General features: G+C 62.2%; 46 protein-coding genes and 3 pseudogenes (1 of these 49 cut by a window edge). 22 read left to right on the top strand and 27 right to left on the bottom strand.

Features of this window, described 5'->3' with window-relative positions; all coding sequences use genetic code 11:
• From ACIPO9_RS08635 to ACIPO9_RS08615, 5 genes are all read right to left on the bottom strand, one after another.
• Positions 1-2,029, bottom strand: the 5' portion of a protein-coding gene (locus ACIPO9_RS08635; protein WP_400780084.1) for an efflux RND transporter permease subunit. 1,166 nt of this gene lie to the left of the window's left edge; the window shows 2,029 of its 3,195 coding nt (coding positions 1-2,029); its start codon is at positions 2,027-2,029; the stop codon falls past the left edge of the window.
• A gap of 12 nt (positions 2,030-2,041) precedes the next feature.
• Entirely contained in the window at positions 2,042-3,283 is a 1,242-nt protein-coding gene (locus ACIPO9_RS08630) for an efflux RND transporter periplasmic adaptor subunit (protein ID WP_400780082.1), read from the bottom strand.
• A 125-nt stretch (positions 3,284-3,408) separates the two neighbouring features.
• Positions 3,409-3,993, bottom strand: a complete 585-nt coding sequence (locus tag ACIPO9_RS08625; protein WP_400780080.1) for an AraC family transcriptional regulator — start codon at positions 3,991-3,993, stop codon at positions 3,409-3,411.
• Positions 3,994-4,026: 33 nt separating this feature from the next.
• Entirely contained in the window at positions 4,027-4,536 is a 510-nt protein-coding gene (locus ACIPO9_RS08620; RefSeq protein WP_400780078.1) for a DJ-1/PfpI family protein, read from the bottom strand.
• Between the two features lie 166 nt (positions 4,537-4,702).
• Positions 4,703-5,638 carry a LysR family transcriptional regulator gene (locus ACIPO9_RS08615; RefSeq protein ID WP_400780076.1) on the bottom strand — a complete coding sequence of 312 codons (936 nt, stop codon included), beginning with the start codon at positions 5,636-5,638 and terminating at the stop codon, positions 4,703-4,705.
• A 451-nt stretch (positions 5,639-6,089) separates the two neighbouring features.
• Here ACIPO9_RS08615 and ACIPO9_RS08610 point away from each other — a divergent pair, with 451 nt between their 5' ends.
• The gene (locus tag ACIPO9_RS08610) at positions 6,090-7,019 is read left to right on the top strand and encodes a LysR family transcriptional regulator (RefSeq protein WP_400780516.1); all 930 of its coding nucleotides are present in this window, start codon (positions 6,090-6,092) and stop codon (positions 7,017-7,019) included.
• 12 nt (positions 7,020-7,031) lie between these two features.
• Here ACIPO9_RS08610 and ACIPO9_RS08605 read toward each other — a convergent pair whose 3' ends face one another.
• The 3 genes from ACIPO9_RS08605 to ACIPO9_RS08595 form a co-directional block, all read right to left on the bottom strand.
• Positions 7,032-8,051: an alpha/beta hydrolase fold domain-containing protein gene (locus tag ACIPO9_RS08605; protein WP_400780075.1), complete on the bottom strand. Its 1,020-nt coding sequence runs from the start codon at positions 8,049-8,051 to the stop codon at positions 7,032-7,034.
• A gap of 51 nt (positions 8,052-8,102) precedes the next feature.
• Positions 8,103-9,749, bottom strand: coding sequence for a Na+/H+ antiporter (locus ACIPO9_RS08600; protein ID WP_400780073.1), 1,647 nt, complete (start codon positions 9,747-9,749; stop codon positions 8,103-8,105).
• Between the two features lie 196 nt (positions 9,750-9,945).
• Complete coding sequence (locus ACIPO9_RS08595; protein ID WP_400780071.1) at positions 9,946-10,902, bottom strand: LysR family transcriptional regulator; 957 nt, start codon at positions 10,900-10,902, stop codon at positions 9,946-9,948.
• 99 nt (positions 10,903-11,001) lie between these two features.
• On the opposite strand from ACIPO9_RS08595, the gene ACIPO9_RS08590 reads away from it, so the two are divergent.
• Complete coding sequence (locus tag ACIPO9_RS08590; protein ID WP_400780069.1) at positions 11,002-11,751, top strand: SDR family oxidoreductase; 750 nt, start codon at positions 11,002-11,004, stop codon at positions 11,749-11,751.
• Between the two features lie 34 nt (positions 11,752-11,785).
• The gene (locus tag ACIPO9_RS08585; protein ID WP_400780068.1) at positions 11,786-12,874 is read left to right on the top strand and encodes an alkene reductase; all 1,089 of its coding nucleotides are present in this window, start codon (positions 11,786-11,788) and stop codon (positions 12,872-12,874) included.
• A gap of 57 nt (positions 12,875-12,931) precedes the next feature.
• Here the strand turns inward: ACIPO9_RS08585 and ACIPO9_RS08580 are convergent, their stop codons facing one another.
• A complete protein-coding gene (locus ACIPO9_RS08580; RefSeq protein ID WP_400780066.1) occupies positions 12,932-13,684 on the bottom strand; it encodes a 3-oxoacyl-ACP reductase family protein in 753 nt (250 codons plus the stop codon).
• 119 nt (positions 13,685-13,803) lie between these two features.
• Positions 13,804-14,736: a LysR substrate-binding domain-containing protein gene (locus ACIPO9_RS08575; RefSeq protein WP_400780064.1), complete on the bottom strand. Its 933-nt coding sequence runs from the start codon at positions 14,734-14,736 to the stop codon at positions 13,804-13,806.
• A 111-nt stretch (positions 14,737-14,847) separates the two neighbouring features.
• Between ACIPO9_RS08575 and ACIPO9_RS08570 the strand changes: the two genes are divergently transcribed.
• The 3 genes from ACIPO9_RS08570 to ACIPO9_RS08560 are packed head-to-tail and all read left to right on the top strand — an operon-like array spanning position 14,848 to position 17,437.
• Positions 14,848-15,600 (top strand): 3-oxoacyl-ACP reductase family protein, encoded by a 753-nt coding sequence (locus tag ACIPO9_RS08570; RefSeq protein ID WP_400780062.1) that lies wholly within the window; start codon positions 14,848-14,850, stop codon positions 15,598-15,600.
• A 10-nt stretch (positions 15,601-15,610) separates the two neighbouring features.
• On the top strand, positions 15,611-16,204 hold the full coding sequence (locus tag ACIPO9_RS08565; RefSeq protein ID WP_400780060.1) for an NADPH-dependent F420 reductase: 594 nt from the start codon (positions 15,611-15,613) through the stop codon (positions 16,202-16,204).
• Between the two features lie 39 nt (positions 16,205-16,243).
• Positions 16,244-17,437 (top strand): MFS transporter, encoded by a 1,194-nt coding sequence (locus ACIPO9_RS08560; protein WP_400780058.1) that lies wholly within the window; start codon positions 16,244-16,246, stop codon positions 17,435-17,437.
• Positions 17,438-17,568: 131 nt separating this feature from the next.
• Here ACIPO9_RS08560 and ACIPO9_RS08555 read toward each other — a convergent pair whose 3' ends face one another.
• From ACIPO9_RS08555 to ACIPO9_RS08545, 3 genes are read right to left on the bottom strand one after another with little or no spacing between them, the layout of a single operon-like run.
• Complete coding sequence (locus tag ACIPO9_RS08555) at positions 17,569-18,078, bottom strand: flavin reductase family protein (protein ID WP_400608327.1); 510 nt, start codon at positions 18,076-18,078, stop codon at positions 17,569-17,571.
• Positions 18,079-18,117: 39 nt separating this feature from the next.
• On the bottom strand, positions 18,118-19,152 hold the full coding sequence (locus ACIPO9_RS08550) for a methionine synthase (RefSeq protein ID WP_274131163.1): 1,035 nt from the start codon (positions 19,150-19,152) through the stop codon (positions 18,118-18,120).
• 25 nt (positions 19,153-19,177) lie between these two features.
• Complete coding sequence (locus tag ACIPO9_RS08545; RefSeq protein WP_400780056.1) at positions 19,178-20,161, bottom strand: DUF1852 domain-containing protein; 984 nt, start codon at positions 20,159-20,161, stop codon at positions 19,178-19,180.
• Between the two features lie 293 nt (positions 20,162-20,454).
• On the opposite strand from ACIPO9_RS08545, the gene ACIPO9_RS08540 reads away from it, so the two are divergent.
• Positions 20,455-20,766 (top strand): cupin, encoded by a 312-nt coding sequence (locus tag ACIPO9_RS08540; protein ID WP_400780054.1) that lies wholly within the window; start codon positions 20,455-20,457, stop codon positions 20,764-20,766.
• Between the two features lie 73 nt (positions 20,767-20,839).
• Here ACIPO9_RS08540 and ACIPO9_RS08535 read toward each other — a convergent pair whose 3' ends face one another.
• Together ACIPO9_RS08535 and ACIPO9_RS08530 are read right to left on the bottom strand one after the other, a co-directional pair.
• On the bottom strand, positions 20,840-21,301 hold the full coding sequence (locus ACIPO9_RS08535; RefSeq protein WP_400780053.1) for a cupin domain-containing protein: 462 nt from the start codon (positions 21,299-21,301) through the stop codon (positions 20,840-20,842).
• A gap of 259 nt (positions 21,302-21,560) precedes the next feature.
• Entirely contained in the window at positions 21,561-22,097 is a 537-nt protein-coding gene (locus ACIPO9_RS08530; protein ID WP_400780051.1) for a carbonic anhydrase, read from the bottom strand.
• A 366-nt stretch (positions 22,098-22,463) separates the two neighbouring features.
• On the opposite strand from ACIPO9_RS08530, the gene ACIPO9_RS08525 reads away from it, so the two are divergent.
• The 4 genes from ACIPO9_RS08525 to ACIPO9_RS08510 all read left to right on the top strand — a co-directional run bounded on the left by ACIPO9_RS08525 (position 22,464) and on the right by ACIPO9_RS08510 (position 29,592).
• Entirely contained in the window at positions 22,464-23,357 is an 894-nt protein-coding gene (locus tag ACIPO9_RS08525) for a LysR family transcriptional regulator (RefSeq protein WP_400780049.1), read from the top strand.
• A 312-nt stretch (positions 23,358-23,669) separates the two neighbouring features.
• Positions 23,670-24,911, top strand: a complete 1,242-nt coding sequence (locus ACIPO9_RS08520) for an efflux RND transporter periplasmic adaptor subunit (RefSeq protein WP_400780047.1) — start codon at positions 23,670-23,672, stop codon at positions 24,909-24,911.
• Between the two features lie 6 nt (positions 24,912-24,917).
• The gene (locus ACIPO9_RS08515) at positions 24,918-28,103 is read left to right on the top strand and encodes an efflux RND transporter permease subunit (RefSeq protein WP_400780045.1); all 3,186 of its coding nucleotides are present in this window, start codon (positions 24,918-24,920) and stop codon (positions 28,101-28,103) included.
• A gap of 1 nt (position 28,104) precedes the next feature.
• A complete protein-coding gene (locus ACIPO9_RS08510; RefSeq protein ID WP_400780043.1) occupies positions 28,105-29,592 on the top strand; it encodes an efflux transporter outer membrane subunit in 1,488 nt (495 codons plus the stop codon).
• 75 nt (positions 29,593-29,667) lie between these two features.
• On the opposite strand, the gene ACIPO9_RS08505 is transcribed toward ACIPO9_RS08510, so the two are convergent.
• Positions 29,668-31,218, bottom strand: coding sequence for an MFS transporter (locus ACIPO9_RS08505; protein ID WP_400780041.1), 1,551 nt, complete (start codon positions 31,216-31,218; stop codon positions 29,668-29,670).
• Positions 31,219-31,322: 104 nt separating this feature from the next.
• Between ACIPO9_RS08505 and ACIPO9_RS08500 the strand changes: the two genes are divergently transcribed.
• Positions 31,323-32,219, top strand: a complete 897-nt coding sequence (locus tag ACIPO9_RS08500) for a LysR family transcriptional regulator (RefSeq protein ID WP_400608343.1) — start codon at positions 31,323-31,325, stop codon at positions 32,217-32,219.
• A gap of 91 nt (positions 32,220-32,310) precedes the next feature.
• Here the strand turns inward: ACIPO9_RS08500 and ACIPO9_RS08495 are convergent, their stop codons facing one another.
• The 4 genes from ACIPO9_RS08495 to ACIPO9_RS08480 form a co-directional block, all read right to left on the bottom strand.
• A complete protein-coding gene (locus tag ACIPO9_RS08495; RefSeq protein ID WP_400780039.1) occupies positions 32,311-33,801 on the bottom strand; it encodes an efflux transporter outer membrane subunit in 1,491 nt (496 codons plus the stop codon).
• Positions 33,802-33,811: 10 nt separating this feature from the next.
• A complete protein-coding gene (locus tag ACIPO9_RS08490) occupies positions 33,812-37,072 on the bottom strand; it encodes an efflux RND transporter permease subunit (RefSeq protein ID WP_400780037.1) in 3,261 nt (1,086 codons plus the stop codon).
• A 12-nt stretch (positions 37,073-37,084) separates the two neighbouring features.
• On the bottom strand, positions 37,085-38,266 hold the full coding sequence (locus tag ACIPO9_RS08485; protein WP_400780035.1) for an efflux RND transporter periplasmic adaptor subunit: 1,182 nt from the start codon (positions 38,264-38,266) through the stop codon (positions 37,085-37,087).
• Between the two features lie 164 nt (positions 38,267-38,430).
• Positions 38,431-39,114: a gamma-glutamylcyclotransferase gene (locus ACIPO9_RS08480; protein WP_400780033.1), complete on the bottom strand. Its 684-nt coding sequence runs from the start codon at positions 39,112-39,114 to the stop codon at positions 38,431-38,433.
• Positions 39,115-39,430: 316 nt separating this feature from the next.
• On the opposite strand from ACIPO9_RS08480, the gene ACIPO9_RS08475 reads away from it, so the two are divergent.
• Positions 39,431-40,072: a glutathione S-transferase C-terminal domain-containing protein gene (locus ACIPO9_RS08475; RefSeq protein ID WP_400780031.1), complete on the top strand. Its 642-nt coding sequence runs from the start codon at positions 39,431-39,433 to the stop codon at positions 40,070-40,072.
• An 87-nt stretch (positions 40,073-40,159) separates the two neighbouring features.
• On the opposite strand, the gene ACIPO9_RS08470 is transcribed toward ACIPO9_RS08475, so the two are convergent.
• Together ACIPO9_RS08470 and ACIPO9_RS08465 are read right to left on the bottom strand one after the other, a co-directional pair.
• Positions 40,160-40,912 carry a class II aldolase/adducin family protein gene (locus ACIPO9_RS08470; protein ID WP_400780029.1) on the bottom strand — a complete coding sequence of 251 codons (753 nt, stop codon included), beginning with the start codon at positions 40,910-40,912 and terminating at the stop codon, positions 40,160-40,162.
• A gap of 71 nt (positions 40,913-40,983) precedes the next feature.
• Positions 40,984-42,027 (bottom strand): ABC transporter substrate-binding protein, encoded by a 1,044-nt coding sequence (locus ACIPO9_RS08465; protein ID WP_400780027.1) that lies wholly within the window; start codon positions 42,025-42,027, stop codon positions 40,984-40,986.
• A 147-nt stretch (positions 42,028-42,174) separates the two neighbouring features.
• On the opposite strand from ACIPO9_RS08465, the gene ACIPO9_RS08460 reads away from it, so the two are divergent.
• A complete protein-coding gene (locus ACIPO9_RS08460) occupies positions 42,175-44,127 on the top strand; it encodes an FAD-dependent oxidoreductase (protein ID WP_400780025.1) in 1,953 nt (650 codons plus the stop codon).
• A gap of 45 nt (positions 44,128-44,172) precedes the next feature.
• Positions 44,173-44,775, top strand: coding sequence for a cupin domain-containing protein (locus tag ACIPO9_RS08455; RefSeq protein ID WP_274131196.1), 603 nt, complete (start codon positions 44,173-44,175; stop codon positions 44,773-44,775).
• Positions 44,776-44,780: 5 nt separating this feature from the next.
• On the opposite strand, the pseudogene rimI reads toward ACIPO9_RS08455, so the two are convergent.
• Positions 44,781-45,239, bottom strand: a pseudogene (gene rimI / locus ACIPO9_RS08450) (ribosomal protein S18-alanine N-acetyltransferase); the annotation flags it as partial.
• A 94-nt stretch (positions 45,240-45,333) separates the two neighbouring features.
• On the opposite strand from rimI, the gene ACIPO9_RS08445 reads away from it, so the two are divergent.
• Both ACIPO9_RS08445 and ACIPO9_RS08440 read left to right on the top strand, forming a co-directional pair.
• Positions 45,334-46,914 (top strand): RimK family protein, encoded by a 1,581-nt coding sequence (locus tag ACIPO9_RS08445; protein ID WP_400780023.1) that lies wholly within the window; start codon positions 45,334-45,336, stop codon positions 46,912-46,914.
• Positions 46,915-46,917: 3 nt separating this feature from the next.
• Complete coding sequence (locus ACIPO9_RS08440; protein ID WP_400780021.1) at positions 46,918-47,829, top strand: magnesium transporter CorA family protein; 912 nt, start codon at positions 46,918-46,920, stop codon at positions 47,827-47,829.
• A gap of 239 nt (positions 47,830-48,068) precedes the next feature.
• On the opposite strand, the gene ACIPO9_RS08435 is transcribed toward ACIPO9_RS08440, so the two are convergent.
• Positions 48,069-49,067, bottom strand: coding sequence for an NAD(P)H-quinone oxidoreductase (locus ACIPO9_RS08435; protein WP_400780019.1), 999 nt, complete (start codon positions 49,065-49,067; stop codon positions 48,069-48,071).
• Positions 49,068-49,205: 138 nt separating this feature from the next.
• Here ACIPO9_RS08435 and ACIPO9_RS08430 point away from each other — a divergent pair, with 138 nt between their 5' ends.
• Both ACIPO9_RS08430 and ACIPO9_RS08425 read left to right on the top strand, forming a co-directional pair.
• Positions 49,206-50,093, top strand: a complete 888-nt coding sequence (locus ACIPO9_RS08430) for a LysR family transcriptional regulator (protein ID WP_400780017.1) — start codon at positions 49,206-49,208, stop codon at positions 50,091-50,093.
• 98 nt (positions 50,094-50,191) lie between these two features.
• Positions 50,192-51,391 (top strand): annotated as a pseudogene (locus ACIPO9_RS08425) (PLP-dependent aminotransferase family protein); the annotation flags it as partial.
• 84 nt (positions 51,392-51,475) lie between these two features.
• Here the strand turns inward: ACIPO9_RS08425 and ACIPO9_RS08420 are convergent.
• Both ACIPO9_RS08420 and ACIPO9_RS08415 read right to left on the bottom strand, forming a co-directional pair.
• Positions 51,476-51,847, bottom strand: a pseudogene (locus ACIPO9_RS08420) (TSUP family transporter); the annotation flags it as partial.
• Positions 51,848-52,042: 195 nt separating this feature from the next.
• A complete protein-coding gene (locus ACIPO9_RS08415) occupies positions 52,043-52,198 on the bottom strand; it encodes a hypothetical protein (RefSeq protein WP_274131210.1) in 156 nt (51 codons plus the stop codon).
• 615 nt (positions 52,199-52,813) lie between these two features.
• Between ACIPO9_RS08415 and leuC the strand changes: the two genes are divergently transcribed.
• From leuC to ACIPO9_RS08400, 3 genes are all read left to right on the top strand, one after another.
• On the top strand, positions 52,814-54,235 hold the full coding sequence (gene leuC, locus ACIPO9_RS08410; protein ID WP_400780016.1) for a 3-isopropylmalate dehydratase large subunit: 1,422 nt from the start codon (positions 52,814-52,816) through the stop codon (positions 54,233-54,235).
• Positions 54,236-54,238: 3 nt separating this feature from the next.
• Positions 54,239-54,847 (top strand): 3-isopropylmalate dehydratase small subunit, encoded by a 609-nt coding sequence (gene leuD / locus ACIPO9_RS08405; protein ID WP_400780014.1) that lies wholly within the window; start codon positions 54,239-54,241, stop codon positions 54,845-54,847.
• A 124-nt stretch (positions 54,848-54,971) separates the two neighbouring features.
• Positions 54,972-55,412 carry a TspO/MBR family protein gene (locus ACIPO9_RS08400; RefSeq protein ID WP_400780012.1) on the top strand — a complete coding sequence of 147 codons (441 nt, stop codon included), beginning with the start codon at positions 54,972-54,974 and terminating at the stop codon, positions 55,410-55,412.
• 45 nt (positions 55,413-55,457) lie between these two features.
• Here ACIPO9_RS08400 and ACIPO9_RS08395 read toward each other — a convergent pair whose 3' ends face one another.
• Positions 55,458-57,587: a TonB-dependent receptor family protein gene (locus ACIPO9_RS08395; RefSeq protein ID WP_400780010.1), complete on the bottom strand. Its 2,130-nt coding sequence runs from the start codon at positions 57,585-57,587 to the stop codon at positions 55,458-55,460.
• Between the last annotated feature and the right edge of the window lie 84 nt (positions 57,588-57,671).

Raw genomic sequence — 57,671 nt, 5'->3', positions numbered from 1 at the left:
GTGGAAAGATCGCAATGTAGGCATCCTGAATACCGGCAAACTTCTGGTTCAGGGCAGCGGCGATGGCCGCGGCCGACTCGCTCGGATCGGTACGTTCCTCGAACGGTTTGAGCGGCGTGAACACGATCCCTGAGTTGGGGCTGTTGGTGAAGCCGTTGATCGAAAGCCCCGGAAACGCCACCGAACTGCCCACCCCCGGCTGTTTCAAGGCAATGGCAGACATCTCTTTCATCACCGCTTCGGTTCGATCCAGGCTGGCCGCGTCCGGAAGCTGAGCAAACGCGACCAGGTATAGCTTGTCCTGCTGTGGCACGAAACCGGTGGGCGTGGTCGAGAAACCGAGCCAGGTCAGCACGATCAGCCCCAGATACACCACCACCGCCACACCGCTGACTCGAATGACGCGGTTCACGGTGCTCACGTAGCCGTTGCTGGCCCTGATGAAAAAGCGGTTGAACGGTTTGAACAGCCAGCCGCCGAGCAACCTGTCCAATCCTCGGGAGAGCCTGTCTCTGGGCACGCCCTGCGCCTGCAAGAGCACGGCGGCCAGGGCCGGTGACAGCGTCAGGGAATTGAACGCCGAGATCACCGTGGAGATCGCGATGGTCAAGGCAAACTGTTTGTAGAATTGCCCGGTCAGCCCCGAGATGAACGCCGCCGGCACGAACACCGCACACAGCACGAGGGCGGTGGCGATGATCGGCCCGGTTACCTCGCTCATGGCAATCTGGGTGGCCTCGACTGGCGCGTGCCCCAACTCGATGTTCCGCTCGACGTTCTCAACCACCACGATCGCATCGTCCACCACGATACCGATGGCCAGCACCAGGCCGAACAACGACAGCGCATTGAAAGAGAATCCGAGCAAATGCATGATCGCGAAGGTGCCGATCAGCGACACCGGCACAGCGGCCAGCGGGATGATCGAAGCGCGCCATGTCTGCAGAAACAGCACGACCACCAGCACCACCAGGATCAACGCCTCGAACAGCGTGTGGATCACCGCTTCGATAGAACCGCGCACGAAGATCGTGGGGTCATAGACGATGCTGTAGTCCATGCCGGCCGGGAAGTCCTTTTTCAGCGTCTCCATCAGCGCCCGGACCTGATTGGAGATGTCGATGGCATTGGAACCCGGGCGCTGGAACACCGGGATCGCCACCGCCGGCTGATTGTCCAGCAGCGAACGCAATGCGTACTGGTTCGACCCCAGTTCCACTCGCGCGATATCACGTACGCGAGTAATTTCGCCGTTCTCGCCGGCACGCACGATGATGTTCTCGAACTCTTCTTCGCTGACCAGACGGCCCTGGGTGTTGATCGACATCTGGAAACTGGTGGCGCTGGGCGATGGCGGTGCACCCAGTTGACCGGCAGCAACCTGGCGGTTCTGCTCGCGAATGGCGGTGACCACATCGGTCGCGGTGATGTTGCGCGAAGCGGTCTTGTTCGGGTCCAGCCAGACACGCAGCGAGTAGTCGCCCATGCCGAAGAGCTGCACATCACCCACCCCGTTCAGGCGCGACAACTCATCCTTGATATTCAGCACCGCGTAGTTGGACAGGTACAGCATGTCGTAGCGGTTGTCGGGGGAGATCAGGTGGACCAGCAGCGTCAGGTCCGGGGACGCCTTGTCAACCGTGATGCCCAGCCGGGTCACTTCTTCAGGCAGCTTGGGTTCGGTGCGGGTCACCCGGTTCTGCACCTGCACCTGCGCGGTGTCCAGGTTGGTGCCCAGGGCAAAAGTGATGGTCAGGGTCAGCTTGCCGTCGGCGGTGGCCTGGGAAGACATGTACAGCATGCCCTCCACTCCGGTAATCGCTTGTTCCAGCGGCGCGGCGACAGTCTCGCCAATGACCTTGGGGTTGGCCCCAGGGAAGTTGGCGCGCACCACCACTGTGGGTGGCACGACTTCAGGGTATTCGCTGATCGGCAACTGGAACAGTGAGATGGTGCCGGCGATCAGGATCATCAGCGACAACACCGCCGCGAAAATCGGCCGGGTGATGAAGAAACTGGAAAAGTTCATGGCACTGGCCTCTCAACCGCGTGGCGCGTCAGTAGCGGCAATCCGGGTGGCAGGCTGGCCCTGCTCGCTGGACGGTGTCCGGGGCGGACTGCTCGACTCCACGAGCTGGCGTTGCTTCTGCAAACCGGCGAGCACCTCGGCGCTGGCCATCGGTGTGTCCTGAGGGTCGATTGCAGAGCCTGGTCGCACGCGCTGCAGACCGCTGACGACGATCCGGTCGTCTTTCTGCAGGCCGCTGCGCACGATGCGCAGGCCTTCGAGCTTGGGCCCCACATCGATGCTGCGGTACAGCGCCTTGTTGTCCGTGTCGACCACCAGCACATACTTCTTGCCCAGATCGGTACCGACAGCCTCGTCCTGAATCAGCATGGCGGTGTAGATACCGCTACCCACCAGTTTCAGCCGCGCATAAAGGCCGGGCGTGTACTCCCCCTCGCTGTTGTCGAACACGGCACGGCCACGGATGGTGCCGGTGCGCGGGTTGACCTGGTTGTCGACGAAGTTCATCTGTCCAAGGTGCCCATGCTCCGGCTCGTTGGAAAGGCCCATGTAGACTGGCGTGGTCGCCCCGCGCTTGCCGTCGCGGGCGAGCTGGCTGTACTTGAGGAACACCCGCTCGTCAGCGTCGAAGTAGGCGTAGACCTTGTCGGTGGAGACCAGGCTGGTGAGGATCGACTGATCGGCAGTGACGATGTTACCCGCGGTGATTTCCGCGCGGCTGACGCGGCCGGTGATGGGTGCAGTGACCCGCGTGAAGCTCAGGTTCAGCTTTGCCAGGTCAAGCTGGGCCTGAATGGCAGCTACCGCTGCCTTCGATTCCTGCGCGGTGGTGGTGCGCGAGTCAGCCAGTTCCACGGAAATTGCGTTGTTGGTGCGCAGGCGCTCCCCCCGCTGGGCTTCATTGTTGCTGCGTACCGAAGCCGCCCTGGCCTGCTGCAGTTGAGCTTCGAGGCGATGCACCTCGGCCTCGAACGGTCGCGGGTCAATCCTGAACAACAAGTCGCCTTTCTTCACCAGATCGCCGTCGGTGAACGCTACCGCATCGATCTGACCGGTGACACGGGGGCGTACCTGCACGGTTTCCGGCGCCTCAAGACGCGCGGTGACCTCGTCCCATTCGTGCACCGGTTGTTCGATGACCCTGGCGACGTTGACCTTGGCCGCCGCCGGCGCCACCACCGCATCGGGTGTCTGGTGGCAAGCCGTCAGCACCGAGAGCGCCGTAATCGGTAGGACATGCTTTTGAATGTTCATGACTCGCGCCTTTAGTTGAGAGCCATCGCAACATGGCCCGTGACCGTCTGATCGATATAAGCCCCAACTCGCAGATGCCGAATGACCGCGCATTCGTCGCCGCTCGCTGTAGGGCGGTGAATGGTTCAATGCTGCAGCGTTGATTCCAGGGCCTGCTCGGTGCGGCGCGAACGCCAGGCACGCGGGCTGATACCGGTCTCGCGCTTGAACGAGCGGCAGAAATGCGACTGGTCGCAAAAGCCGAACTGCAGGGCAATGTCGGTGAGCTTCAAATGACTGTTGCCCATGACCCAGCGCACTTTTTCCAGACGTCGGTACATCAGGAACAACGCCGGAGAAACCCCGAACGAGTTCTTGAACAGCCGGGTGAAGTGGCTGCGGCTATGCCCGATGACGCCTGCCAGTTGCCCGACTGTCACGATCGGGCGGCGATCGACCTCCAGGAAGTCCATCAGCTTCCTGACTTGCCATGACACGAAGTAGCTGTCCGATCGCGAGCGCGCCGGGGTCAGCAGGCATTTGCCAAAACACCGCGCCGAATCTTCGCCGCTGACCGGCGTCCCGAGGCAACGTGCATGGGCCATGTCCAGACCCGCTTGCAGCACTTGCCGTGAGGTGAGCGCCTTGACCGGGCCAACCGTCACCTGCTGATCCTCTGCCGTTACCCGATGTTGACGAGCACTCGCTGCACCTTGGTTGATCTCACTCATGACGGTCCTCTCGTATCATTCGATGGAATGGGCCTACGCCAACAGCATCTGTGTGATTGCGTTGGCGAATGCGGTCATGTCGCTGCCGTCAGCTGTTATCAGCCAGCCGGAACGGACGATGGGCGACGCCTGGTAAATCGCGCCATAGCGACGCAGGGCTTCGAGCACTTCGGGAACGGTGGCCGTGGTCGCAGGCTTTCCCACCAGCAGCCCCGCCTGAGCCAACAGCAGGCAACTCCTGCCGACGGCAGCTACCAGTTTCTTTTTGCGGTCATAGGCCTGTAGCTGATCGATCAGCAGGTGTGGATGGTGCGGGTAGCCCTGCCCGTCGAAGCCGTCCATCAACACGATGCCGTCGAAACGAAGCTTCGCCAGGCTGTCCAGCTCCTGGTGCGCCGAAGGTGGGACAGATGGTTTCTTTTCGCGGCTGGAGCGCACTCCGGCGGTTGCGACCGATGCCGTCAGCCGGCCTTCCCAGGCGGCCAGGCAAGTGGTGAGCCCGGACACCGGTTTGGGCGGAATCACAACGATGATCGTTTTCATGGTCGTATCCTTTCGACGGCCTGAACCCATAGGAAACCGGCTATCGCCGGGAACACCTTGAGCAGATAGTCTCTGATACGAACCGGCAGAACCACGCATCGAACTGCGCAGCACTTGCTCTTCGCAAGCGCAGGTATGACGGGAGCAGGCGGGGTGTGAGGTGCTGCTATCGAGGGTTGGCGGCGGACGCGACGATGGCGTCCCAGGAAGTGGGAGACGGGAACAGTGCCGAGAGAAACTCCAGGAACACCTTCACGTTTGGACTACCCCTTCGACTTACCGGCCACAGCGCAGTGATCGCGAATTTGTCGACCTGATACTGCGCGAACACCGGCACCATTTCACCGCGTCTGACGAAAGGCGCCGCCACGTAAGTAGGCGAGATCCCGATTCCGCCACCCGCCACCACTACTGCAGCCACTGCGTCGCTGGCATCAATGACGATCCGCGAATCAGGCGTCACTTCCACCAGCCGCTCATCCACGGCAAAGGGCCAACGCAAGGCCTGTCCCGAACTCTGGTAGCGGAAATTGATGCAGTTGTGATGAACCAGGTCTTCCAGCCGGGTTGGCATGCCACGACGCTCGATGTAGGCCGGGGATGCGAAAGCGCCGACCCTGTGCGGGCCCAGCGAGCGGGAAATCAGGCGTGAGTCAGACAGGTTGCCGACGCGAACCGCGACGTCGATGCCCTGCTCGATGATGTCGGAAAACTGCCCGCCCAGGCGCAGGTCGATGATCAGCTTGGGGTAGCGCTCGCTGAATTCGGGCAGGGCCGGAGCGATGATATTGGTGCCGATCGGCAGCGGCGCGGTGATCTTCAACACCCCGGACGGCTCTGCCCTGGAGGCCATCGCAGCCTGCTCGATGTCGTCGATTTCACGGATGATGCGCAGCGCCCGCTCGAACAGCTCGCGCCCTTCGGCGGTCAGGGTCAACGATCGGGTGGTGCGAGTGAACAGCTTGAGCTCGAAATGCTCCTCCAGCCGCTGCACGCTCTTGCTGACCGCCGAAGGGGAAACGGAAAGCTCACGGGCAGCGGCCGTGTAACTACCCAATGCCGCGGTACGCACGAATGCGACCAGGCCAGTCAAACGCTCCAATCCGATTTGTTCTTTCATCGCCGGATTGAAGCCGGTCCCATGGCGATTATCAACCCCGTCGCGCAGATACCGCTGCAGCGCGAGAAACAGTTGGCGCGTTTATGCCGCAGATATCCCTGATTTTCGCGACAGCAACTTCAGATCCCATGGGTCTGTCAACCATGGTCAGCTAGCGAAGTCTGCAAATTTATTCATTAAAATCAGATGGATAAAATACCTGAAACACTCGCTTACAACCTCAGCCATGTCGTAGACGCGAGCATTCGGATTTGTGCCACACAGGAAAAACTGAAACGACACTGAGCCGCATTACCATCCTTCAAGCAAACCCATATCGTTCCCGCTTACATAAAAATCACCACACATGACGGCAACTTCAGCGTGGGAGCAGGTTGTCGCCATTGAACTTCCCTTTTGGGCACATACCGCGATCGAAGGAGCGAATTCCCAAATGATCCGGATTGATGATCTCGTCATTTTCATACGCGTCGCTTCCCTGGACAGTTTTTCGGCTGTCGGCCGAGAGATGGATCTGTTGCCCTCGCAAATCAGCGCCGCCATCAAACGACTCGAGCGTGAACTGGACATCAGGCTGTTCGCCCGCTCCACCCGCAGCCTGCGACTGACCGCAGAAGGTGAACAATACCTGCCGTATGCCCGCGCCGTGGTCGACTCCCTGAACGAAGGCAAGGCTTGTTTGCAGCAAACCGACCAGAGCCTCAAAGGGACGCTGCAGATAGCCTGCTCATCGGACTTCGGGCGCAACGTCCTGCTGCCCTGGCTGATCGAGTTTCGGCAGAAAAATCCTTCCCTCGTGCTGCGGCTGTCGCTGTCCGACCATGTGGCCGACATCTACCGTGAACCGGTCGATGTGGCGGTGCGCTACGGGATGATCCCGGATGCGGAGTTCGTTTCCCTGCCGTTGCTGCCATTGAACCGCAGGATCCTGGCCGCCGCCCCCGCCTATCTGGAAAAGCACGGCCGACCCAGGCGCCTCGAAGACCTGTTCGAGCATGCCTGCCTGAGGTATCACCTCAACGGCAAGCTGTATGATCGCTGGGTATTTCCCGAAATGGCGAACCAGCAGTCGATCACGGTCAACGGTCCGGTCATCAGCGACGACGCCGACGTCATTCGCCGTTGTGCGATTGCCGGTGAAGGCATTCTGTACAAGTCCTGGCTGGACATCTGCCAGGACGTGCGCGCCGGCCATCTCGAAGTGCTGCTTCCCGAGCAACCGGGCGAACTGTTTCCGCTGCATTTCATCTGCCCCCATCGCAAACAGTTTTCCCCGTCGATCCGGTCGCTGTACACCTACCTGAGGACCCGCTGTGAATCGCTGACGGGACCCCAGGTCCAGACCTCAAGAAGCATCGTTTGACAGGCTGCCCGCCTATTTCAAATGCGCCTTGAGCTCCAGCGCCGCCTGGCGCATTGCCGCCTTGACCTCGGCGATGCCGGCCAACGGGTTGAGCAGGCCGTAATCGTGCACCATGCCGTTGTAGCGCACCGCTGTCACATCGACGCCTGCGGCATCGAGTTTGCGTGCGTAAGCCTCGCCTTCGTCACGCAAAACGTCCAGTTGCGCAGTCTGCACCAGCGCTGGCGGCAAGCCCTTCAACTGTTCGGTGGTAGCACGCAATGGCGATGCGTGGATCTCGGCGCGTTGTTTCGGGTCGGTGGTGTAGCTGTCCCAGAACCAGGTCATCATGTTCTTGGTCAGGAAATGCCCCTGGGCATAGGTCTTGTAGGATTCGGTGTCGAAGCTGGCATCGGTCACCGGCCACAGCAGCACCTGAAAGCGCAGTCTGGGTGTGTTCTGTTCCTTGGCCATCAGTGCAACCACGGCAGCCATGTTGCCGCCCACGCTGTTGCCAGCGACGGCCAGGCGCGAGCCATCGACGTTGATCTCCTTGCCGTGTTCGGCCACCCACTTGGTTGCGGCGTAGGCCTGATTGATGGCGGTCGGATAGTGCGCTTCCGGGGATGGGGTGTAATCGACGTACACGGCCACCGCCTCCGAGCCCACCACCAGATCACGAATCAATCGGGCATGGGTAGGATAGTCGCCCAGCACCCAGCCGCCGCCATGAAAGAACATGAACACAGGCAGCGTGCCCTTCACACCCGCGGGGCGCACAATGGTCAGTCTGATGGTCTGGTTATCGGCCTTGATGGTCTTCTCGCTGACCTCGATACCAGACATATCGACCTTCACCGAATTCTGCGCTCCGGTCAGCACCGCGCGCGCATCCCTGGGGCTCATCTGTTCCAGCGGCTTGCCGCCGCCTGCGGCTAGCGCATTGAGAAACGCCTGGGTCTGGTGTTCGGGAACGTCGATCTCGGCGGCGAAAGCCGCTCCGATGGACAGGGCAATAACTGTTGCGGTCAGGGTGGCACTCAGCGTTTTCATGGTAGTCACTCCGTGGATGAATAGGTCGTATACAGGCGTGCCGGGGCGTGCTCAGGGCCTTCCCAGATTGGCCTCGCTCAGGTCCAGCTCCGCCAGCACCTGGTTGAGCACGTCATCGGCGATCTGGTGGTGCCGGTGCAGCCGGTACAGTTCCAGGCGCTGCGCCTTGAGGGCGTTGATGCGCATCCGCCGTTCCACCACATCTACGTGGAACGCCAGCGCCTGCGCCTCCGGCGAGCCGTTGTAGATTTCAAGGCGTTGTTTGTACTCGGACATGACCCGGGATTTGGCCTGCACGACCAGCACCAGCTCGGCGGCGTCGGACGGCTTCTGGACCGCCGGATCATCGACCCGCTCCAGTGACTGAATCGCGGCAAGCGCCGTCCGCCTCCAGGCGTCGTCTATCTCTCGACGGATCTGCGGGTCCGGCGCGGCATTGATGCCCTTGAGCAACAGCGGAAGCATCACTGTCGCGCAGACCAGCGACAGCAGGATCACCCCCGCAGAGATGAAGATCAGCAGGTTGCGCTCCGGAAAATCCACACCCTGGGCAATGAACAGGGGCACCGAAAGAATTCCCGCCAGCGTCACCGATCCACGCACCCCGCCGAAGGTCAGCAGCAGCGATGAGCGCTGGGTGGAGATCAATCCTGAATGCTGCCCACCCTTGCGCCACGAATGGATGCTGGCCAGCACCAGGCAGGTGCCCTGGGTCCATGCATAGCGCAGTAGCAACAGCACGCCGAAGATGTACAGCACATCCAAGCAACGCAGTGGCAGGGTCGGCCATAGCGCCTGGCCGTCACTTGCGAGTGCGATCAGGATGTCGGGCAACTGCAGGCCCATCAGCAGGAAAATCAGGCCGTTGAAGGCAAATTCCAGGAGGGTCCAGACACTGCGGTTGAGCAGCCGGGTGCTGGTCTGTCGCGGCAGCAGGTCGACCCAGCTTTGCATCATGCCCGCCGCCACCGCTGACAGGATCCCGGATACCTCAAGACGCTCTGCAATCACATACGCTGCGAACGGCAGCAGCAACATGAATACTACGTGCGTGGCCGGATCATCCCAGCCGCGCTCGATCATCCAGCCACGAAAGCGCCCCACCAGCCAGCTCAGCGCGACGCCCACGCACAGCCCGCCACAGGCCACGAGAACAAAGGTCGCGGTCGCAGCCGGCAACGAGAATACGCCAGTGACCGCTGCGGCGATGGCGAAGTTGAAGGTCACCAGGCCCGAGGCATCGTTGGTCAGTGCCTCGCCCTGCAGGACGCGCATGATAGGTGCTGGCAGGCGATCCTGGGCGATGGCCATGACTGCCACAGCGTCGGTGGGCGAGATCACCGCCGCCAGGGCGAAGGCGACTGGCAAGGGGATCGCGGGAATCAGCCAGTGAATGAACAGCCCGGCCACCACCACCGTGAACAGCACCAGCCCCACCGCAAGCAGGAAGATCGGTGTACGGTAACGCCACAGGTCGCGCTTGGGCACTCGCCAGCCATCCGAGAACAACAGCGGCGGCAGGAACAGGAACAGAAACAGTTGCGGGTCGAGCGCCACGTGCAGACCCAGGGTGGGCCATGCCAGCATGGCGCCCATGCCAACCTGCACCAGTGGCAGGGGCAGTGGCAACACCCGGGCAATCAGGCGGGACAGCCCGACCAGGGTCAGCAGAATCAGAATGGTGTAGGCCGTCTGCATACAGGTATCTCGGATGGGCCAGGCAGGCCGCACTGGCATTGCGCGTTCGGAAAGCTCACTGCGACGTCATCTTGGGGAGGATGATCTGGCATATCACCGCGCTGAAAAATGCCTGTCAGGGCGCAGCACTTGCGCTGCGCAAGGGAAGATCAGCGTGGGATTCAACCGGGGAACAGGTGCTGACGCTGGGTGGCGGTCACTCAGAGCGCGGCATGCGCTCGGCGATCAGTTGATCCCAGGGCGCGGGCGAAGGGAACAATTGGGCAAGGAATTCGAGGAATGCCTTGACGTTCGGGCTGCCCCGCCGGCTCTCTGGCCAGAGCGCGGTGATCGGAAACCGCTCCATGACGAACTGCGGCAATACGGGCACCAGTTCGCCTCGCCTGACGTAAGGTGCCGCCACGTAGTTGGGCGATATGCCGATGCCACCCCCAGCTGCCAGGGTGGCGGCCACCGCGTCACTCAGGTCGATGGTGATCGCCGCTTCCGGGATTACCTCCAGCGAGCGCTCGCCTTCGCTGTAGGCCCAGCGCAAGGCCTGCCCGGAACTCTGGTAGCGGAAATTCACGCACTCGTGTCCGGTCAACTCCTGTGGGTGATGCGGAGTGCCTTTGCGCGCCAGATAGTGCGGCGAGGCGAACGCGCCGGTGCGGTTCGGACCAAGGTGACGGCTGATGAGCCTGGAGTCCACCAGGTTTCCGACACGGATCACGATGTCGATGCCCTGCTCGATAATGTCCGAATACTGGTCGCCCAGGCGCAGGTCCACGTTGACCTTGGGGTAGCGCTCGCGAAACCTGGGCAGCGCCGGAGCCAGGATGTTCAGGCCGATGGGCAGTGGCGCGGTCACTTTCAGGGTGCCGGAGGGTTCTGCGCGGGAGGCGACGGCGGCCTGATCGATGCCCTCGACCTCGTGCAGGATGCGCATGGCCCGCTCGAACAGATCACGCCCTTCGGGCGTCAACGTCAGCGAGCGAGTGGTCCGGGTGAACAGCGTCAGCCCGAAGTGCTCCTCCAGGCGCTGCACGCTTTTGCTGATCGCCGAAGGCGAAACGGACAGGGCGCGCGCCGCCGCCGTGTAGCTGCCCAGGGAGGCCGCACGGGCAAAGGCGATAAGCCCTGTCAGACGATCCAGACCAATTTGTTCCTTCATGGCATTAGTAAAGCGACTTTCAACCCAATTATCAATCATCGAGCGAGGCTTTAGTCTTTCTCCATCAAACGCCAAGTCGGCATTCCAATGGAGATCACCATGAACCAGACTACCTTCACCCAAGCCCTGTCAGGCAACCTCAAAGACCAACGCGTGGTCATTTTCGGCGGCACCTCAGGCATCGGCCTCGCAGCGGCCATCCAGGCAAAAGCCGCCGGCGCCTCGGTCATCGTCATCGGCTCCAGCGCCGAACGTGCACAACAGGCCGCCGAGCAACATGGCCTGGCCGGCTCGCGCGCTGCAGACGTCACCCGCAGCGAAACCATCTACGCAGCACTGGCCGACATCGAACAGGTCGACCACCTGGTGCTCCTGGCAGGCACCTTCGTGGCCGGCCGGGTACTGGACGCCGACGTCGATCACCTGCGTCGTGCATTCGAGGAGCGCATCTGGGCGTCGATCCATGCCATCCGTGCACTGGGCGACAAGCTCTCGAAGACCGGCTCGATCACCTTCATTTCCGGCAACCTGGCTGACCGCCCGAACGCCTACGGCACCGCCGTGCTCGCCGCAGCGTCGGCCGCGATGGAAGCGATGGCCCGAGGCATGGCGCTGGAGCTGGCACCGGTGCGGGTCAACACCCTGTCTCCTGGGCCGATCAACACGCCGATCCTCAGCAAGGCGCTGGGCGAAGGTCGCGATGCCTTCGTTGCTTCGCTTGAACAGGCCCTGCCCCTGCACCGCCTGGGCTCGGCCGAGGAGGCAGGCAACGCAGTGGTGTTCCTGATGGCCAACACCTTCATGAACGGCGCGGTGCTCAACATCGATGGCGGCGCCCGTCTGGTGTAACCCGCCACTACGGCAACGATCAGGAGAACCTGTAATGACTTCGCTTTTTCAACCGCTGCGCATGGGCGCCCTCGAACTGCCCCATCGTATTCTCATGGCACCGATGACACGGGGCCGCGGCACCCGTGACCACGTGCCCACCACGGTGATGGTCGATTACTACGCCCAACGCGCCAGTGCCGGGCTCATCATTTCCGAGGCCATCGGTATCAGCCAGCAAGGTCTGGGCTGGGCCTATGCCACGGGCCTCTGGTCGGCGCGTCAGGTGGCCGGCTGGAAACTTATCACCGACGCGGTACACGCCAAGGGCGGGCGCATCATCGCGCAACTCTGGCATATGGGTCGCGTCGTGCACCCAAGTTTCCTGGAGGGTGGGCAACCAGTTTCTGCTTCAGTGACCACCGCGCCTGGCCTGGCCCACACCTACGCCGGCAAGCAACCCTACAGCGCCGCCCGGCCCCTGGGCGCAGAGGAAGTGCCCGAGTTGCTGGAACAGTTCCGCCAGGCCACCCGCAATGCCATGGCAGCCGGCTTCGACGGGGTGCAGATCCATGCCGCCAATGGCTACCTGATCGACCAGTTCCTGCGCGACAGCGGCAACTTCCGCACCGATCAATACGGCGGTTCGATTGACAACCGTATCCGCCTGCTCAAAGAAGTGACCGAAGCGGTCGCAGACGTGATCGGTGCCGACCGCACGGCGGTACGCCTGTCGCCCAGCAGCCATGACCAGGGCGTGCGTGACAGTGATCCGGAGCCATTGTTCGTGCGCGCCGCCCAGATGCTGTCGGGTATCGGCATCGCCCATCTCGAGCTGCGGGAGCCACCCATGGACGGCACGTTCGGCGCTGCGGAACGACCGCCCATGGCGGCGTTGATTCGTCATGCGTTCAAGGGCGTGCTGATCCTCAACTCCGATTACGGTTTTGAGCGCGCGCAAGCGGCGGTGGAAGCAGGGTTGGCCGATGCCATAGCCTTTGGCCGCCCTTTTATTGCCAACCCGGACCTGCCGAGGCGCCTGCACGAGCAGTTGCCGTTGTCCGAAGACGACGCCAGCACCTGGTTCACCCAGAGCGCCCAAGGCTACACCAGCTACCCCGCCTATGAGTCAGCGCTCGCCTGATTCGCTGCCAGAACGGCTTGATCGGCGGACACGGCAGAAGCGAGCCCGAGCCACTCGTCAGGCCGTGAAGCCGCCGTCCACCATCAACTCGGCGCCGCTGATGAACTCGGCGTCGGCACTGGCGAGAAAAGCCACGGCATTGGCGACATCCTTGCCTTCACCGTAGCGGCCAAGGGCGATACTGGGCAGGAACAGATCGGCCACCGGACCGTCCACCGGGTTCATGTCGCTGTCGGTGGGACCGGGGTGCACGGTGTTGACGGTGATGCCCAGAGGGCCCAGATCACGAACCAGCCCCCGGGTGAAGCCGGTCACCGCGCCCTTGGTCAGGGTATAGGCCGAGGCAGTCGCCAGCCCGACGTAATGGGTAACCGAGCTGCCGATGTGGATGATCCGTCCACCTTGTCCCATGTGCCGGAGCGCTTCCTGGGTGGCGACGAACACACCGGTAACGTTGACGGCCAGAATTCGCTGGAAATCCTCGAAGGAAAACTCCTGGGGTGCGCCAAGCAGGCTGATACCGGCGTTGTTGACCAGTATGTCGATCTTGCCGAAGCGACTTGCCACTTCGCCCACCGCTGCGCGTACGGCTTCAGGGTATCCAGCATCGGCTGCGAGCGCGATTGCCTGGCCACCGGCGCTGGCGATCTCTTGCACCACCGCTTGGGCCCGCTCAGGGGAGGCGTTGTAGGTGATCGCGACCGTGGCGCCATCGGCGGCCAGGCGTCTGGCGATGGCTGCGCCAATGCTGCGTGAGCCGCCAGTAACGATGGCAATTTTTCCAGCGAGGGGACGAGAGCTGTTGTTCATGGTTCGGGCCTTCAGGTGAGTGTGGGTACACCTGATATTTACCGGCAGAGCATCGCTTGGATAAACCGCCAGCGGGAGACAGCACCTGCGCTCCGGGAGTGCAACTGAGTCCTGCGCGTCTACACCCGCGTACATGCGTCCAGGCGCTGCGCCCAGTGCTCCTTTCGTGCGTGCTGCACAAGAAAGTCCACGAACACGCGGGTCTTGGCGGGAAGCAGTTTCTGGCTGGAGAAATACAGTGAGATCTGACCGGCATCAACGTGCCAGTCAGGCAGCACACGCACAAGGCTGCCCTCTTCCAGGTGTTGCAAGACATCTGGAACGGCCAATAGCGCAACACCCAAGCCCAGCAGAACACTCTGACACAAAGCCTGCGGGTCGTTTACCAGCAGTCGGGGCTTCATTTCAAGTGTCCGCTGTTGTTCCTTGGGGCCCTGCAGCATCCAGCTTCTAACCTTGCCAGTTGCAGCGGAACGCATGGCCAGGTGCTGCAGTCGACCGACATCGTCCACATCGGTGATCCGCCCCTTGCCGGCCAGGTACTCCCGGGACGCCACCAGTATCAGGTGCGCCGGGGCTATTTCCCGAGCGACCTGACCGGGGGCCAGCTCGAAGCCCCCTCCTATCGCCGCATCAAATCCCTCGGCGATCAGGTCGACCTGCCGGTTATCCAGATACCACTCCGGCACCACGCCAGGGAACCGGGCCATGAACTCCGGCATCAGCGGCAGCAGAAAATCCCGGCCGAAACTCGGCGCGGCGGTCAGACGAAGCACGCCGGCCGGCTCACCGGCGTGACTGGTGATATCGGTGATGGCCGCCTGAACACCCTCCAGGCCCGGCTCGACATTCGCCAGAAAACGCTCGCCAGCCTCGGTCAGCGTGACCCGTCGCGTGCTGCGCTGGAACAGTTGCACCCCAAGGTTGGCTTCGAGCTGAGCGACGTTGCGGCTGACGGCAGCGGGCGTCAGGCCGAGACGACGGGCCGCCGCTGAAAAGCTGCCGGATTCGGCGCTGCGAACGAACGACAGCAAATTCCCCAGAGTTTCCATGAGCACCACTTTCAAGTGAAGATTGAAAATGATTATAGCCACTACTCACTACTGGAGAAGCGATCAAAAGCGTTTCATAGCCTCACTTACCCAATACCTGAGGCTACAGACATGAACACCACCACCCTTCCCCTGAATGGCCAGATCGCAATCGTCACCGGCGGTTCGCGCAGCATCGGTGCAGCCATCGCCAAGCGCCTGGCCGCAGACGGCGCCACCGTCGCCATCACTTACAACGCATCACCCGAACGTGCCGAGTCGGTCGTTCAAGACATCGTCAAGGCGGGCGGCCAGGCCATCGCGCTGGCCGCCGATGCCGGCAACCCTGATGCCGTGCGCGCTGCGGTCGGTGAAGTCGCCAGGCGCTTTGGCAAGGTCGACATTCTGGTCAACAACGCTGGCATCAGCGTACTCGGCGCGCCGGAAGACATCGCCTTCGAAGACTTCCAGCGCATCCTGGCCGTCAACGTCACCGGTGTATTCGTCGCGACCCAGGAAGCCCTCAAGCATATGGGCCAGGGCGGCAGGATCATCCACATCGGTAGCTCCATGGTGCAGTACGCAGCGTTCGGCACCGCCTCGGCCTACACCCTGACCAAAGGCGCAGTGGCCGGTTTCAGTCGCGGGCTGGTTCGTGACCTGGGCCCGCGCGGCATCACCGTCAACACCGTACACCCTGGCCCTACCGACAGCGACATGAACCCAGGTGACGGCCCGGTAGCCGACTTCGTTCGTCCCAACATCGCAGTGGGCCGCTACGGCGAGGGCAAGGACGTCGCCAGCGCGGTTGCCTACCTGGCCAGCGCCCAGGCGAGCTTCGTCACCGGTGCCGAATTGATGGTCGACGGTGGTTTCACCGCCTGAGGAGGCTGCCATGAATATCAGCATCATCGGTACCGGCGCCATTGGCGCGGCCATTGCCCGGCTGGTTGTGAACGCCGGGCTCAACGTGAGCATCGCCAACAGTCGCGGGCCGGACAGCCTCGCGTCGCTGGTGGCGGAACTCGGTCCGCTCGCCCAAGCGGTCACGCCACTGCAGGCCAGCCAGGCAGACGTCGTTTTCCTGGCGGTCAACTGGTCAAGAATCCCGGGAGCGGTCGAAGGATTGGGCCCATGGAACGGCCGGATCGTAGTGGACACCAACAATCCGATCGAGGCGCCGCTGTTCAAGCCTTTCGATCTCAACGGCAGGACCTCGTCCCAGATAGTGGCAGACATGCTGCCTGGTGCCCTGCTGGTCAAGGCGTTCAACCACTTGGCGCCAGCGTTTCTGGCCAACCCCGGGGCTGAAGGCGGCAAGCGGGTGCTGTTCTACTCGGGCGAACACCCGCAGGCCAAACAGGCCGTCGCTGAACTCATCGCTCGACTGGGCTTTTTCGGCATCGACCTTGGCGGCCTGCAACAGGGCCAACTGGCGCAGTTTCCCGGCGGTCCGCTCCCCGGCTTGAACCTCGTCAAACACAACTGACAAGCAGGCCGCTGAGCCGGCCTCGCGCAGGAGACTATTGTGCAATCCTCGACTTCTTCCAACCCGGCGTCCTCGTGGCTTTCGGTCGCTGCGGTGGGTATCGGTGCTTTCGCACTGGTGACTACCGAGTTCTTGCCAGTCGGCTTGCTGCCACAGATTTCTCGGGGGCTGGCCATCAGCGAAGGGCAGACCGGGCTGATGGTGACACTGCCCGGCCTGCTTGCTGCGCTGACCACACCCTTGACGCTGCTGTGGGCCCGCACCTTCGACCGGCGCCTCGTGCTCTGCGCCCTGCTGGCGTTGCTCGCGATCTCCAATGTGACCGTGGTGATGGCTTCGGACCTGTGGCTGTTGCTGCTGGGGCGCGGGCTGCTCGGCATTGCCGTCGGCGGCTTCTGGACCATCGGCGGAACGCTGGGGCCTCGACTGCGGCCCGAGCAGGCGGCCAAGGCCACTTCGCTGATCTTCTCCGGCGTGTCGATCGGCACCGTTGCAGGTGTGCCCGCGGGCACCTTGCTGGGTGAACTGTTCGGCTGGCGCGTGGTGTTCTCGGCAGCTGCAGCGCTGTCGGTCGTCGTCACCTTGCTGCTGTGGCGAACGCTGCCCCGGTTGCCTGCGCAAGCCGGCGCGGGGCTCACGATGCTGGCTGAAGTGCTGCGCCTGCGCAAAACCCGAGTAGGCCTGGTAGCCGTGTTGCTGATCTTCGTCGGACAGTTCGCGGCATACACCTACCTGTCGCCTTACCTCATCAATGAAGCGGGTATGTCGGCGGTTTCGCTCAGTGCGATCCTGCTGGGTTTTGGTGCCGCAGGTTTCGTCGGCAACCTGGCAGGCGGCTGGGCGGTGAGCCGCAGCCCCGCCTGGACACTGATCGGCACAGCGCTGCTGATGGGGCTACCGATGTTACTGCTGTCAGGGGCCGCCTCGCTCGCGCCCGCCGTTGTACTGCTGGTGATGGTGTGGGGCGTTGGTTTCGGACTGTTGCCCATCGCGATGCAGAGCTGGTTGTTTGCAATGGCGCCAGACAGACTGGAGGCCATGGGCGCCATTTTCGTGTCCAGCGCGCAGGTGTCGATCGGTATCGGCGCACTTGCAGGCGGGCTGGCCGTAGACCATCTGGGCGTGCCAAGCGCCCTCATGCTCGGCGGCACTCTGGCCATCCTGACCGCTGCGTTGATCCTGGTGAGTCAATACGCGGCAGCTATCCAGGTGCAGTGGAACCCCCAGCGCTGAACATCAGGCAGAATCGCTCGCCCAGGGCGATCCTGCCGTTCATCTTCAACGGCGTTCGATACGATGGCGCGCCTGATGAAGCGTCGATCAGCGATACAATTGATTTCTTGCTCAAGCGGAACAGGTAAGCTTCAAACCCCACCCTGCTCCGCAAGATTGCGATACTGCCCTTTGAAATACAGCAGCGGCTGCTCAGCCGCTGCCTCTTTAAGGCTCAAAGCCTTGACCTCACCAATAACAATCAGGTGATCGCCAGCGGGATACTCAGCGTGGATTTCGCAATCAAGCCAGTGCAGGCTGCCGCCAATGATCGGGTTGCCCAAGGGCGACTGATGCCAGTCAACGCCTTGCCACTTGTCCGTGCCTCGGCGTGCGAACTGATTGGAAATATCGACCTGCTCACCGGAGAGGATATTGACCGCAAACCGGCCGGCCTGGCGAATCCTGGGATAACTGGCCGATTGGGACATGACGCTGAATGACACCAGTGGCGGACTCATCGACACGCTGTAGAACGACTGGCAGGTAAAGCCAATCGGCTCGCCGGCGATGTGCGAGGTAACCACGGTGATGCCCGATGCGTAATGCCCGAGCGCTTCGCGAAAGTGCAAGGGCTCGATGGCAGTACCGGTAAGCGACATAACAGATCCTGGATAAAAGTCCGCCACTTCAATAGTGGTTCAGCCTTGGTTTGAAAGTTCTCTGCGCACGATCTCTGCGCCCGCGCTCAATGCTTGCAGCTTGCCGCTGGCAACCCGACGAGGCAGAGGTGCCATGCCGCAGTTGGTGCAAGGGTAGAGCTTGTCGGCGTCAACGAACTGCAGCGCCTTTCTCAGGGTGTTGGCAACTTCCTCGGGGGTTTCAATGGCGTGGTTCGCCACATCGATAGCCCCGACCATCACTTTCTTGCCGCGAATGAGTTCAATCAGATCCATGGGCACGTGAGAGTTGTGGCACTCCAGCGAGACGATGTCGATACTGGACTTTTGTAGTTTGGGGAAAGCTTCTTCGTATTGGCGCCACTCCGAACCCAGGGTTTTCTTCCAGTCTGTGTTGGCCTTGATGCCGTATCCGTAGCAAATGTGCACGGCCGTTTCGCATTTGAGTCCTTCAATGGCCCTTTCCAGCGTCGCAACGCCCCAGTCGTTCACTTCGTCGAAGAACACATTGAATGCAGGCTCATCGAACTGGATGATATCGACACCGGCGGCTTCCAGCTCCCTGGCTTCCTGGTTGAGGATCCTGGCGAATTCCCAGGCCAGCTTTTCACGGCTCTTGTAGTGGGCATCGAACAGGGTATCAATCATCGTCATCGGGCCTGGCAGCGCCCACTTGATTGGCTGGCCGGTCTGTTGACGCAGGAATTTTGCATCTTCGACAAACACCGGCTTGCGACGCGCAACTGCCCCCACCACTGTTGGCACGCTTGCATCGTAGCGGTCGCGAATTCTCACGGTTTCGCGCTTTTCGAAATCCACGCCGTCCAGGTGTTCGATAAACGTCGTGACGAAGTGCTGACGTGTCTGCTCGCCATCACTGACGATATCGATACCCGCCAGTTGCTGTTCCTGCAGTGACAGACGCAGCGCGTCCTGTTTGCCCTCGACCAATGCGTCGCCTTCCAGCTTCCAGGGTGACCAGAGTGTTTCGGGCTGGGCCAGCCAGGAAGGTTTGGGCAAGCTACCGGCGGTCGAGGTGGGCAACAGTTTTTTCATGAACGATAACCTTGTTTTAAATGATTCAAAGGGCGCAGCTGACGGACCACTTCTCAAGCACGGCCTGATAGGGTTTGATGAACTGCTCTTCGGCAAACTTGCCTTGCTCGATCGCCAGCCGGCTGCGTTCTTCCCGGTCATAGACAATGCGGGTCAGGGAGTAATCCTGATGTTTCAAGTTCGGCTGGTAGGATTTCCCCGCAGCCGAGTTGGCGTTGTAGATTTCAGGCCGGTATATCTTCTGGAAGGTGTCCATTGTGCTGATGGTGCCAATCAGCTCCAGACGGGTGTAATCACTCAGCAGATCGCCTGAAAAGTAGAACGCCAAAGGCGCCGCGCTGTTAGGCGGCATGAAGTAGCGCACGGTCAATCCCATCTTCCTGAAATACTCGTCGGTCAACGAATACTCATCCTGCTTGTACTCGAACCCGAGCACCGGATGCTGGTTCTCGGTCCGGTGATAGGTTCTGGAACTGGACACACTCAGGCAGATCACCGGCGGTTTGTCGAAGTGCGCCTTGTAGGCACTCGAATTGACGAAGCACTTGAACAGCTTGCCGTGCAAGTCGCCAAAGTCTTCCGGCGTGCTGAACCCGACGCGGTTCTTGTTGTGTTCCAGCAGGCGCACACTGAAGTCGTAATCGCGCACGTAAGACGAGAAGTTGTTTCCGACAATGCCGTTGATACGCTCATGGGTGTGTTGATCGACAATGGTTGTTTTCAACACCTCGATCAGCGGGATGGCCTGTTCACGGCCTTGGGCATCGAGCGTCATTTCAGCGGAGATAATCTCAAGTTCCACCCGGTAGCGATCGCCCGTAGGGTTGTCCCAGTGCGCCAGGGCATTGAAGCGGTTATCGATCATCTTCAGGGTGTTGCGCAGATTCTCCTGCCGGCTCTCCCCACGGGCCAGGTTGGCGAAGTTGGTGGTGATGCGCGTAGTGTCCGAGGGAAAATAATTCTCGTCGAAACAGATGCTCTTGATAGCGAATGCAAAGTCTGTGTTCATCTTGATCTGACACCCTGTGTTCTTTGCGCCAGACCTGAATGTGCTGCTTGTCTTTTCAGGCGTGGCCGACGTTCTGTTTTTTCACCCGGCAGGCTGCACGCCATCTGTGGTGAAGAGCAGTCCGCATGTTAGGGCGCTGGCTGTATGAACAAAAACGAATTGATTTCAATGGAGCATTAGCCAGATTCATGATGATGTGCGGGGCCGGGAGCCATCCATCAACGCCCCGCCGCGAACGAAAGTTAGTTCTGGTAGATTGCCGGGCTTTAGCGAACCGTTTGAGAACAGCCACAATGAGAGTGATTCGGAGCAAGGAATTCACCGCCACCCGTGCCTGGGGTGCTGACGACATCGCTAACATGGACGGCACCACCGTGCGCCTGCACTGGACCGATCAGCCCTACAAATGGCATGTGAATGACGGTGAGGAAGTGTTCGCCGTTCTGGACGGCACGGTAGAGATGCACTATCGCGAGTCAGGCATCGAGCGCGTCGTGACCTTGCTGACAGGTGATGTGTTTTTCGCAGGGATTGGATGTGAACATGTTGCCCATCCCCGTGGCGAAGCGCGAATTCTGGTTATTGAACGTGAGGGCAGTGTTTGAGTGCCTCGGAAGCACAAAACACAAGTGCCCTCACGTCGTTGATCTCGCGGCAGGGTCCGGGCACCAAGGTGCGCTAGGGTTCCAGTTTCAACAGCGGGACGTCTTTCTTCACGATGTAGGTTGCCAACTCCGAGCCGGTGGTGGTGCCGACGTTAGTTGCAACATGAGGAACCCCGGCCGGGATGTATAACGAGTCACCGGCATGAAGCGTCACGGCGGGTTGACCTTGCAGCTCATATACGAAAGTGCCGCTGATCACATACGCGATCTCTACCCCCGGATGCGAATGCCTGGGGGCCGCGACGCCCGGCTCGAAGTCGACCCGGACTTGAATGGCCTCACGATCCGCGAAGTCCAGGTCCCTCTTCACCAGATCAGTGCGATGAAGGCCGATTTGCCAGCTCTTTGCGGCCGATGAATTAGGTGGGCTTGCCTGCGCACTGGCATCTTGAGCCTGTGATATCCCGGCGAATCCGCAAAGGGCAGTCGCGAGGGCGATGACGAGCCGGGTCTTGCGAGTTAAGTACTGTGACATGGGTCTATTCCAGGAGTGAGCCGTCAGGGTGGCTGTTTCCGCTTGTGCGGTACTCCATTTGAATGACTCATTGTATCTGGCTCATTTCTGGCCGAAGCCTACTTGTATGCAAACGTTGCCCTGACCCTGGGCGATACGTTGTGATACAGAACGGCCTTGATGGGCGATGCGCCCCATGCCCGCTCGGCTGGCCGACTTCAGGTCGAAGATCGAAACCAGCAGGGCGAACGGTGCAGAGCCGATGCCGCAGGGCGAACCCCTACCCTTTCAGGCGTGATGTGGGCACCACGGTTTCAACCTTGCCGGTGGTCACGTCATACACCAGCCCGGTGACCATCACATCTGCAGGCAGGTTCGGATTGGCCTTGAGGGCCGCGACATCGATCTCGACCGATTTGTACGGATCGTCGATGGCCAGCGTTGCCAGCTTGCCCTCCTCCACGCCCATGTATCGAGCAAGGAGATGAGGCGCATGATGCAGGCAACCGGTGATCCCGCATTGGGTGTGGTGCAACACCACCAGATTCCAGCCTTCGCCGACGGGGTTGCCGCCGACTTTCGACACCGTGCCGAGAATCGCCATGGTCTGAAACAGCTCGGGGGTCACGCGGCCGCCCACGTTGCGAATGATGGCGGCCTCACCAGCGTCGAGTTTGAAGATATCCATCGGGTCCACCCGAGGATCAACGCAACCGATAATCATTGTTTTCTGCGAAGGGATGATTTTGAGATCTGCCGAGAAACCGTTCTCTGCGTACTCGGCATTGCGTTCGGTCAGGGTATTGATGAAGTCCATGATTGTCTCCGTCATCAGGTTGAGGCTGGGGAAGTCAAGTCAGTCAGGGAAACCGGCTCGAGATGCACGAACCGGTCGAGCCCGTTTCATTTGCCGTTGAGGCTGCAGGCGGGCGAATTCGCCAGCGGCGAGCACCGCAGCGTCTCGCTTGCGATGGAGCCAATATCGTCGTTTGACGGGGCCGCCGGTAGCCGTCGATTTGGTCTAACATCTATCTCGAATCAGCATTAATGAACCTCCGTTCATGGCATGATCGCCCGCTGTGGGGTGCACCTCGCCCGCACGCTGATCGGGCCTGATCGATCACGGGTCGACGCGGATGCACCGGGCTGTGTGGGCTGACGGAATGGACGGAGCACTGGGAAGATGGCGCTGAAAGACATCGTCGCGTTGCGCATCTACACGCGGGTCGCGCGGCTGGGGAGCTTTTCGGCAGCGGCCCGGGAAAGCGGGCTCGCGCAATCCCAGGTCTCGCGAATGATTGCGGAGCTGGAAGCCAGTCTCGGCGCCCGCCTGCTGTCCCGAACCACCCGCGCCGTAACGCCAACCGAAGCAGGTCTGGAATTCCTCATGCGCGTCGAACCCATCCTGGCGGCGGTCGACGATGCCGAAAACAGCGTGCGGGAAACCGGGGAGCTTCGCGGGTTGCTGCGCATCGGCATGCCTGCAACGATGGGGCTGCGCATCGTCATCCCGAGGCTCTCGACCTTCACCGAACAGCACCCGTCCCTGCATCTGGAACTGCTGCTTGAAGACCAGTGGCAGGACATGGTCAAGGACGCCGTTGACGTCGGCATCCGCGTCGGGCACCTGCCGGACCTTTCCGGGACGGCCCGGCAGATAGGCCTGATGCGGCGCGTGCTGGTGGCGTCCCCGGACTATCTGGCCGAGCACGGCACGCCTGAGTGTCCAGCTGACATCCAGAGTCATCGAGTCGTCGGTGGCCCGGCAGGGTCCCAAGTCACCTCCTGGCAACTGGAGCGCAACGGCGAACAATCCTCAGTAAGCCCCAACGCGCAGCTTTCCATCAACAATACGGCCGGGGCACTGACCGCTGCCGTCGGTGGGCTGGGCATTGTGTCCACCACGTCCTGGGCCTGTGCCGCAGACTTGAAAGCCGGAACGCTGGTCCAGGTTCTGCCTGAATGGAAGATGGCCGAACTGCCCGTTCATGCCTATTTTCCGATGGGGCGAACCACTCGCATGTCTGCCCGAGTGTTTGTCGATTTCCTGGCCCGGATGCTGGCCAGCGAGCCATAGCTTCGGCAATCCTGCCGCATCAGAGCGGACAGCTCTGCACTCACCGAGCCCTCCTCCCACCTGGCATCTCGCACAGTGCGAGCGGGCTGTGTTCGCACAATAGGATTACGATTATCATTTGAATTGATTATGCAAATCAAGAAGCCGCAATTGCCCGGTTGATATGATAACCATAATGTTACACCCGGACGCACTCCACAGGGAGCGTTCATTTCATTGCTTGCCGCCGCTCAGGGCCTGCCGGTGCCGGTTTCGTGAGCGGGCAGAGCCAGCCTTTCGCTAGCCAATCCATCCGACTTCTGAAGAGAACCTATGAAAACTGTTCATCACCCAAATACCCGCATCCGCCCTCTCGTCGGTGCCGTGGCGATGGCAATGGCTGGCCTGCTGGTCCTGAACCTGTCCGGCTGCGACGACGCCGGCGGAAAACCCGCTGATTCAGCGGTTGCTGCTGGCGCCGTGGTGTCCGCCGCGACGGTCGTGCAGAAAGCCGTGGTCGAAACCCAGGAGTTTTCCGGTCGCATGGAGGCCATCGAGCGCGTCGATATTCGTGCCCGGGTCCCGGGTTTCATCACCAGCGTCAACATTACCCCCGGTGCCATCGTCAAGAAGGGCGACGTGCTCTTCGTCATCGATCCGCGCCCTTATCAAGCCGAAGCCGACCGTACCGAAGCCGCCGCGGCTGCCGCACGGGCCAAGGTGGACCTGGCACGTATCGAGCTGGCCCGCTCCCAGAAGCTGATCGGCGAGAAAGCCATCGCGCAGCGTGAGCTGGACGAAAACCTGTCCAACTTCAAGCAGCTGGAAGCCAGCGCCCGTGCTGCCGCAGCCGAGTCTGACAACGCCAGGCTCAACCTGAGCTATACCCGTGTGACCTCCCCCATCGATGGCCGCGTAGGCAAGGCCGATATCACACTGGGCAACCTGGTCGACACCAGCGCCGTGCTGACCAAGGTGGTGTCCGACGACAAGATCTACGCCTCCTTCGACGGTGACGAAGACACCTACCTGCGTGTCGGTGCCGCTCACCACGGCGGCAAGGATGTCAGCGTCAGGGTTGGCCTGGCTAACGAGCAAGGCTTCCCCCACGAGGGCAAGCTCGAATTTGTCGACAACCAGCTCGACCCGCAAACCGGCGGCGTGCGCATGCGCGCCATCTTCAGCAACGCCGACAAGACCCTGGCCCCGGGCCTCTTCGCCCGCGTGCAGTTGCTGGGTGGCACCCATGGCGGCAATGAAACCCAGGCCATCCTGATCAACGAGCGTGCGATCAACACCGATCAGGATCGCAAGTTCGTGTTCGTCGTCGATCCTCAGGGCAAGGCGGAATACCGTCAGGTCACCCTCGGCAACACGGTGGATGGCCTGCGTGTCGTGCGCAGCGGCTTGAAAGCTGGCGAGCAGATCGTGGTCAACGGCCTGGTGCGGGTGATGCCAGGCGCCCCCCTGGCACCGCACATGGTTTCGATGGATTTCAATCCTGATGAACCTGTCGCAGAAACCATCCCCGAAACAGCCTCCAAAACCACACCTGACGCCAAGTCAAAGGGTTGATCGATCATGAATTTCTCGAAATTTTTCATCGACAAGCCCATCTTCGCGGGGGTGCTGTCGATCATCATTTTCGTGGCAGGGCTCATCGCGCTGTTCACGCTTCCTGTCGCCGAGTACCCGGACGTGGTGCCACCCGCCGTGCAGATCCGCGCGCAGTATCCGGGCGCTGACGCCAGGGTCATTGCCGAGACGGTGGCCACGCCGCTGGAACAAGAGGTCAACGGCGTCGACAACATGCTGTACATGTCGTCGCAATCGACGGCCGATGGCAACCTGCTGCTGACCGTGACCTTCAAGATCGGCACCAAGGTTTCGCAAGCCGAGACGGACGTGGAAAACCGCGTGCAACGCGCCTTGCCACACCTGCCCGAAGAGGTGCGCCAGATCGGCGTCACCACCATCAAATCGACGCCCAGCCTGACCATGGTGGTGCACCTGACCTCGCCGGACGGTCGTTACGATGACCAGTACCTGCGCAACTACGCCACGATCAACGTCAAGGACCAGCTCGACCGCATCGCCGGCATCGGTCAGGTGCAGTTGAACGGCTCGGGCGACTACGCCATGCGTATCTGGCTCGACCCGGTGAAGATCGCCGCGCGCAACATGACCACCCTTGACGTCACCGATGCCATCCGTGAGCAGAACGTACAAGTGGCCGGCGGGGCTATCGGTCAGTCGCCGTCCAAAGGCAGTGACTTCCAGCTATCGGTCAAGACCCAGGGCCGGCTGCAAACCCCTGAAGAGTTCGGCAACATCATCGTGCGCACCGGTGCCGATGGCGCCCTGACCCGCCTGCGTGACGTCGCCCGCATCGAGTTGGGTGCCAACGCCTATAACCTGCGTGCCCGCCTGAACAACCAGCCGGCTGTGGCGCTGGTCGTCTTCGAAGCGCCAAACGCCAACGCGCTGCAGATGTCCAGCGACATTCGCGACCGCATGGAACAGTTGAAGGCTGACTTCCCGCCGGGAATGGAATACAGCATCGTCTATGACACCACCCGCTTCGTGCAGGACTCGATCAATGCGGTGATTCACACCCTGCTCGAAGCCATCGCGCTGGTGGTGCTGGTGGTCATCATCTTCCTGCAAACCTGGCGCGCCTCGCTGATCCCGCTGCTCGCCGTGCCGGTCTCCGTGGTCGGCACCTTTGCCGTGATGCTCGCATTCGGCTTCTCGATCAACACCCTGTCGCTGTTCGGTCTGGTGCTGGCCATCGGTATCGTCGTGGACGACGCCATCGTGGTGGTGGAAAACGTCGAACGGAACATCGGCAGCGGTCTGTCGCCCCGTGAAGCCACGCTACAGGCCATGAAGGAAGTGAGCGGTCCGATCATCGCCATCGCCCTGGTGCTCTGTGCCGTATTCGTGCCGATTGCCTTCGTGCCGGGCCTGTCCGGTGAGTTCTACAAACAGTTCGCGCTGACTATCGCCATTTCCACCGTGATCTCGGCATTCAGTTCCCTGACTCTGGCGCCGGCATTGTCCGCTGTGTTGCTCAAGGGCCATGACGCGCCGAAAGATGCCCTGACCCGCATCATGGACACGCTGTTCGGCCGGTTCTTCCGGGCCTTCAACCGCTTCTTCGGGCGCTCGTCCGAGCGTTATGAAATGGGCGTCAAAGGCACCCTCAAACGCAAGTCCGGCGCCATCGCCGTCTACCTGATGCTGGCCGCCTGTGCCGGGTTGATGTTCAAGCTGGTGCCTGCGGGCTTCGTGCCGCTGCAAGACAAAGGCTACCTGATCGGCATCGCGCAACTGCCGACCGCCTCATCGCTGGACCGTACCGATGCCGTCATCCAGCGCATGGGCAAGATCGCGACTGCAACGCCCGGCGTCAGCGACGCTGTGCAGTTTCCGGGCCTGTCGGTCAACGACTTCACGGCCTCGTCCAGCGCGGGTATCCAGTTCAGCAACCTGCAGAGCTTCGCTCAACGCAGCTCCAGAGACCTGAGCGCAGGCGCCATTGCCGGTGAGTTGAACAAACGCATGACGTCGATCGAAGACTCGTTCATCCTCGTCGTGCCACCGGCTCCAGTGGACGGCCTGGGCACCCTCGGCGGCTTCAAGCTGATGGTGGAAGACCGTGGCAACGTCGGCTACGACGCATTGAACAAAGCGACGCAGGAACTCCAGGCCCGTGCGCGCAAAGCGCCTGAACTGGCGGGTGTCTTCACCGGCTACCAGATCAACGTGCCGCAGATCTACGCCGACATCGATCGTGACAAGGCCAAGCAGTTGAACGTGCCGCTCCAAACGATCTACCAGACGCTGCAAGTCAACCTGGGTTCTGTGTACGTCAACGATTTCAACCGCTTCGGGCGTACCTATCAGGTGCGGGTGCAGGCTGACGAGCAGTTCCGCAACCACGTGGAAGACCTGAAAAAGCTCAAGATCCGCAGCACCAACGGCGACATGATTCCCCTCGCCTCGCTGATGCGCGTGTCCAATACCTACGGCCCGGAACGGGTACAACGCTACAACGCTTATGTGTCGGCAGATCTCAACGGCAGCCCGGCGCCTGGCTATTCGTCCGGCCAGGCACAGGCCGCCATCGAACGTCTGGCCAAAGAAGTGCTGCCAAAAGGCATCACCTACGAGTTCACCGACCTTGCATACCAGGACATCCTCGCCGGCAACACCATGTTCTACGTGTTCCCGCTCTGTGTGCTGCTGGTGTTCCTGGTGCTCGCCGCGCAGTACGAAAGCTGGACCTTGCCACTGGCGGTGATCCTGATCGTGCCGATGTCGATCCTGTGTGCTCTGCTGGGCGTGAAGCTGACCGGCGGCGACAACAACGTTTTCACCCAGATCGCGCTGTTCGTACTCGTGGGACTCGCCTCCAAGAACGCGATCCTGATCGTCGAGTTCGCTCGCGAACTGGAGCACCACGGCCGCACGACCGTGCAGGCAGCACTGGAGTCATGCCGCCTGCGTCTGCGTCCGATCCTGATGACCTCGATCGCGTTCATCATGGGTGTGCTGCCGCTGGTGTTCTCCCACGGCCCAGGCTCGGAAATGCGTCATGCGATGGGTGTGGCCGTGTTCGGCGGCATGCTCGGCGTGACCTTCTTTGGACTGTTCCTGACACCTGTTTTCTACGTGTTGATGCGCTCGCTCGCCAAATTCCTGAGCCGCAGCAAAGCCACTAATTCGGCGGTCGTTCCTCACGCTCTTGAAGAGACTCACTAACATGAACGCCAATGTCTTCATCAAACGTACCGGTGCAGTCCTCATTGCCTTGGCGCTGGCCGCCTGTGCTGCACCCGATTTCAAACAACCGGAAATCGATGTGCCACAGGCGTTCAAGGAAGCCCCTGATACGCCCGTCACCGCGCCAGATGGCACCCGCTGGCAGGCCGCCAGGGCAGCCGAGGCACAGCCACGCGGTGAATGGTGGCTGGCCTTCAACGACCCGGCGCTCACTGCCCTGATCAATGAAGCAGCCAGGAGCAACAACAACCTGGCAGAAGCCACAGCGCGTCTGAAACAGGCCCGTGCCATTGCCGGCATCGCCGCAGCGGACCGGATACCACAGATCGGTGTCAACGCTGGCGCGCAAAGAAACCGTGAATCCCCCAACAGCCTGCCTGGTGGCAGTGCTGTAGGGGCCCGCACGACCTATCAGGCCAGCCTGACCGCCAGCTACGAAGTTGACCTGTTCGGCCGAGTGTCGTCCAACGTCAACGCCGCCAACTCGGACGCGGCTGCCAGCGAAGCCAGTTACCGCTCGGTGCTGCTGTCGCTGCAAGCGGACGTCGCGCAAACCTATTTCCGCTTGCGCGAAACCGATGCCGAACTGGCAACCCTGAATGAAACCGTGCGCTTGCGCGAACAAACCGTGCAGGTCACCCAGAGCCGGTTCGATCTGGGAGATGTAGGCGAGTTCGACCTGTCGCGGGCCAGGACAGAGCTGTCGACGGCGCGCGCGGAAGCGGTCGCCCTGCAACAGCAGAGAACCACCCTTGAGCATGCGCTCGCGGTGCTTCTGGGCAAGCCGGCATCGAATTTCTCGGCCAGCAGCCAACCTCTCGATGACATCGCCTCGCTGCCGCAGATCCCTTCGGGCATGCCGTCGAGCCTGCTGCAGCGCCGCCCGGACATCGTCATCGCGCAGCGTGAGATGGAAGCGGCGAACTCGCGTATCGGCGTTGCCCGTGCCGCGATGTTTCCGGCACTCAACCTCAACGGCGGGATGGGTGGCGTCGGCACCTCGGTGGCGGACATCTTCAACTGGAGCAGTCGCTCCTGGGTCCTGGGTGCGCTGATGTCGATGCCTATCATCGATGGCGGCCGTAACAAGAACAACGTCAAGCGCAGTGAGGCCGCGCTGGAGGAGTCGGTCGCGACGTACCGTCAACAGGTACTGGTGGCGTTTGCCGAAGTCGAAGACAACCTGGCGGGCCTGCGCATTCTGGCCAGTCAGGCGCAGCAGACCGACGAGGCCGTCGTCTCGGCACGCCGTTCGGCACAACTGGCCCAGATGCTGTATGAAGCCGGTCGCACGGGCTACCTGGACCTACTGGAGGCACAGCGCAACCTCACCACGGTTGAGCGCGGCGCCGTGCAACTGCGCGGCAGTCGGGCCGTCACCACCGTTGCGCTGGTCCGCGCATTGGGGGGTGGATGGGATGGGCAGTCCGAAGTGACGTCTTCGCCGGCGCCTGTGGCCAGCCGCTGAAAGCGCGGGTGTGGGCATCACCGAAGCGGCCGAGCCTTGCCTGCGCAAGACCGGCCGTTTTTCAGACATCCAGCGTCACACGGCTGGCTTCTGGACAGCGTCCTCCACGGCCACCTGATCCTTGCTGAGCAACCCCAGAACCACCGCCGCTGAAAACAGCGTAATGACCGTCAGGATGTGCAGCAGGTACTGGAAGGCCTGGGCATAACCGGCGATCAGCGCTTCATTGGCCAACCCCGGGATGCGGTCGATCGCATGGGCCATGTCGCCGGTGGTGACCCGCTGGGCGGTTTCGGCGATGGCGACAGTGTCCAGGCTTCCCGGCACGCCCTGCAGAATGTCGCTGAGGTGAGTGTGCAGCAACGAGGCCAGGATGGCCGCCACACTGGCCAGTGCAATGCCCTCCCCGGCGACCCGTACGGTGTTGAAAATACCGGCGGCCATGCCGGCACGCTCCTTGGGCACCACGCTGACCGACAGCCCGTCCATCAATCCCCAGGGCAGCCCGGCACCGATGCCGATCAACAACATGGGGCCCACCAGACCGAACCTTGGCTCACCGACGTTATACAAACTCAGCCAGTGCAGGCCCACCGCCGCAATCAGAAATCCCGCGCCGGACAGAATGCCGGGGGACACAAAGCGCGCCAGCGATGCCGCCATCATCGGCACCACCAGCATCGGGGCGGACAGCGCCAGCAACAGCAGACCAGCGTCGATTTCGCTCAGTCCTTCGACACCGATGAAACGCAGCGGCAGCATCACCACCAGGACGATGTAGCAGTAGCAGGTGCCGATCGGCAGCATCTGCACACCAATGAAACGCGGGTAACGGAACAGGGTCAGGTCGAGCATCGGGCGCTTGACGCGCATTTCGATCATCACGAACAGCGCCAGCAGAACCGCCGAACCGATCAGCAGTCCGGACACCAGTGGGCTGCCCCAGCCGCTCTCCGGTGCCTGGATCACGCCAAAGGTGAACAGCGCCAGCACACCGGTAAAGGTGACAGTGCCGGGCCAGTCCAGGCCCTGGGCGTTCGGATCACGGGTTTCACGCATGCGCGGCAGGCCGAAGACCATGGAGATCACGCCGATGACGGCGGTGAACACGAAGATCGCGCGCCAGCTGAATGCTTCGATCAGGCCGCCCGCCAGCAGCGGGCCAAATGCCAGACCAATGCCGAACGTGGTGCCCAGCATGCTGTAGGCCCGTGTGCGCGCATGCCCCTCGAATTCCTGGGCGATGGCCGCCGAACCGCTGGCCAGCGCCGCAGCACCGGCTACGCCCTGCACCGCCCGCAGGATATCCAGCCAGAACACCGTCGGTGCCAGGCTCTGGGCAATCGAGGCGGCGGTAAACAGCATCATGCCAAGGGTGAACAGCTTCTTGCGGCCATAGACATCGGCCAGTGCGCCTGCAGCCATCAGCAGGCTGCCGAACGACAGCATGAACGCGTTGGTGATCCAGGTGAGCGCCACCGGGCTGCCCCCCAGTTCACGGCCAATCGCGGGGGTTGCGACAGCCCCCCCGGTGAAACTCAGCGGCAGGACAAGCGCTGACAGGCAGATGGCCGCGAGAATCAGCAACCTGTCTCGGGCAGTTGCCTGCTGGGCAATATTTGTCATGAGGGATATACCTGTTGTGCGAAAAGATGTGTCATTGTTGCTGGCGCAGATTCATCTATAAACGCGCCATCGAGAGACACTTAGTCGCTTCAAGAGAGACAATTATGGAACGTGCCGACACGTCATTTCCCGACATCGCCGCCTTCGTCGCCGTCGCCCAGACTGGCAGCTTCACGCGCGCGGCGGAGAACCTGGCCACCAGCAAATCCAACGTGGGCAAGGCCGTACAGCGCCTGGAGAGCCGGCTCGGCACGCGGATGTTTCAGCGCACTACACGGGCAGTGCGCCTGACCGAGGACGGCGAAACCTACCTGATCGCCGCCCAGGCTGCGCTCGACGGGCTGCGTGATGCGGCCCAGGCGTTGGCGGCACGCAAGGAAGAGCCCACGGGCCGAGTGCGCCTGGATATCCCGTCGGGTTTCCGCCAGTTGTTTCTGCCGAGCATTTCCGACCTGCGTACCCGCTACCCGAAGGTCACTCTGGAGATGTCCATGACCGACCGCATGTCCGATGCGGTGGGTGAAGGCTGGGACATCGTGGTGCGTGCCGGGGAGTTGCCGCTGGACAGCGACATGACCGTGCGCAAGCTGTGCGACATCACCCTGAGCCTGTATGCGGCGCCGGAATACCTGGCGCGTCATGCCCCGGTCGAATCGGCCGCGGACCTGGTCAACCACGAAGCGGTGATCTTTCGCGGCTTTACCGGGCGTCTGCGGCCATGGTCGCTGGTGGAAAATGGCCACGCCCGCGAATTCTCGCCGACGCCAGCGCTGATCGTGTCCGATGGTCAGGGGGTGATCGATGCGACCGTGCTCGGCCTGGGCATCGCGCAACTCTACGACAAGGTTGCCCAGCCATACGTCGAGTGCGGCAGGCTGGTGCGGGTGCTGCCTGCCGTGGATGCTCCCGGGCCGCCGGTGCATGCCTTGATCCCGCTGGGTCAGCGCATGCCGGCCAAGACCCGGGCGGTGTTGAATTATCTGGCGGACCGGCTGCGCTGAAAAAACCATGACTGGCGCGGCACGGCTTGTCAGCGGCGGCTTTGATATGGCCATCGCCGGCAAGCCGGACTGCTACAGCGCGGCGGTGCGCTTACAGGGTTTTGTGGTCCCAGCCACCGCCGAGGGCGCGAATCAGATTCACCGTCGAGGCCATCTGCAAGCCCTGCAGCTGCACGGCTGCGCGGCGGGCCTGGAGTACGCTGCGTTCAGCGTCGATCACGTCCAGGTAGGTCACCGCACCTTCGTTGTACTGCGAACGCGACAACTGCGCGGCACGGGCCGTGGCATCGACGGCCACGGCCTGGGTGCGGGTCTGTTCCTCGAAAATGCGCAGGTCGGACAACCCGTCCTCGACTTCCTGGAACGCCACCAGCACTTGCTGACGGTAGGTCGCGACATTTTCTTCGTATACGGCGCGAGCGTTGGCCAGGTCGCCCTTGCGTTTACCGCCGTCGAAGATCGGCAGGTTCAGCGCGGTGCCCGTCAATGGCCCGAGCAGGAAGGTCCTGCTGCTCCATTTGAACAGGCTGCCCAGGGAATCGGACTCGAACCCTGCAGCACCGGTCAGCGTCAGCGACGGGAAGAACGCCGCCTTGGCCACGCCGATCCGGGCGTTGGCAGCGGCCATCGCGCGTTCGGCGGCGGCGATGTCCGGGCGACGCTCCAGCAGCGATGACGGCAAGCCTGCCGGGATGCGCAAGTTGACCGCAACCAACGGATTCGGCGCGATGGAAAACTGCGCCGGTGCCTTGCCCAGCAGCACCGCCAGGCTGTGCTCGGAGGTTGCCCGCAGGCGCTCGACCGTCATGCTGTCGGAGCGCGCCGTGGCCAGTTCGGCCTGGGCCCGGGCCAAATCCAGTTGGCTGATCTCGCCCAGGTCATAGCGCTGCTGCACCAGTTTGAGCGCCTGTTCGCGCAGCGCCACCGCATCGGCAAACACCTGGGCCTCAGCGTCGTACTCACGCAGCGCAAAGTAGTGTTGCGCGACGTCGGCCTGCAGCGCCAGCTGCACCGAACGCAGCAACGCTTCGCTCTGTCGCAGGTCGTCCCTGGCCGCTTCCACCGTATTGGCAACCCGCCCGAACATGTCGACCTCGTAGGAGACTCCGGCCTGGGCACGCCACAGCGTTTGCGCGGGCACGTTGGCGTTGTTCGACAGCCCCTGGGATGCGCCGGAAACTTTCTGCCGGGTCGGGCCGATCCCCGCGTCCAGCGTCGGGAACAGACCGGCCCGCGCCGCCACATTCAGCGCCCTGGCCTCTTTCAGGCGGGCGGCGGCAGCGGCGAGGTTCTGGTTGGCACTGGCGGCCTGGGCCTCCAGATCGTTGAGGGTCGAGTCCTTGAACACCGTCCACCAGTCGCCCCGGGCCATCTCTTCGGACGGCTCGGCGGTCTTCCACGAACCGGCTTCGGCCGCCGACAAGGCCATGGGCGGCTCCTGGAGCTTTTCCTCCTTGTAGGCGGGCGGCATCGAAACGTTCGGCTTCAGGTAAGTGGGAGCCAGTGAACAGCCCGCAGTGGCCAACACCGCAGTCAGCCATACCGAGCCGAAGAACATCCGGCTCAGAGCAAAGGTTTTCATGTGATTCTCCTTACTTCTCGAGCGCGGCTTGCGGCGCGCGAGTGGTGGAATGGGTGCTGTGGCCAGCGACGAAAGCGGCGTAGTCAGCTGTGTCATGGCTCTCAAGATCCGCGGCCAGGTGCGGGTGCCGGCCGTGCCTGTCGATCAGATGCTCCACGCCCGACAGTTTGCGCAGGAGCACGTAGAACACCGGCGTGAGCAGCAGGCCGAACAGGGTTACGCCGAGCATGCCGAAGAACACCGCAACGCCCATGGCATGGCGCATCTCTGACCCTGCCCCGCTGGAAAACACCAGCGGCACCACGCCCATGATGAAGGCGATGGAGGTCATCAGAATCGGCCGCAGGCGCAGGCGGCTGGCCTCGATGGCGGCCTGCACGATGGTCCGCCCCTGCATTTCCAGTTCACGGGCGAACTCCACGATCAGGATCGCGTTCTTGGCCGACAGTCCCACCAGCACCATCAAACCAATTTGGGTGAAGATGTTGTTGTCGCCGTTGGTCAGCCACACGCCCACCAGCGCCGACAGGATGCTCATCGGCACGATCAGGATGATCGCCAGGGGCAGCGTCAGGCTTTCATACAGGGCGGCGAGCACCAGGAACACCAGCAGCACGCTGATCGGGAACACCCACAGCGCCGAGTTGCCCGCCAGCACTTGCTGATAGGTCAGGTCGGTCCATTCGTACTTGATGCCACGGGGAAACACCTCTTTGGCAATGCGATCAACCGCCGCCTGGGCCTGCCCGGACGAATAGCCGGGTGCCGGCCCGCCGTTGATGTCGGCAGCGGTGTAGCCGTTGTAGCGCACGACCATCTCGGGTCCGTAGGTGGTGCTGACCCTGACCAGCGACGACAGCGGCACCATCTCGCCCTTGTCGTTGCGGGTCTTCAACAGGCCGATGCTGTCGGCGGTGGCGCGGAATGGCGCGTCGGCCTGGGCCCGCACCTGATACACCCGGCCAAAGGCGTTGAAATCGTTGACGTACATCGAGCCCAGGTAAATCTGCAGGGTGTCGAACACGTCGGTCACCGACACGCCCAGTTGCTTGGCCTTGACCCGATCCAGCTCGACATTGAGTTGCGGCATGTTGATCTGGAAGGTCGAGAACGACGGCCCCAGTTCCGGTGCCTTGGCCGCAGCGGCGAGGAAGTCCTGGGTGACCTTGTTGAGCGCCTCATAGCCCAGCGCACCACGGTCCTCGATCATCAGTTTGAACCCGCCCACCGTGCCCAGGCCGGCCACCGGCGGTGGCGGGAAGACGGCAATGGCCGCGTTCTTGATACCGGCGTACTGAGCATTCAACTTCCCGACGATGGCCGCTGCCGACTCTTCCTTCGAGCGGAACTTGGACGGCTCAAGCACCGGGAACACCAGCGCGCTGCTCGGGGAGTTGGCCAGGCTGACCGACAGCCCCGGAAACTGTGGCAAGTCCCTGACGCCGGGGATGGCCATGGCGATGTCGCCCATTTCATGCACCACTTTGTCGGTGCGATCCAGGGTCGCGCCGCTGGGCAACTGCGCGATGGCAACCACGTAGTCCTTGTCCTGCGCCGGCACGAAACCTCCCGGCACGATCTTGCCCATCCACACCGCTCCACCCAGCAGGATGGCGTAGATCACCAGCATCACCAGCTTGCGGTTGACCACACCGCGCACGCCGCTGCCATAGTGCTCAGAGCCGCGATGGAACACGCGGTTGAACGCCCTGAAGAACCGGCCGAACAGCGCGTCCATCACGCGCGTCAGGCGGTCCTTGGGCGCATCGTGGCCCTTGAGCAGGATCGCCGACAGCGCAGGCGACAGGGTCAGGGAGTTGAACGCCGAGATGACTGTGGAAATGGCGATGGTCATCGCGAACTGCTGGTAGAACTGTCCGGTCAGGCCAGACATGAACGCCAGCGGCACGAACACGGCCACCAGGGTCAGCGCAATGGCGATGATCGGCCCACTGACTTCCTGCATCGCCTTGTAGGTCGCGTCACGCGGTGACAGACCGTCGGCAATGTTGCGCTCGACGTTCTCCACCACCACGATGGCATCGTCCACCACGATACCGATGGCCAGCACCATGCCGAACAGCGACAGCGCGTTGATGGTGTAGCCAAAGCCCAGCAGCAGCGCGAAGGTGCCGACGATCGACACCGGCACCGCCAGCAACGGAATCAGCGAGGCGCGCCAGGTCTGCAGGAACACGATCACCACCAGCACCACCAGGGCGATGGCTTCGAGCAGGGTCTGGATCACCGCATGGATGCTGTCGCGCACGAACTGCGTCGGATCGTACTTGATGCCGTAATCGACACCTTCGGGCATGTCCTGCTTGATCTCTTCCATGACCCTGCGCACGTCATCGGAAATCTGCAGCGAGTTGGCGTTGGGCTGCTGGAAGATGATCATCTGCACGGCCGGCTTGTTGTTGAGCATCGCCCGCAGGGTGTACTCGGAAGCGGCCATTTCCACTCGCGCGACGTCCGCCAGGCGGGTCACCGCCCCGCCGCTGGTCTTGAGGATGATGTCGCGAAATTCCTGCTCGGTTTTCAGACGCCCCTGGGCGTTGACGCTCAGTTGCAAGGGCACGTCAGTCAGCATCGGCGCGCCGCCGACGATACCCGCCGCGACCTGCACGTTCTGTTCGCGAATGGCTTTCACCACGTCGGTGGCCGTCAGGTTCAGGCGAGCGACTTTCTGCGGATCGAGCCAGATGCGCATCGAGTAATCGCCAGCGCCCCACATCACCACTTCACCGACACCAGGGATACGTGCCAGCCGGTCCTTGACGTTGATCAGCGCGTAGTTGCGCAGGTAAGTCAGGTCGTAACGCTGATCGGGCGACAGGATACTCACGCCCATGGTCAGGGTTGGCGACGACTTGACCGTGGTCACGCCCAGGCGCTGCACGTCTTCGGGCAAGCGTGGCAATGCCTGCGCCACGCGGTTCTGCACGAACTGCTGGGCCTTGTCCGGGTCGGTGCCGAGCTTGAAGGTCACCGTGGTGGTCAGCTTGCCGTCGCTGTTGGCCAGCGATTGCATGTAGAGCATGTCTTCAACACCGTTGATCTGCTCCTCAATGGGCGATGCCACGGTTTCGGCGATGACTTTGGGGTTGGCTCCCGGGTATTCGGCGCGCACCACCACCGAAGGCGGCACCACTTCAGGGTACTCGGCTGTCGGCAGTTTGGTCAGAGCGATCAGGCCGGCAAGCAGGACCAGCACCGAGAGCACGCCGGCGAAGATCGGCCGGTCGATAAAGAATTTCGAAATGTTCATGATGAGTTCTCGTTAGGCCGCAGGCTTGGCAGCACGGCCGACGGCGGCCATGTCCACGCTGTTGACGCGAACCGTGTCGTTGGGACGGGCGCGCTGGATGCCGTTGACGACCACGCGGTCACCGGCCTTGAGCCCCGAGGTCACCACGCGCAACCCCTCATGCAGGTTGCCCAGGGTCACTTCGCGGTACTCGACCCGGTCCTGGGCGCCGACCACCAGCACGAATTTCTTCGCCTGATCGGTGCCGATGGCCGAGTCGTCCACCAGCACGGCATCGAAGGGCTTGCCGCCGCCGACCTTGATCCGCGCGTACAAGCCCGGCAGCAGCGCGCCACTGGCGTTGTCGAAGCGGGCACGGACCCGGATAGTGCCGGACTGGGTATCGAGCTGGTTGTCGATGGAATCGACAGCGCCCTTGCGCGAGTAGCCCTCCTCGTCGGCAAGCCCGAGAGACACAGGCGCCGCACTGCCGGACGCCTGATTCAGGTAGCGCAAGTAAGTCTGTTCATCGACATCGAACGAGGCGTAGATCGGCGACACCGACACCAGGGTGGTGAGCAACGGCGAGGTGCCAACCGCCACGATGTTGCCCACCGTCAGTTCGGCACGGGAAACCCGGCCGGCCACCGGTGCTGTGATGCGGGTGTACGAGAGATTGACCCGGGCAGCGTCCAGCGCAGCCCTGGCCACCTTGACGTTGGCCACGGCCTCGCGGGATGCATTCTGTTTCTCATCGAAATCTCGCCGGGCGATGGCGTTCTGTTCAACCAGACGCTGGGCACGTGCGGCATCGGTCGCGGTCCAGGCGGCGCGGGATTCGGCGGCGGCAAGTTGCCCGCTCGCCCGATCCACTTCGGCCAGGTAAGGACGCTCGTCCAGCGTGAACAGCAGGTCGCCCTTCTTCACCAGGGCACCATCCTTGAAGTGCACCGCGACGATCGTGCCGGAAACCAGGGGACGGATGTCGACCTTGTCCACCGCTTCGAGCCGACCGGAATAGCCCTGCCACTCACTGATCGTCTTGAAGACCACGGTGGCCACATCCACTTCGGTCTTTGCAGGCATGACGTCCGAGGCCGCATGGGCCGAACTGACAGGCTCAAGGTGATCGCCATACTTCACGACGATACCGGCGGTGCCGGCCACCAAGAGCGCACTTAACACGACGGATAGCCGTTTGGGATTGGCGTTCATTGACTCTCTCCTGCTCATGAATATCACTGAAAAAACACAAACTGCGGGCGCAACAGTGCCGCTCGGCCATTACTGAAAATGTCGATCAGCGCATCGTTGTAAGAACGCGGAAGTCAGAGGCCAGCAACCTGGCAGCCCTGTGAGTCCGCTGTCAGTTGCAACATCTAAAACATGATGTGGGCGGACAACGTGTCGATGTATTCATCGGTCATTCCACTGTCAGCCAGTGCGGCGCACAGCTTGTGGACGTAGTCCGCGTTGCTGCCCATGGGGCCTTCTGCCCGGGCAATGCTGCTGGCGATGGCAGCCACGGTTGAATCGCTTTCATAGAGGGGGTGATCGGGCGCTGCGACAAACACCAGAGCGGTGACTTCGCGGCCATCCTCCAGTTCGATCCGGGTCCAGACCGGCTGGTAGGCTCCGGTAGGCATTTCCCGGATCCACAGCAGCAGCAACTCTTCATCCGCCATCGCCTCGGTCAGGCGAAACGCGATACCTTGAGTCGAGCCACCCGGTTCAAGCGCCAGCATCCGCCCCGGCAGTTCCGCCGTCGCCCGCCCGGCGATCATCCGCAGGCAGAAACTTCGGTGCCAGCCGTGGAGCGTCGCGGCCTGCTGTCCCGCAAAGCTCAACAGCGGGTTCCAGATCAGCGAGCCGTAGCCGAAGATCCAGAAGTCACCCTGATCGGGACGTCGGCTGAAGGTGTCGTGCATGGACTGTTCGATGCGCTCCAGCGTCCACAGGATGCCCTCGGGTATATGTCCGAAGTTCAGCAAGTAGTCACCAGAAGCAATCATCTGTTTGGTCAGCATCGCCTGAAGAGGGATGCCCTGCGTATGCTCGGACATGATGAACTCCGGACCTGTCGGTGGAACGACGCCCTTGCAGCCGTCGTTTACTGGCCTCCACTATGCCCGGATACGTTGAAGCGATAAGCCAGGGATAAAGCGACGCTCTGTATCCCGCAGAGCGACAAATTCAGCGATTTGGTCACGAGAGTCGCGCAAATGCGTGGCGTAAAAGAGCCTGCTGCGTTTTGCTCACTGTCTCTCCAGAGGCTACAGACAGTCTCGAACAGCGGTGTTTATCATTGATTTGGCCGAGAACAGACTGTGCTCACCGACCCGATACCCGGGTTCGAATCCCCCTTCGAGGTAGCACAGCATGAAACTCTACATCGCCAACCAGACCTGTTCCCAAGCGGTTCAAATCATCGCCAACGAGCTGGGCCTGGAACTTGAACTGGTGCACTTCGACGTGTTCGGCAAAAGCACTTCCAACGGCGACGATTTCGCGCAGATCAACCCCCTGCTCTACGTACCGGCGCTGGTGTTGAACAACGACCAGCAAGACATCCTGTCCGAAACCATCGTCGTCACCTCGTATCTGGCTGACCAGCATCCACAAGCCGGCCTGATTCCTGCCCATGGCACGCTGGAGCGCGTCAAGTTCGATCAGTTGCTGACCTTCATCGCCACTGAAATCGCACAAAAGCACATCCCGCTGATGCGCAAACTGCTGACCGAGGAAGGCACCGCCTGGACCCGCGCCAAACTCGTCACCGCCTATTCTGCGCTGGATGCGCGCCTGGCCGATGGCCGCGCATTCCTGACAGGCGACACCTTCACCGTGGCCGACGCCTATGTCTTCGGCACCTGGTGGCACACCCGCTCCGGGGCGCAGATCGAACACCTGGAACACCTGATGGCCTACAAGGCACGCATGGACGCTTTGCCGTCAGTGCAGAAGGCCTTGAAAGAGGAAGCCGCGCTCTTCGCTGCGCATTCCGAAGCCATCCCTGCATAACTGCGTGCAACACAAAACGGGGCCGTCAATGACTGCCCCGCTTCTGTGTTGCACTTCAGACATTCCTTGCAAAACACCCCATGCCCGTCAATCCCGATACCCGGGCGCAACCCTGTCCAGCACCCGCAACAATGCGGACCAGGCCAGTTGCATGCCGTCCGGGTCGTTGAGCTGGCCTTCCTGGAGTGGCCGTTGCGGGTCGTTGAATTGCCGCTCGGTGTGCGCACACACCTCATGGGACGGCAGCACCAGTTGACCGCTGGCTTGTGCGGCCAACTGGATTTCGCAGGCTTTCTCCAGGTAGTACATGCGCAGGAAAGCCTCGCTGACGCTGCGGCCCACGGTCAGCAGGCCGTGGTTGCGCAGGATCATCGCTGACTTGTCGCCAAGGTCCGCTACCAGACGCTGTTGTTCGCTCAGGTCCAGGGCAATCCCTTCATAATCGTGATAAGCAATGCGCCCGTAGAACTCCATGGAAATCTGATTCACTGGCAGCAAGCCACACTCCAGCGCCGCCACTGCACAACCGGCGCGAGTGTGGGTGTGCAGCACGCATTGGGCGTCGTCCCGTGCGCCATGAATAGCGCTGTGGATCACGAAGCCTGCCGGGTTGACCGGGTAAGGCGTCGGCTCCACCGGGTTGCCCGCCAGGTCGATCCGGACCAGGTTGGACGCGGTGATCTCGTCGAACATCAGTCCGTAGGGGTTGATCAGGAAATGATGCTCCGGCCCCGGCAGGCGCACCGAGATGTGGGTGAAGATCAGGTCAGTCATGCGAAAGTGCGCGATCAGCCGGTAACAGGCGGCCAGTTCTTCACGCAATTGCTGTTCGGTTTTCATCGGTACGGGCTCACAATCCGGAGGGTAAAAGACAGCCGCCGGGCCGCCAGGCGACCCGGCACCCCGCGCTACTACTGGCTGGCCCAGGCGTTGAAGCGCTCTTCCAGCTCTTCGCCGTGGTCAACCCAGAAACCAACATTCATCGACAACGCACCCGCCATGTTCTCCTTGGAGGTGGGCACCCACCTGGCCAGTGCCGGATCCAGCTTCGCCGCCGCCAGGGTGTTGGTGGGGCCGTACGGGATCGCTTCGACATAGCGCACTTGAGTGTCGGGCTGGTTGGCGTAGGCTATCAGACGCTTGGCCTGATCGACGTGCCTGGAGCCCTTGATGATCGCCCAGTAATCCATGCCGTACAGGCTCCCTGGCCAGACCACCGCCAGCGGCGCACCGGCCTGCGCGGCGGCAGCGATGCGGCCGCTGTAGGTGGAGGTCATCACCACATCACCGGAGGTCAGCCACTGCGCAGGCTGAGCGCCGGCTTCCCACCACTGGATGTTCGGCTTGAGCTGGCTGAGCTTGGCGAAGGCCCGGTCCACACCGGCCGGGGTCGCCAGCACCTTGTAGACATCCTCGACCTTGACGCCGTCGGCCAGCAGGGCGAATTCCAGATTGTACACCGCACGCTTGCGCAGGCCGCGCTTGCCGGGGTACTTCTTCACGTCCCAGAAGTCGGCCCATGAGGTGGGCGCCTGGGCCAGCTTGTTGCGGTCGTAGGCGATGGCCACGCTCCACACCAGGGCTGCCGAACCGCACTCCTCGGCCGCATCGGGAATCAACTGATCGGCATGGCCCAGGGCTTTCCAGTCCAGGCGCTCGTACATGCCTTCGTCGCAGCCGCGCATCAGGTCCGGCCCTTCGATCTGCACCACGTCCCAATCGACATTGCCGGTGTCGACCATGACTTTGATCCGCGCCATCTCGCCGTTGTATTCGCTCTGGATCAGCTTGCTCTTGTCCTGGGCGCTGAAGGGCTGGAACAGCGCCAGGTCCTGGGCTTTCTGCCCCGCCCCGCCATAGCCGACTACCACCATGTCCGATCCGGCCTGGGACACGCCGGAGGCCAGGCACAGCAGGACGGCATGCAGGCAAGTCTTTCGTGCGAAAAATCTCATCGCTGAACCCTCTTTGTTGTTGTTTTGAGGTGCCCCCATGAAATGGGAGTGACTGGAAGCTAGCGTCGGACAATTAAAAAAACAAGTTGATTTTTTACTACAGGTACATTTTTATGAGTAAAAAATAACAACACCGGAGCCTGAACCATGTCGACCGCCTTCCCGCACCTGTTCGCGCCGTTGCAGATCCGTGGCAAGCGGTTGAAGAACCGCATCATGTCCACCGGCCACGACACCACCATGCCCACCGACAACCTGGTCAACGACCGGCTGGTGGCCTATCACAAGGCGCGCGCCGAGGGCGGGGTCGGGCTGATCGTGTTGCAGGTGGCCGGAGTGCATGAAAGTGCGCGCTACACGTCCCACGTGCTGATGGCCACTGATGACGCCTGCATCGACGGCTATCGGCGCCTGGCCGAGGTCTGCCACGAACAGGGCACGGTGGTGTTGTCGCAGATCTTCCATCCGGGGCGGGAGATCATGGAGTCCAGCGACGGGCTGCTGGCGGTCGCCTACTCGGCGTCGGCGGTGCCCAACGAGCGGTTCCGGGTGATGCCCCGGGAACTGGACCAGGCCATGATCGACGAGATTGTCGCCGGCTACGCAGCGGCTGCGCGGCGCCTGCATCAGGCCGGCATCGACGGCGTTGAAGTGGTCGCCAGCCACGGTTACCTGCCGGCGCAGTTCATCAATCCGCGGGTGAACAGGCGCACCGACGCCTATAACGGCGACCTTGAACAGCGGCTGCGCTTTGTGCGCGAAGTGATCACTGCGGTGCGCGCCAGCACCGACGAGCACTTCATCATCGGCCTGCGTATCAGCGCCGATGAACGGGACAGCGAAGGCCTGAGCGAGGACGAATCGCTCAGTGCGGCGCGCGCCCTGCAAACCAGCGTCGATTACATTCACATCGTCGCTGGCACTTCGGCCTCGCTGGGTGGCGCGGTGCACATCGTGCCGCCGATGGCCATCGAGGCCGCCTACCTGGCCCGTGAAGCCGGCACTTTCAAGGCGAATCTCGACATTCCGCTGTTCGTCACCGGCCGGATCAACCAGCCCCAGGAGGCCGAGCTGATTCTGGCCCGTGGCCAGGCGGACGTGTGCGGCATGACCCGGGCGCTGATCTGCGACCCGCAGATGCCGAACAAAACCGACACTGGTCATGTGGAGGATGTGCGCGCCTGCATCGCCTGCAATCAGGCGTGCATCGGGCATTTTCATCGCGGCCTGCCGATTTCCTGCATCCAGCACCCGGAAACCGGCCGCGAGGAACAGTTCGGCCGTCTGGCACCGGCCAGTGTTCGTCAGCGGGTGATGGTGGTCGGTGGCGGCCCTGCCGGCATGAAAGCCGCCGCCGTCGCCGCAGCGCGGGGGCATCAGGTGACCCTGTATGAAGCCAATGCACAACTGGGCGGCCAGGTCCTGCTCGCGCAATTGCTGCCCCGGCGCAGCGAATTCGGCGGTGCCAGCACCAACCTGCAGCGCGAGATGCAACTGGCCGGCGTCGAGGTCGTGCGCAATACCCGGGTCGATCGTGCGCTGGTCGAGCGAGAGCGACCCGACACGGTGATCGTCGCCACCGGGGCAGAACCCTACTGGCCGGCCTTCGAGCGTGGCGGCGAATTGCAGGTGATCGACGCCTGGCAGGTGCTGCGCGACGAGGTCAAACCTGGTCGCTCGGTGCTGGTGGTCGACTGGCGCAGCGACTGGATCGGCCCCGGTATCGCCGAGCGTCTGGTGCGCGCCGGGCATCAGGTGCAGCTTGCGGTCAACGGCACCCACTGCGGCGAAGCCCTGCCCTTGTACGTGCGTGACCAGATGGCGGGCGAACTGCACAAGCTCGGTATCCCCATCACCCCATACGCGCGCCTGTATGGTTGCGACGACAATACGGTCTACCTGCAACATACCGCCAGCGGCGAGGCGATGATCTTCGAGGACATCGACACCCTGGTCCTGTGCCAGGGCCATCAGTCCGTGGATACACTCGCCGGGCAGATCCAGGACCTGGCCCGGGTGGTCCGCATCGGCGACTGCCTGGCGCCACGTACCGCCGAAGAAGCGATCTATGAGGGGTTGAAGGTCGCCGCCAGCCTGTGACCCTGTTTATACTTCGGCACTTTGCACGGCCGAGCGGAACGCCTGATGACAAGCATCAAATCCAGAACACCCGGTTCCGAAGACGGCAGCGCTGCACCGCAGTTTCTCGGAACCCGGATTCGCGGCCTGCGCAAACGCCGTGGCATGACCCTGGCCGAGCTTGCCGAACAGAGCGAGCTGACCGCCGGCTACATCAGCCAGCTGGAACGCAACCTGTCCTACCCCTCGATCCCGGCGCTGTTCAACATTGCCCGCAGCCTGGGCGTGACCATCCAGTGGTTCTTCGCCAGCGAGGCCGTGACCGCCCCTGAAGACGAAGGCTACGTGGTGCGCAAGAACAGCCGCCTGAGCGTGCACTACGAAGACGGCATAGTCGATCAGTTGCTGACCCCGCAACCCAACCGCGAACTGGAAATCCTCCACTCACGCTTCCCTCCCGGCACCTACAGCCAGACCAGCTACAGCCATGAAGGCGAGGAAGCCGGCTACCTGCTCTCCGGCACCTTCGAGCTGTGGGTGGGAGAGCGGTATTTCCAGTTGAACGAAGGCGACAGTTTCAGCTTCTCAAGCCAGGAACCCCATCGCTACGGCAACCCCGGCGACGTGGACGCCGTGGTGATCTGGGTGATTACGCCGCCGACCTTCTGAGCCGACGGATCCCCGAGCAGCATGGATTTCTCGAAGCGCAGCGCCTGGGCGTGATCTTCGTAGAAGTCATCGACAGTGGCAAAGCGCTGATAACCGTTGCTTTCGTACAGGCGGATGGCGGCAGGGTTGTCGGCGCGCACTTCCAGACGCAGCCGCGCGCAATCTCGCCCAACCGCGCAGTCTTGCGCCTGTTCCAGCAGACGTTGCCCCAGGCCGTGACCTCGGCACTGGGGACTTACGGCAATCGAATACAGACGCGCATGCGGGCTGCCCCTACGAAACAGCACCAGGGCGTAGCCGACGAGGGATTCCTGGACAACGGCGACGATCAGGCTGGCATTGGCCCGGCTGAGCATCCAGCGAAAGTGGCGCGGACGCAATCGGTCCAGAGTGAAACATGCCTGCTCGAGCGCAACCAGATCATCGACATCGTCGGTCGATGCAAAGCGAAAATCAAAAAGCATGGCAACACCGTAATGTTTGAGTAACGAGACGGGACACACGCAGATGCCCGTGATTTATTGAAGCGGCCTGTTCTTCAATAGAGATCGATTACTCATGTCAGCGGTGCTAGCCAAGGTGCACGAAGTATTGGATAAATCCGAGCGTTCCACAATCACCCCGAGCGAGGAACCTCCCAGTCGCAAGCCGGCGGGCAACCGCTTGCTGATTCTCGTCGAACGCAAGGAAGACTGGGCCGACTACCTGCCCAGCGAAAGCCTGATGCTCGCTCAGGATTACCTTGAGCACAGCGACGAATTCCCTCATCGCACCCAGGTCATCAACCTGTGCCGCCACTACAAATACCTGGGGCAAGGCTATTACTGCTCGTTGCTCGCCGAGGCCCGGGGACACAAGGTTTTCCCGTCGGTGCGCACCATCAGCGAACTGGCGCGCAAGGCGCTGTACGGGGTCGGTCTGGATGACCTCGAGCGCACACTGGAGCGGGCGCTGGCCAACCACCCTTATGGGCAGACCGAAGCGTTCACCCTCTCATTGTATTTCGGCAAGGCGTCCATTGCGCCATTGCAGGAGATCGGTCGCCAGCTCTTTGAAGCCTTCCCCTGCCCCATCCTGCTGGTGGAGTTTCGCCGTGGCGAAACCTGGCAGATCGCCGGAATCAAGGCCGGTGCCCTGCACAGGCTGCGGGACGAACAGCAGCATGCCTTCGCCGATGCCCTCGATGCCTTCAACCGCCGGACCTGGCGGCAACCGGCCTCGAAACGGGTTGCCCGCTACGACCTGGCGATCCTGCACGATCCCCACGAAGCCCTGCCACCGTCCAATCCGCTGGCGTTGCAGCGCTTTGTCGAGACCGGCAGGCAACTGGGTATCGATGTCGAGCTGATCGAGAAAAAAGACTACGCACGCCTCGCCGAATTCGACGCGCTGTTCATCCGCGAAACCACCCGGGTCGACGACCACACCTACCGCTTCGCCAAAAAGGCGGAAAGCGAGGGTTTGGTGGTCATCGATGATCCATCGTCCATTCTTCGCTGCACCAACAAGGTGTACGTGGCCGACCTCTTGAAGCGTCGGGGGCTGGGCATGCCCGCCACCGAAATCCTCTACAAGGACCGGCCTCATGAACTTGAGCAGGCAGGTCGGCGCCTGGGTTTTCCGCTGGTGCTGAAGATTCCGGACGGCTGTTTCTCCCGCGGGGTAATCAAGGTCGCCGATGCCCAGGCGCTGTCGGCTGCGGCGCAAGAGTTGTTCGAGCATTCGGTGCTGTTGCTTGCCCAGGAATATTGCTACACCGAATACGACTGGCGGGTCGGCGTGCTCAACGGTGAGGCGCTGTACGCCTGCCGGTATTTCATGTCCAAGGGGCACTGGCAGATCTACAACCACAAGGCCGTGCCCGGCGAGGTCAACGGGCTGTGCCAGGCCGTGCCGGTGGATCAGGCCCCGGCCGAGGTCATCAAGCTGGCGCTGGACACCGCCCGGCTGATCGGTGACGGCCTGTACGGCGTCGATCTCAAGCAGGCCGGCGACCGCGTGCTGGTCATCGAGGTCAACGACAACCCCAACCTGGATGCAGGCATCGAAGACGCCGTGCTGGGGGATGAGCTGTATCGGCGCGTGTTGCATGCCTTTACCCAGAGACTGGAACTCAAACACCGTGGCCAGGCGCTCTAGCAGATGATCGAAGGTTACGGCATCCAGTCCGGCGCCCTGCAGCAGGCGCCCCAGGACAAGGCAAGTGTGTGGCTGTGCGTTGCACCTGATGCAGCCGAGCAGCGGGTGTTGCAGGGGTCTCTGGGGATCGGCGCCCAGGCGCTTGAGTCTTCGCTGGATCCGGATGAGGTCGCACGGATCGAGATAAAGGCCAATCATCTGTTCCTGATCTGGAAGCGCCCGGAGAGTTTCGATGGCCGGGCGTTCAACGTCTCCTCGTTCGGCGTGGTGCTGAGCGAACAGCGGCTGGTGGTGATCTGCGCCAGCAACTCGCTGTTATCCAGCCTTGCGAGTGAGACGGCGCTCAAGGGCCCGCTGGATGTGCTGATGGCCCTGCTCGCAGAAAGCGTTCATCACTATCTGGGGCACCTGCGGGTGGTCAAACAGGTCGCTCGGGAGATTCAGCAGCAATTCACCCGAACCATGGACAACCAGCAACTGGCGCAGATGTACAACCTGAGCGAAAGCCTCGTGTACTACGTCAACGCGATTCAGAGCAACGGTGCGGTATTGAACCTGCTGCGAAGCCACGGCCAGCGACACGGCTTCAGCGCCGGGCAGCTCGACGCGCTGAACGATCTGGTCATCGAAAACGAGCAGAGCTACCAGCAGGCCAGGATCCACGCCAAGGTGTTCGCGAACCTGATCGAGTCTCGCGGGAATCTTGCGAACAACGGCATGAACCTGGCCCTGCGCAAGCTCACGTTGATCAACGTCGTGTTCCTGCCGCTGAACCTGATCGCGGGCATCGGCGGGATGTCCGAATTCAGCATGATGACGTCGGGCGTGCCCTGGTGGTGGTCATTCCCGGCGCTGATTGTCGGCATGACGCTGCTTGGCGCGGCAATGGTCGTCGCGCTGCGCAGGATGGCCTGACGCAGCGCTTCTGGGGTTTTCCAACGTACGTGGATTCAGGGAGTAGACAATGCAAGCTTCAAGTATCGGCTTGTTAATGCTGATAGGAATCGCGGTAGTGGGCAGCCTGATAAGCCTTTTGGACCACCGTTCTCAACTGACGGCCGCCGAGCCCGAAGCTGCGACCAAGGAAGAGCCTGTCCAGCCGGACAGTGCCCTTCCCTGACATCGTCACGGCTACAGTGAGGTGCTAGTCAGGCTCACAGCACCTTCAGCACAATCTTGCCGATGTGATCGCCGTCTTCCATGCGTTGGTGCGCCTTGCTGGCATCGGCCAGCGGGAACACCCGGTCGATGATCGGCAGGCACTGGCCCTGGCTGAGCAACGGCCAGACATTGGCCTGCACCGCCCGGGCGATTTCGGCTTTTTCCGCGGCGCTACGCGAGCGCATCATCGAACCGGTCACCGAGGCCTGTTTGTCGATCAGCGACAGCAGGTTGAAATCCTTCACCGAGCCGCCGCCCAGGAAGCCGATGATCACCAGCCGGCCACGGCGTGCGAGGGAAGCCACGTTGCCGTCGAAATAGCTGCCGCCCATGATGTCGAGGATGACGTCCACGCCTTTGCCTTGGGTCTTTTCGGCGATGACCTTGGCGAAGTCGGCCTCATGGTAGTTGATCGCCTCGGCCCCCAGGGCGCGAATCTGCTCGCATTTTTCTTCACTGCCCGCGGTCGCGAATGCCTTGATGCCCAGCGCCTTGCACAGCATCAAGGCGGTGGTGCCGATGCCGCTGGTGCCGCCGTGGATCAGCGCGGTGGCGCCTTCGCGGGCCTGGCCCAGCTCGAACAGATTGGCCCACACGGTGAAGAAGGTTTCCGGGATGGCAGCGGCCTGGATCATGTCCACGCCATCGGGAATCGGCAGCACCTGAGTCGCGGGCACAACGCAATATTCCGCGTAGCCACCGCCATTGGTCAGCGCACAGACCTTGTCGCCGAGGTTGAATCCGGATACCGCCGAACCGATCCCGACCACCTCACCCGCCACTTCCAGGCCAGGTACCGGGCTCATGCCGGGCTTCATCGGGTACTTGCCGGCCCGCTGAATCACATCAGGACGGTTGATCCCTGCGGCGTGAACCTTGATCAACACCTCGTGCTGATCGGGTTGGGGAACATCGGCCTGCTGCAACTGGAGCACCTGCGGCCCACCGGGTTGGGTGATCTGGATGTAGTTCATGCGAGCTGGATGACTCATGGGAATACCTTTTGTGAACAGTGAGTGCAGGCTTGGACATCAGCCCGTTGAAGGCATTCAGCATACTGATTTTGCTGCGTGCAATAATGCAGCGATTCGTCATTATAGCGATGCATAAGTGCATTACCTGGAGCTGATATGAATTGGGACGACGCCAGGTTTTTCCTGGCCGTGGCGCGCATCTCGACGTTAAGGGGCGCGGCTCGGGCGCTGAACGTAGACCAGGCCACCGTCGGGCGGCGAATCGTGGCCCTGGAGCGAGCGCTGAAGGCAACGCTGTTTCTGCGCACCTCAGACGGCTATGCCCTGACCACGGCGGGAGAAGCCGCTCTGGATGCCGCCGAGAAAATGGAGCAGGCAGGCAACGAACTGCAACGCCGCATCGAAGGACTGGATGAGCGGCCAACGGGCCTGGTGCGCATCGCCTCCACCGACTCCCTGGCCGTGGAATTCGTGATTCCGGCGATTGCCCGTCTGCATGAGGTGTACCCGGACGTCAGGGTGGAAATCAAAGCCGGTACCGACATGCTGAACCTGGCCAAACGCGAAGCCGATATCGCCCTGCGCACCATCAAGCCCGACAACCCGGACTTGCTGGTGCGTCGGCTGGTCAGTTGGCCGATCGGGCTGTTCGCCTCACGCCAGTACCTCGACAAGAGAGGCACGCCCAAGCCCGGCAGCGGCTTTGCCGGCCATGACATCGTCGCCTTCCAGGCCCACGTCGATGCCGGCGAGCGCTACAACGTGGCGCAGGAATCCACCCAGAGCGCGCGCCTGGTTGCCAGCGCCAACAGCAGCCTGCTGGTGCGAACGGCGCTGGCAGCGGGACTTGGCCTTGGAGAAATCCCGATCCACATGGGCGAGCGCGACGGGCTGGTACAGGTGTGGCCCCACCAGACCCGCGCGCAGACCTACGACGTGTGGCTGGTCACCCACAAGGACCTGCGCCATACCGCACGGGTCAGCAAGGTGATTGATTACCTGGTGATGGCGTTTGAATCTTCAGCCGGCCTGTCGCAGGTCTGAACGACTGCACCCGCTGACCATAGAGATTTCAAGCGATCAGCACCCATAATTTCACTCAGGGCCCGGCCAACCATAAGTACCAGTTTGGAGGTTTTTCCATGAACCAGTTTTCCGGCAGGCCAGGTGCGGGGCATCGCGGCTCGGAACGCGGAATCTACACCGAGCTGCGCAGGCAGATAGAGGATGGAACCCTGGCAGCCGGTCAGAAGCTGCCGTCGACCCGGGCGCTGGCGGCGGAGCTGTGCGTGTCTCGCACCACGGTAACGGCTGCTTACGAACAATTGGCCGCAGAAGGGTTCGTGCAGACTTCGTCCGGCAAGGCCGCCCGGGTGATGGCCGTGGCGGGTGCATCGTCCAGCGCCGCGAAGGCCAGTTCGACGCCGCCCGGGGAAACGGCGCCCGTGCTGTCCCGATATGCTCAGCGGGTTGCTGCCATGCAGCCGTACCGCATGGCCTACGCCCAGGCACGCATCGACTTCAGGTTTGGCGCGATCGTTTCTGGAGATTTTCCAGCCCTGAGCTGGCAGCGGGCTTACCGCGACGAGTTGATCAAGCGCCAGCCGGGCGGCTATCACAGCGTGCCTGAGGGCGAGACGCGATTGCGCACCGCGTTACAGGGTTATCTGCGGCGAGCACGAGGCCTGACCTGCGATCCGCAACAGATTCTCGTGGTTCACGGTTCGCAGCAGGGGCTGGACCTGTGCGCCCGGCTGTTGCTCAACCCAGGGGATGCGTTCGTCTTCGAAGACCCCGGCTATCGCATGGCCAGGCAGTGCTTCGAGGCCACGGGCGCGAGCCCGCTTGCCATTGCCGTAGACACGTCAGGGCTGGATACCCGCTGCCTGCCAGACAGTGATCAGGTGCGGTTGGCCTACGTCACGCCCTCCCATCAATTCCCGATGGGTGCGGTGCTTCCCATCACCCGTCGTCTTGAGCTGCTGGCCTGGGCGAGTCGCAATCGCGCCTGGATCATCGAAGACGACTACGGCGGCGAGTTTCGCTATGGCCAGCGCCCCATCGACGCGCTGCAATCCACTGACACGGACGGTCGGGTGATCTACGTCGGCACGTTTTCGAAAGCACTGACACCGCAACTGCGGCTAGGGTATCTGGTGCTTCCCCGCGAGCTGGTGCAGGTGTTCCGCGAGGCCAAGCGTCTGACCGATCGCCACTCGGCGAGCTGGGAGCAGAATGTCCTCGCCTCGATGATAGAAAGCGGCGCCTATGAGCGTCATGTTCGCCGGTTGCGACGCGAGAACGAACGCCGCAGGAAGGCGCTGCTCGAAGCGGTCGAGGCGCACCTGGGAGGGATCAGCGAGCTGCGCGGCCCCAAGCGGCAGCAGGTAAATCGCCAGCGGCGGCCCGCCGGAGTGAGCCACCATCGTCGTGATCCCGGAAGTGATCCCGGCGGCCACCGCCTTGCCCGAAGAGCGCGGCTGCACCTTGACCTCCCCGCCCGCCCTGAACCACAGGCCGACAAACACCAGGGTCACCGCCGCCATCACGATAGCGATGGCCCGATGATCGAGCACGCGAAACAGCACAAAGCCCACACCGATCCCCAGCACAAGCCCTGGGACCAGACGGAACAGATCCGGCCGCGACCATGTCGAAGGTTTCCAGTAACGCAGGCTGTAGATATCCATGGCGACGAACAGCGGCGCCAGCAGGCCGCCGGCGGTGATCGGGTCCATCACCAGCGAAAGGATCGGAATCCCGACAATCGCAAAGCCACCGCCGAAAGCGCCTTTCATGAAACAGATCAGAAAGACGCCGGCGAACGCGACGATCAGGGTGACGGCAGTCAGTTCCAAGGGGGACTCCTTTCGTTTCAAGGCTGTGGTCGGCGTAATGTCGACTCAGCCCAGCGTTGAAAGAAGTGCCAGTTTTGAAGTTTTGAAATGGACCAGTTGCCGGGTCAGGCTCGAAGGGGATCTCAGTCCCCGGGATCACCAGACCGGAATGATATGCGGCGCCTCGATCCTGGCCTTGAGCCGGTCAACGAACGACTGCGCCTCTGCCATGCTGCGAAATGTCAGCGGGTAATCGTTCAGCATCACCAGCCAGTCAGGACCGCAAACAGCCTTCTCGATCGTGATAACCATGCACAGGTCTCCTCTGAGTCGTTCATCATCCCTCGAAGAAAACCGCACAGCGCAACGAAGGTCGGTATTGGGTTTGGGGCCAGTCAGTATGGCCCCAGTTTGCGCCTGCGCCAGCGACTCACGGTCTGATAGCGCGTTGCTCGTCGGAAAGGCGGCGGCCACCCGTAGCAGCACGGCTTGCCGGCGGGGCGATCTTGAGTACGCCCCCGCCGGCAAGCCGTGCTGCTACAGATGATCTGCACCGCCCTTGTAGGAGCGCGCTTGCCCGCGACGGCAGTGGGTCATTCGACATCGAGGCGTCTGGCCTGGCGCGTTCGCGGGCAAGCGCGCTCCTACGGGGGCGGGGCGAGTTCCAACTTTCGCCGTACACCGAGCCCGTAGCAGCACGGCTTGCCGGCGGGAGGGGCGTGTCAGGCAAAACATCCGTCACAGACCTGACGCCGACGCCGGCAAGCCGGACTGCTACGGACTTCATGCGTGGCAATCCCCCTGAATCAACCACGATTCGTGTCCTCTACCCTCACCCCTGCGCTATTGATGCCTTTTTCGTTGTGAATATGCTGGGGCCATCCGCAACCGTGACCCTGCCTTGATAATGAGAAAGAGCGATCTGCCATGAACAGCCCTCGTACCCTCTACCAGAAACATATCGACAGCCACACTGTGTGCACGCTGGACGATCAAGGGCATGTGCTGCTCTACATCGACCGTCAGGTGGCCAACGAGTACACCAGTCCCCAGGCGTTCAGTGGCCTGCGGGAAGCCGGGCGCACGGTGTGGCGGCCATCGGCGACGCTGGCGGTGGTCGATCATGTGAACCCGACCGCGGCCAACCGCGTCGCCCAGATGCCGGACGCCGGCGGCGCGCTGCAGGTGTCGTACTTCGAGGAGAACTGCCGTGACTTCGGCATCGAGTTGTTCGACGTGCTGGACAGGCGCCAGGGCATCGAGCATGTGGTCGCGCCCGAGCAGGGCTTCATCCTTCCGGGAATGGTGGTCGCTGCCGGCGACAGCCACACCACGACGTACGGCGCACTGGGCGCCTTCGGGTTTGGCATTGGCACCTCGGAAATCGAGCACCTGCTGGCCACCCAGACGCTGGTCTACAAACGCCTGAAAACCATGCGCGTCACCGTGACCGGCGAGCTAGGCATGGGTGTCACCTCGAAGGACGTCATCATGGCCCTGATCGAAAAGATCGGTGCCTCCGGTGCCACGGGTTACGCCATTGAGTTCACGGGGCCGGTTATCTGGGCGTTGAGCGTCGAAGCCCGGATGACCATCTGCAACATGGCGGTGGAAGCCGGTGCCCGCGGGGCGTTCATGGCGCCCGACGAAAAAGTCTATGCCTACGTCAAGTCCAGGCCGCGTGCGCCTCAGGGCGAACAGTGGCAAGCGGCCGAAGCGAAGTGGCGTGAGCTGTTCAGCGATGACGGCGCGGTGTTCGACAGCGAAGTCAGTGTCGATGTAAACGCCCTGGAGCCGATGGTGACCTGGGGCACCAGCCCCGACCAGGCAGCCCCTGTGAGCAGCACGGTGCCCGACCCCGCCATGATCGATGACCTGATCCTGCGCCAGGGTATGCAGCGTGCCCTGACCTACATGGGCCTGGAAGCCGGCATGCGCTTGAGTGATGTGCAGATCAGCCATGCCTTCATCGGCTCATGCACCAACGCGCGCATCGAGGATCTGCGCGACGTGGCTCGCGTGGTCAAGGGCAAGAAGGTCGCGCCGACCGTTCGGGCGATGATTGTGCCGGGTTCGACCCTGGTGCGTGACCAGGCGGAAGAAGAAGGTCTGGCCAGGATCTTTCTCGACGCAGGGTTCGAGTGGCGTCAGTCCGGCTGCTCGATGTGCCTTGCGATGAACGATGACGTGCTGGCTGCGGGCGACCGCTGCGCATCGAGTACCAACCGAAACTTCGAAGGGCGTCAGGGGGCGGGTGCGCGCACTCACCTGATGAGTCCTGCGATGGTGGCTGCGGCGGCGATCCGTGGCCATCTGACCGACGTTCGCCTGTTTGCCGAGGAGGCTTGAGCCATGCAACCCTTTGATATCGTGACCGGCAAAGCCGCACCCTTTCTCGCATCGAACGTCGACACCGACGTGATCATGCCCAAGCAGTTCCTCAAGGGCATTGATCGCAGCGGCCTGGACAAGGGTGTGTTCTTCGATCTGCGCTTCCTGAAATCCGGCGAGCCTGACCCGGCGTTCGTGCTCAACCGCCCCCAGTGGAATGGCGCAAGCTTTCTGGTGACCGGGCCGAACTTCGGCTGTGGTTCCAGCCGTGAGCACGCGGTGTGGGGCCTCAAGCAACTGGGGATCCGCGCGCTGATCGGCACCAGCTTCGCCGGGATTTTCTACGACAACTGCCAACGCAACGGGGTGCTTGCGATTCAGCTGCCTGAGGCAGAGTTGCAGGCCCTGGGTCGCGTGGTCAGTGACGGCGCCAGCGCCACGATCAGCGTGGACCTGCCTAACCAGCAGATTCACCTGAGCGACGGCTCAGTGATCGATTTCGCCATCGATGAATTGCGCAAGCAGTCGCTGCTGCTCGGCCTTGATGCCATCGGCAGCACCCTGCAACGGGAGGCGCAGATTCGTGATTTCGAAACCCGCCACTACGCGGCCAATCCCTGGCTGAGTTGAGGGAGCGCGAGTGCAATGAGCAGGTATTTGCTGCAATAAGAAACGACTTTTTTGCCGCAATGGCATCCAACGTCCAGAGGGCCGGCCGGTCCTCGAACCCGATCACTTCGGCATAGGACTGCAGATGACTTTATATATCTTCCTCATCGCCTGCTGCGCTGCGGCCAGCACCGGCATCATCTTCAAACCCGGCAGTTGGTACGAATCGCTCCAGAAGCCGTCGTTCACGCCACCCAACTGGCTGTTCCCGCTGGCCTGGACGACCATCTACCTGCTCATCGCCTGGGCCGGGTATCGCCTGACGCTGATACCCGGCAGCCAGACGGTCCTGGCATTGTGGGCGGCGCAGATCGCGCTGAACACCCTGTGGACACCGGTATTCTTCGGCGCCAACCGCATCGTCGCCAGCATGATCATCCTCGCCATCCTCTGGCTGGTGGTGGCGGTCATGGTGGTGCTGGCCATCGAACTGGACCTGATCACAGGGCTGATCCTGTTCCCGTATCTGGCCTGGCTAACCGTCGCTGCAGCGCTGAACTTCTCGATCATGCGCCATAACCGCTAAAGGGTTTTGAGGGGGATGCATCCTCAAACGCAGCCCACTCTACCCTCAAAACCGATAATCGAACCCCGCCCCCGCGTACCAGGACCGGCCCGGCGCGGCTTCGTAGTAGCGCGCGTTGCTGTCGCCGACGATGACCGAGCCTACGTATTGCCGATCCAGCAGGTTGTCCAGCCGCAGCAGTTGGTGGAAGGTCCAGTGGCCGTAATCCTGCTCGAAACGTGCACGCCAGTTGAACACCGTGTACGCGGGCGCCGCCTTGTCCTGATTGCTGTCCTCGACGTACACCTGGCTGCGGTACTGGGCCTCCAGGCCGGTGCTCATCCCGTCGCGAGGCTTCCACACCAGTTCGCCAAAAAGGCTGTTGAGGGGCACGCCCGGCAGTTGATTGCCCTTTTCGATGAGCTTGCCGCTCTGGGTGAAGTCCTCGTCGTAGGTCGCGTCCGTGCGGGTGTAGGCCAGGGTGGTCTGCCATTGCTCGCTGAGCTGGCTTTCCAGGCTGATCTCGACGCCCCGGCGCAGGGTTTTCCCGGCGTTGGTATAGCTGGTGCGGCCGTCGGCTGAGCTGGCGACGACGATCTCGTCCTCGGTGTGGATTTCGAACACCGCCGCGTTGAGGCGGGTGCCCTCCTCCAGGCGCGCCTTGAGGCCCATTTCGTACTGAGTGCTGGTGGCCGGATCGAGGCCGAAGTTGAAGCTTTCCGCCAGCCCCGGCGCGTAGGCCATCTCGGCCTGGGTCGGGGTTTCGAAGCCTTTGCCGACGCTGACATAGCCATGCAGGTCGGGGGTGAATGCATACATGACCGACAGCGACGGGGTGTTCTGCTGGTATTTCTTCGAACCGCTGCCATCACCGTTGGCCAGGTAATGATCATCCACATCCACATCCATGGTCATGGTGCTGTGGCGCACGCCGGCTTCCATGACCCAGTTGCCCAGCGCCCAATGGGCCTGAACGTAAGGATCGAGGCTGGTGGCGGTGTCCTGTTCGTCGCGGCGCAACTGGCCTTTGACGCCAAGCTGGCTGCCGCTGAAGTTCTGGTAGCCGCGACGATCATCCTGGCTGCGGTCGTAGTCCGCACCCACTGTCACTTTGAAATCTCCGGGCAGCGCGGACACCGGCTGAATCCAGCGCAGGGTGCCACCGTGAAACTCGCGGTCGAAGTCCACCACACCGCCGCCACGCTGGCTATTGGAGGCTACCGTGCGCGGAATCGACAAGTACTGGATGACGCTGCGCTGCCCGGCGTACAGGTTGAACTGCAAGGTGGCGTCGCCGAAATAACGCTCGTAATTCATGCCCAGTTGCTGATGATCGATGCTCTTGCGCGTGTTGTAGGTCTCTGCAACCGAGGCCACCGAACGCGGGTCGTGCTTGTAGGCATCCCAGGTCTGGCCGAGCGGGTCCTGGGTGTTGTTCTGCTCCAGGCTGCTGTAGATCAGCGCCAGGTGGGAGTCTTCGTCAGGGTTGAGCGTCAGCTTGCCGAAGGTCTGGTCACGCCGGGCCGCGCTGTGGTCGCGATAGCCATCGGTGTCCATGCGCGAGGCATCCAGCACGAAGCCTGCCGTCTCGTTGCCGCCCTGGGCCGACAGATGATTCTTGTTGAAGCCGTCGCTGCCAAAGGTGGTTTCTGCGCCGACAGTGGCCGGGCCCTGGCCGTCGCGGGTGAACATCTGGATCACGCCGCCGGCATTGCTGCCATAGATGGTCGAGGCCGGGCCGCGCAAGACTTCGATGCGGTCCGCCACATCGAGGTTAAGAGACGCCGCCTGCCCCTGGCCATCCGGGGTGCTGGCCGGGATGCCGTCACTGAACAGCTTCAAGCCACGGATGCCGAAGGCCGAGCGTGCGCCATATCCCCGCGAGGAAATCTGCAGATCCTGGGCGTAGTTCTGACGGTTCTGCACCACCAGCCCCGGCACCCGTGACAGCACTTCGGACAGGTTTACGCCCAGTTGGCCGTCGGTGCCTTTGGACAGATCTACGGTGTCGATGGAAAACGGCAGCTCGAAACTGGAGGCCGGCGCATAGCTGCCGGTGACCACGGTGGGCTCGGCAATTTCGACCGTCGAGGCAGTGGAGTCTGCATAGCCCAGGCTGCTCGTGCCTACGCCCCAGCAAAAGAGGGTCAGGTTGAGGGGGACGCTCAAGCTGGAGCGGGTAAAGCGAGGTGACATCTGAAACTTCCTGTTTTAGCGGGCAGCGCATAGGCGATGATCAAGGGGGGGCGCGATTATCCGTGGTCCCGGCGCCGGTTGCAC

It is taken from the genome of Pseudomonas sp. NPDC090203 (assembly GCF_044746765.1).
In the GTDB taxonomy this organism is placed as follows: Bacteria; Pseudomonadota; Gammaproteobacteria; order Pseudomonadales; family Pseudomonadaceae; genus Aquipseudomonas; species Aquipseudomonas putida_AD.
Note: the sequence above shows the minus strand (reverse complement) of the source record. Positions and strands in the feature narration are given on the sequence as shown.

Bases quoted from the DNA above. Each gene is read 5' to 3' on its own strand.
- ACIPO9_RS08465 (WP_400780027.1), bottom strand. From the start codon at position 42,027: ATGAGATTTTTCGCACGAAAGACTTGCCTGCATGCCGTCCTGCTGTGC.
- ACIPO9_RS08445 (WP_400780023.1), top strand. From the start codon at position 45,334: ATGTCAGCGGTGCTAGCCAAGGTGCACGAAGTATTGGATAAATCCGAG.
- ACIPO9_RS08485 (WP_400780035.1), bottom strand. From the start codon at position 38,266: ATGAACGCCAATCCCAAACGGCTATCCGTCGTGTTAAGTGCGCTCTTG.
- ACIPO9_RS08475 (WP_400780031.1), top strand. From the start codon at position 39,431: ATGAAACTCTACATCGCCAACCAGACCTGTTCCCAAGCGGTTCAAATC.
- ACIPO9_RS08585 (WP_400780068.1), top strand. From the start codon at position 11,786: ATGACTTCGCTTTTTCAACCGCTGCGCATGGGCGCCCTCGAACTGCCC.
- ACIPO9_RS08435 (WP_400780019.1), bottom strand. From the start codon at position 49,067: ATGAGTCATCCAGCTCGCATGAACTACATCCAGATCACCCAACCCGGT.
- ACIPO9_RS08600 (WP_400780073.1), bottom strand. From the start codon at position 9,749: ATGCAGACGGCCTACACCATTCTGATTCTGCTGACCCTGGTCGGGCTG.
- ACIPO9_RS08430 (WP_400780017.1), top strand. From the start codon at position 49,206: ATGAATTGGGACGACGCCAGGTTTTTCCTGGCCGTGGCGCGCATCTCG.
- ACIPO9_RS08510 (WP_400780043.1), top strand. From the start codon at position 28,105: ATGAACGCCAATGTCTTCATCAAACGTACCGGTGCAGTCCTCATTGCC.
- ACIPO9_RS08525 (WP_400780049.1), top strand. From the start codon at position 22,464: ATGGCGCTGAAAGACATCGTCGCGTTGCGCATCTACACGCGGGTCGCG.
- ACIPO9_RS08565 (WP_400780060.1), top strand. From the start codon at position 15,611: ATGAATATCAGCATCATCGGTACCGGCGCCATTGGCGCGGCCATTGCC.
- ACIPO9_RS08555 (WP_400608327.1), bottom strand. From the start codon at position 18,078: ATGTCGCTTACCGGTACTGCCATCGAGCCCTTGCACTTTCGCGAAGCG.
- ACIPO9_RS08620 (WP_400780078.1), bottom strand. From the start codon at position 4,536: ATGAAAACGATCATCGTTGTGATTCCGCCCAAACCGGTGTCCGGGCTC.
- ACIPO9_RS08610 (WP_400780516.1), top strand. From the start codon at position 6,090: ATGATCCGGATTGATGATCTCGTCATTTTCATACGCGTCGCTTCCCTG.
- leuD (WP_400780014.1), top strand. From the start codon at position 54,239: ATGCAACCCTTTGATATCGTGACCGGCAAAGCCGCACCCTTTCTCGCA.
- ACIPO9_RS08545 (WP_400780056.1), bottom strand. From the start codon at position 20,161: ATGAACACAGACTTTGCATTCGCTATCAAGAGCATCTGTTTCGACGAG.
- leuC (WP_400780016.1), top strand. From the start codon at position 52,814: ATGAACAGCCCTCGTACCCTCTACCAGAAACATATCGACAGCCACACT.
- ACIPO9_RS08440 (WP_400780021.1), top strand. From the start codon at position 46,918: ATGATCGAAGGTTACGGCATCCAGTCCGGCGCCCTGCAGCAGGCGCCC.
- ACIPO9_RS08570 (WP_400780062.1), top strand. From the start codon at position 14,848: ATGAACACCACCACCCTTCCCCTGAATGGCCAGATCGCAATCGTCACC.
- ACIPO9_RS08415 (WP_274131210.1), bottom strand. From the start codon at position 52,198: ATGGTTATCACGATCGAGAAGGCTGTTTGCGGTCCTGACTGGCTGGTG.
- ACIPO9_RS08595 (WP_400780071.1), bottom strand. From the start codon at position 10,902: ATGAAGGAACAAATTGGTCTGGATCGTCTGACAGGGCTTATCGCCTTT.
- ACIPO9_RS08500 (WP_400608343.1), top strand. From the start codon at position 31,323: ATGGAACGTGCCGACACGTCATTTCCCGACATCGCCGCCTTCGTCGCC.
- ACIPO9_RS08630 (WP_400780082.1), bottom strand. From the start codon at position 3,283: ATGAACATTCAAAAGCATGTCCTACCGATTACGGCGCTCTCGGTGCTG.
- ACIPO9_RS08495 (WP_400780039.1), bottom strand. From the start codon at position 33,801: ATGAAAACCTTTGCTCTGAGCCGGATGTTCTTCGGCTCGGTATGGCTG.
- ACIPO9_RS08470 (WP_400780029.1), bottom strand. From the start codon at position 40,912: ATGAAAACCGAACAGCAATTGCGTGAAGAACTGGCCGCCTGTTACCGG.
- ACIPO9_RS08395 (WP_400780010.1), bottom strand. From the start codon at position 57,587: ATGTCACCTCGCTTTACCCGCTCCAGCTTGAGCGTCCCCCTCAACCTG.
- ACIPO9_RS08515 (WP_400780045.1), top strand. From the start codon at position 24,918: ATGAATTTCTCGAAATTTTTCATCGACAAGCCCATCTTCGCGGGGGTG.
- ACIPO9_RS08605 (WP_400780075.1), bottom strand. From the start codon at position 8,051: ATGAAAACGCTGAGTGCCACCCTGACCGCAACAGTTATTGCCCTGTCC.
- ACIPO9_RS08625 (WP_400780080.1), bottom strand. From the start codon at position 3,993: ATGAGTGAGATCAACCAAGGTGCAGCGAGTGCTCGTCAACATCGGGTA.
- ACIPO9_RS08520 (WP_400780047.1), top strand. From the start codon at position 23,670: ATGAAAACTGTTCATCACCCAAATACCCGCATCCGCCCTCTCGTCGGT.
- ACIPO9_RS08580 (WP_400780066.1), bottom strand. From the start codon at position 13,684: ATGAACAACAGCTCTCGTCCCCTCGCTGGAAAAATTGCCATCGTTACT.
- ACIPO9_RS08550 (WP_274131163.1), bottom strand. From the start codon at position 19,152: ATGAAAAAACTGTTGCCCACCTCGACCGCCGGTAGCTTGCCCAAACCT.
- ACIPO9_RS08455 (WP_274131196.1), top strand. From the start codon at position 44,173: ATGACAAGCATCAAATCCAGAACACCCGGTTCCGAAGACGGCAGCGCT.
- ACIPO9_RS08400 (WP_400780012.1), top strand. From the start codon at position 54,972: ATGACTTTATATATCTTCCTCATCGCCTGCTGCGCTGCGGCCAGCACC.
- ACIPO9_RS08490 (WP_400780037.1), bottom strand. From the start codon at position 37,072: ATGAACATTTCGAAATTCTTTATCGACCGGCCGATCTTCGCCGGCGTG.
- ACIPO9_RS08480 (WP_400780033.1), bottom strand. From the start codon at position 39,114: ATGTCCGAGCATACGCAGGGCATCCCTCTTCAGGCGATGCTGACCAAA.
- ACIPO9_RS08530 (WP_400780051.1), bottom strand. From the start codon at position 22,097: ATGGACTTCATCAATACCCTGACCGAACGCAATGCCGAGTACGCAGAG.
- ACIPO9_RS08575 (WP_400780064.1), bottom strand. From the start codon at position 14,736: ATGGAAACTCTGGGGAATTTGCTGTCGTTCGTTCGCAGCGCCGAATCC.
- ACIPO9_RS08540 (WP_400780054.1), top strand. From the start codon at position 20,455: ATGAGAGTGATTCGGAGCAAGGAATTCACCGCCACCCGTGCCTGGGGT.
- ACIPO9_RS08505 (WP_400780041.1), bottom strand. From the start codon at position 31,218: ATGACAAATATTGCCCAGCAGGCAACTGCCCGAGACAGGTTGCTGATT.
- ACIPO9_RS08590 (WP_400780069.1), top strand. From the start codon at position 11,002: ATGAACCAGACTACCTTCACCCAAGCCCTGTCAGGCAACCTCAAAGAC.
- ACIPO9_RS08460 (WP_400780025.1), top strand. From the start codon at position 42,175: ATGTCGACCGCCTTCCCGCACCTGTTCGCGCCGTTGCAGATCCGTGGC.
- ACIPO9_RS08535 (WP_400780053.1), bottom strand. From the start codon at position 21,301: ATGTCACAGTACTTAACTCGCAAGACCCGGCTCGTCATCGCCCTCGCG.